Origin of the sequence: Prevotella aurantiaca (assembly GCF_015262605.1) — a bacterium.
GTDB classification, from domain to species: domain Bacteria; phylum Bacteroidota; class Bacteroidia; order Bacteroidales; family Bacteroidaceae; genus Prevotella; species Prevotella aurantiaca.
Genome location: NZ_JABZSJ010000003.1, coordinates 1 through 57,671, shown reverse-complemented (window position 1 = coordinate 57,671; position 57,671 = coordinate 1). Strand labels below are relative to the sequence as shown.

The 57,671-nt window shown below is 36.6% G+C and carries 56 protein-coding genes and 2 pseudogenes (1 of these 58 running past the window's edge); 31 read left to right on the top strand and 27 right to left on the bottom strand.

Annotation, left to right across the window (positions count from 1 at the left end; all coding sequences use genetic code 11):
- Positions 1-640 carry the 5' portion of a glycosyltransferase family 2 protein gene (locus HXN26_RS01580; protein ID WP_025001121.1) on the bottom strand. 254 nt of this gene lie to the left of the window's left edge, so only the first 640 of its 894 coding nucleotides appear in the window; the start codon lies at positions 638-640; its stop codon lies beyond the left edge, outside the window.
- A gap of 53 nt (positions 641-693) precedes the next feature.
- Between HXN26_RS01580 and HXN26_RS01575 the strand changes: the two genes are divergently transcribed.
- The 13 genes from HXN26_RS01575 to HXN26_RS01515 all read left to right on the top strand — a co-directional run bounded on the left by HXN26_RS01575 (position 694) and on the right by HXN26_RS01515 (position 13,215).
- Positions 694-2,190: an oligosaccharide flippase family protein gene (locus tag HXN26_RS01575; protein ID WP_025001122.1), complete on the top strand. Its 1,497-nt coding sequence runs from the start codon at positions 694-696 to the stop codon at positions 2,188-2,190.
- The gene (locus HXN26_RS01570; protein WP_273158308.1) at positions 2,177-3,169 is read left to right on the top strand and encodes a glycosyltransferase family 2 protein; all 993 of its coding nucleotides are present in this window, start codon (positions 2,177-2,179) and stop codon (positions 3,167-3,169) included. The genes HXN26_RS01575 and HXN26_RS01570 overlap by 14 nt, the downstream gene beginning before the upstream one ends.
- 798 nt (positions 3,170-3,967) lie before the next feature.
- Positions 3,968-5,494, top strand: a complete 1,527-nt coding sequence (gene atpD, locus HXN26_RS01565) for a F0F1 ATP synthase subunit beta (RefSeq protein WP_025001124.1) — start codon at positions 3,968-3,970, stop codon at positions 5,492-5,494.
- Positions 5,495-5,521: 27 nt separating this feature from the next.
- A complete protein-coding gene (atpC, locus tag HXN26_RS01560) occupies positions 5,522-5,761 on the top strand; it encodes an ATP synthase F1 subunit epsilon (RefSeq protein WP_025001125.1) in 240 nt (79 codons plus the stop codon).
- A gap of 40 nt (positions 5,762-5,801) precedes the next feature.
- The gene (locus HXN26_RS01555) at positions 5,802-6,221 is read left to right on the top strand and encodes a hypothetical protein (protein WP_025001126.1); all 420 of its coding nucleotides are present in this window, start codon (positions 5,802-5,804) and stop codon (positions 6,219-6,221) included.
- Positions 6,218-7,330: a F0F1 ATP synthase subunit A gene (gene atpB / locus HXN26_RS01550; protein ID WP_273158307.1), complete on the top strand. Its 1,113-nt coding sequence runs from the start codon at positions 6,218-6,220 to the stop codon at positions 7,328-7,330. Before HXN26_RS01555 ends, atpB begins: the two co-directional genes overlap by 4 nt.
- A 60-nt stretch (positions 7,331-7,390) precedes the next feature.
- Positions 7,391-7,633: an ATP synthase F0 subunit C gene (gene atpE / locus HXN26_RS01545; protein ID WP_025001128.1), complete on the top strand. Its 243-nt coding sequence runs from the start codon at positions 7,391-7,393 to the stop codon at positions 7,631-7,633.
- A gap of 68 nt (positions 7,634-7,701) precedes the next feature.
- Complete coding sequence (gene atpF, locus HXN26_RS01540; RefSeq protein ID WP_025001129.1) at positions 7,702-8,211, top strand: F0F1 ATP synthase subunit B; 510 nt, start codon at positions 7,702-7,704, stop codon at positions 8,209-8,211.
- A gap of 11 nt (positions 8,212-8,222) precedes the next feature.
- Positions 8,223-8,759 (top strand): F0F1 ATP synthase subunit delta, encoded by a 537-nt coding sequence (locus HXN26_RS01535; protein ID WP_273158306.1) that lies wholly within the window; start codon positions 8,223-8,225, stop codon positions 8,757-8,759.
- Between the two features lie 13 nt (positions 8,760-8,772).
- Positions 8,773-10,356, top strand: a complete 1,584-nt coding sequence (gene atpA, locus HXN26_RS01530; RefSeq protein WP_273158305.1) for a F0F1 ATP synthase subunit alpha — start codon at positions 8,773-8,775, stop codon at positions 10,354-10,356.
- 11 nt (positions 10,357-10,367) lie between these two features.
- Positions 10,368-11,342, top strand: coding sequence for a F0F1 ATP synthase subunit gamma (locus HXN26_RS01525; protein ID WP_025001132.1), 975 nt, complete (start codon positions 10,368-10,370; stop codon positions 11,340-11,342).
- Positions 11,343-11,956: 614 nt separating this feature from the next.
- A complete protein-coding gene (locus HXN26_RS01520) occupies positions 11,957-12,466 on the top strand; it encodes a DUF6359 domain-containing protein (protein ID WP_273158304.1) in 510 nt (169 codons plus the stop codon).
- A 152-nt stretch (positions 12,467-12,618) separates the two neighbouring features.
- On the top strand, positions 12,619-13,215 hold the full coding sequence (locus tag HXN26_RS01515) for an RNA polymerase sigma factor (RefSeq protein WP_273158303.1): 597 nt from the start codon (positions 12,619-12,621) through the stop codon (positions 13,213-13,215).
- Here HXN26_RS01515 and rpe read toward each other — a convergent pair.
- Both rpe and HXN26_RS01505 read right to left on the bottom strand, forming a co-directional pair.
- Entirely contained in the window at positions 13,207-13,863 is a 657-nt protein-coding gene (rpe, locus tag HXN26_RS01510) for a ribulose-phosphate 3-epimerase (protein WP_273158302.1), read from the bottom strand. The genes HXN26_RS01515 and rpe overlap by 9 nt on opposite strands.
- A 1-nt stretch (position 13,864) precedes the next feature.
- Positions 13,865-13,993: a hypothetical protein gene (locus HXN26_RS01505; RefSeq protein ID WP_262499321.1), complete on the bottom strand. Its 129-nt coding sequence runs from the start codon at positions 13,991-13,993 to the stop codon at positions 13,865-13,867.
- A gap of 94 nt (positions 13,994-14,087) precedes the next feature.
- On the opposite strand from HXN26_RS01505, the gene HXN26_RS01500 reads away from it, so the two are divergent.
- The 4 genes from HXN26_RS01500 to HXN26_RS01485 are packed head-to-tail and all read left to right on the top strand — an operon-like array spanning position 14,088 to position 16,727.
- Positions 14,088-14,891, top strand: a complete 804-nt coding sequence (locus HXN26_RS01500) for an indole-3-glycerol phosphate synthase TrpC (protein WP_273158301.1) — start codon at positions 14,088-14,090, stop codon at positions 14,889-14,891.
- Between the two features lie 10 nt (positions 14,892-14,901).
- Complete coding sequence (gene trpF / locus HXN26_RS01495) at positions 14,902-15,546, top strand: phosphoribosylanthranilate isomerase (protein ID WP_273158300.1); 645 nt, start codon at positions 14,902-14,904, stop codon at positions 15,544-15,546.
- Positions 15,547-15,569: 23 nt separating this feature from the next.
- Positions 15,570-16,142: an anthranilate synthase component II gene (locus HXN26_RS01490; RefSeq protein WP_273158299.1), complete on the top strand. Its 573-nt coding sequence runs from the start codon at positions 15,570-15,572 to the stop codon at positions 16,140-16,142.
- Positions 16,143-16,160: 18 nt separating this feature from the next.
- On the top strand, positions 16,161-16,727 hold the full coding sequence (locus HXN26_RS01485; RefSeq protein WP_273158298.1) for a UpxY family transcription antiterminator: 567 nt from the start codon (positions 16,161-16,163) through the stop codon (positions 16,725-16,727).
- A 261-nt stretch (positions 16,728-16,988) separates the two neighbouring features.
- Here the strand turns inward: HXN26_RS01485 and HXN26_RS01480 are convergent, their stop codons facing one another.
- Genes HXN26_RS01480 through HXN26_RS01465 form a run of 4 tightly spaced genes read right to left on the bottom strand, consistent with a single transcriptional unit; the run spans position 16,989 to position 20,810 of the window.
- Entirely contained in the window at positions 16,989-18,557 is a 1,569-nt protein-coding gene (locus HXN26_RS01480) for a peptide chain release factor 3 (protein WP_273158297.1), read from the bottom strand.
- 42 nt (positions 18,558-18,599) lie between these two features.
- Positions 18,600-19,481, bottom strand: coding sequence for a dTDP-4-dehydrorhamnose reductase (gene rfbD / locus HXN26_RS01475; protein WP_025001141.1), 882 nt, complete (start codon positions 19,479-19,481; stop codon positions 18,600-18,602).
- Between the two features lie 24 nt (positions 19,482-19,505).
- Positions 19,506-20,111, bottom strand: coding sequence for a DUF4924 family protein (locus HXN26_RS01470; protein ID WP_025001142.1), 606 nt, complete (start codon positions 20,109-20,111; stop codon positions 19,506-19,508).
- 18 nt (positions 20,112-20,129) lie between these two features.
- Positions 20,130-20,810: a LysE family translocator gene (locus HXN26_RS01465; RefSeq protein ID WP_025001143.1), complete on the bottom strand. Its 681-nt coding sequence runs from the start codon at positions 20,808-20,810 to the stop codon at positions 20,130-20,132.
- A gap of 119 nt (positions 20,811-20,929) precedes the next feature.
- Between HXN26_RS01465 and HXN26_RS01460 the strand changes: the two genes are divergently transcribed.
- On the top strand, positions 20,930-21,922 hold the full coding sequence (locus tag HXN26_RS01460) for an ROK family protein (protein WP_273158318.1): 993 nt from the start codon (positions 20,930-20,932) through the stop codon (positions 21,920-21,922).
- 309 nt (positions 21,923-22,231) lie between these two features.
- Entirely contained in the window at positions 22,232-22,552 is a 321-nt protein-coding gene (locus tag HXN26_RS01455) for a cupin domain-containing protein (RefSeq protein ID WP_025001145.1), read from the top strand.
- Positions 22,553-22,607: 55 nt separating this feature from the next.
- On the opposite strand, the gene HXN26_RS01450 is transcribed toward HXN26_RS01455, so the two are convergent.
- The 3 genes from HXN26_RS01450 to HXN26_RS01440 all read right to left on the bottom strand — a co-directional run bounded on the left by HXN26_RS01450 (position 22,608) and on the right by HXN26_RS01440 (position 24,823).
- Positions 22,608-22,844 carry a hypothetical protein gene (locus HXN26_RS01450; protein ID WP_273158317.1) on the bottom strand — a complete coding sequence of 79 codons (237 nt, stop codon included), beginning with the start codon at positions 22,842-22,844 and terminating at the stop codon, positions 22,608-22,610.
- Between the two features lie 166 nt (positions 22,845-23,010).
- Positions 23,011-23,379 (bottom strand): DUF488 domain-containing protein, encoded by a 369-nt coding sequence (locus HXN26_RS01445; RefSeq protein WP_273158296.1) that lies wholly within the window; start codon positions 23,377-23,379, stop codon positions 23,011-23,013.
- Complete coding sequence (locus tag HXN26_RS01440; protein ID WP_273158295.1) at positions 23,363-24,823, bottom strand: PepSY domain-containing protein; 1,461 nt, start codon at positions 24,821-24,823, stop codon at positions 23,363-23,365. The genes HXN26_RS01445 and HXN26_RS01440 overlap by 17 nt, the downstream gene beginning before the upstream one ends.
- Positions 24,824-25,058: 235 nt before the next feature.
- Here HXN26_RS01440 and nrfH point away from each other — a divergent pair, with 235 nt between their 5' ends.
- The 4 genes from nrfH to ccsA are packed head-to-tail and all read left to right on the top strand — an operon-like array spanning position 25,059 to position 29,330.
- A complete protein-coding gene (gene nrfH / locus HXN26_RS01435; RefSeq protein ID WP_273158294.1) occupies positions 25,059-25,664 on the top strand; it encodes a cytochrome c nitrite reductase small subunit in 606 nt (201 codons plus the stop codon).
- Positions 25,665-25,676: 12 nt separating this feature from the next.
- Positions 25,677-27,173, top strand: a complete 1,497-nt coding sequence (nrfA, locus tag HXN26_RS01430) for an ammonia-forming cytochrome c nitrite reductase (protein ID WP_273158293.1) — start codon at positions 25,677-25,679, stop codon at positions 27,171-27,173.
- A 52-nt stretch (positions 27,174-27,225) separates the two neighbouring features.
- A complete protein-coding gene (locus tag HXN26_RS01425; protein ID WP_273158292.1) occupies positions 27,226-28,536 on the top strand; it encodes a cytochrome c biogenesis ResB family protein in 1,311 nt (436 codons plus the stop codon).
- Positions 28,533-29,330: a cytochrome c biogenesis protein CcsA gene (ccsA, locus tag HXN26_RS01420; protein WP_273158291.1), complete on the top strand. Its 798-nt coding sequence runs from the start codon at positions 28,533-28,535 to the stop codon at positions 29,328-29,330. Before HXN26_RS01425 ends, ccsA begins: the two co-directional genes overlap by 4 nt.
- Positions 29,331-29,475: 145 nt before the next feature.
- On the opposite strand, the gene HXN26_RS01415 is transcribed toward ccsA, so the two are convergent.
- Together HXN26_RS01415 and hcp are read right to left on the bottom strand one after the other, a co-directional pair.
- Positions 29,476-30,144, bottom strand: a complete 669-nt coding sequence (locus HXN26_RS01415; protein ID WP_025001450.1) for a Crp/Fnr family transcriptional regulator — start codon at positions 30,142-30,144, stop codon at positions 29,476-29,478.
- Between the two features lie 90 nt (positions 30,145-30,234).
- A complete protein-coding gene (hcp, locus tag HXN26_RS01410; RefSeq protein WP_273158290.1) occupies positions 30,235-31,878 on the bottom strand; it encodes a hydroxylamine reductase in 1,644 nt (547 codons plus the stop codon).
- Between the two features lie 1,036 nt (positions 31,879-32,914).
- Here hcp and HXN26_RS01405 point away from each other — a divergent pair.
- The gene (locus HXN26_RS01405; RefSeq protein WP_273158289.1) at positions 32,915-33,523 is read left to right on the top strand and encodes a class I SAM-dependent methyltransferase; all 609 of its coding nucleotides are present in this window, start codon (positions 32,915-32,917) and stop codon (positions 33,521-33,523) included.
- A 232-nt stretch (positions 33,524-33,755) separates the two neighbouring features.
- Here the strand turns inward: HXN26_RS01405 and HXN26_RS01400 are convergent, their stop codons facing one another.
- The 6 genes and pseudogenes from HXN26_RS01400 to HXN26_RS01375 form a co-directional block, all read right to left on the bottom strand.
- Positions 33,756-34,448 carry a hypothetical protein gene (locus HXN26_RS01400; protein WP_273158288.1) on the bottom strand — a complete coding sequence of 231 codons (693 nt, stop codon included), beginning with the start codon at positions 34,446-34,448 and terminating at the stop codon, positions 33,756-33,758.
- 83 nt (positions 34,449-34,531) lie between these two features.
- Entirely contained in the window at positions 34,532-35,938 is a 1,407-nt protein-coding gene (gene mnmE, locus HXN26_RS01395; protein WP_273158287.1) for a tRNA uridine-5-carboxymethylaminomethyl(34) synthesis GTPase MnmE, read from the bottom strand.
- Between the two features lie 135 nt (positions 35,939-36,073).
- Positions 36,074-36,946, bottom strand: a complete 873-nt coding sequence (locus HXN26_RS01390) for a nucleoside phosphorylase (RefSeq protein WP_025001455.1) — start codon at positions 36,944-36,946, stop codon at positions 36,074-36,076.
- A 247-nt stretch (positions 36,947-37,193) separates the two neighbouring features.
- Positions 37,194-39,551: a bifunctional dihydroorotate dehydrogenase B NAD binding subunit/NADPH-dependent glutamate synthase gene (locus tag HXN26_RS01385; protein ID WP_273158286.1), complete on the bottom strand. Its 2,358-nt coding sequence runs from the start codon at positions 39,549-39,551 to the stop codon at positions 37,194-37,196.
- A 176-nt stretch (positions 39,552-39,727) separates the two neighbouring features.
- Positions 39,728-41,017 carry a serine--tRNA ligase gene (gene serS / locus HXN26_RS01380; protein WP_273158285.1) on the bottom strand — a complete coding sequence of 430 codons (1,290 nt, stop codon included), beginning with the start codon at positions 41,015-41,017 and terminating at the stop codon, positions 39,728-39,730.
- Between the two features lie 272 nt (positions 41,018-41,289).
- Positions 41,290-41,598, bottom strand: a pseudogene (locus HXN26_RS01375) (transposase); the annotation flags it as partial.
- Between the two features lie 186 nt (positions 41,599-41,784).
- Between HXN26_RS01375 and HXN26_RS01370 the strand changes: the two are divergent.
- From HXN26_RS01370 to HXN26_RS01355, 4 genes and pseudogenes are all read left to right on the top strand, one after another.
- Positions 41,785-41,988 carry a hypothetical protein gene (locus HXN26_RS01370; protein ID WP_273158284.1) on the top strand — a complete coding sequence of 68 codons (204 nt, stop codon included), beginning with the start codon at positions 41,785-41,787 and terminating at the stop codon, positions 41,986-41,988.
- A gap of 1 nt (position 41,989) precedes the next feature.
- Positions 41,990-42,313, top strand: a complete 324-nt coding sequence (gene imm40, locus HXN26_RS01365; protein ID WP_273158283.1) for an Imm40 family immunity protein — start codon at positions 41,990-41,992, stop codon at positions 42,311-42,313.
- Between the two features lie 188 nt (positions 42,314-42,501).
- Entirely contained in the window at positions 42,502-42,936 is a 435-nt protein-coding gene (locus HXN26_RS01360) for an HU family DNA-binding protein (protein WP_273158282.1), read from the top strand.
- A gap of 339 nt (positions 42,937-43,275) precedes the next feature.
- A pseudogene (locus HXN26_RS01355) lies at positions 43,276-44,175 on the top strand (IS256 family transposase, variant Zn-binding type).
- Positions 44,176-44,421: 246 nt separating this feature from the next.
- Here the strand turns inward: HXN26_RS01355 and HXN26_RS01350 are convergent.
- The 7 genes from HXN26_RS01350 to lon form a co-directional block, all read right to left on the bottom strand.
- On the bottom strand, positions 44,422-44,850 hold the full coding sequence (locus tag HXN26_RS01350; protein WP_273158280.1) for a biotin/lipoyl-containing protein: 429 nt from the start codon (positions 44,848-44,850) through the stop codon (positions 44,422-44,424).
- Positions 44,851-44,857: 7 nt separating this feature from the next.
- A complete protein-coding gene (locus HXN26_RS01345; RefSeq protein WP_273158279.1) occupies positions 44,858-45,007 on the bottom strand; it encodes a hypothetical protein in 150 nt (49 codons plus the stop codon).
- A gap of 32 nt (positions 45,008-45,039) precedes the next feature.
- Positions 45,040-46,605 (bottom strand): acyl-CoA carboxylase subunit beta, encoded by a 1,566-nt coding sequence (locus HXN26_RS01340; RefSeq protein WP_273158278.1) that lies wholly within the window; start codon positions 46,603-46,605, stop codon positions 45,040-45,042.
- A 233-nt stretch (positions 46,606-46,838) separates the two neighbouring features.
- Positions 46,839-48,614, bottom strand: a complete 1,776-nt coding sequence (locus tag HXN26_RS01335; protein WP_273158277.1) for a DEAD/DEAH box helicase — start codon at positions 48,612-48,614, stop codon at positions 46,839-46,841.
- Between the two features lie 50 nt (positions 48,615-48,664).
- Positions 48,665-49,891: an LptF/LptG family permease gene (locus HXN26_RS01330; protein WP_273158276.1), complete on the bottom strand. Its 1,227-nt coding sequence runs from the start codon at positions 49,889-49,891 to the stop codon at positions 48,665-48,667.
- Positions 49,892-49,900: 9 nt separating this feature from the next.
- On the bottom strand, positions 49,901-51,028 hold the full coding sequence (gene tgt / locus HXN26_RS01325; protein WP_025001599.1) for a tRNA guanosine(34) transglycosylase Tgt: 1,128 nt from the start codon (positions 51,026-51,028) through the stop codon (positions 49,901-49,903).
- Positions 51,025-53,493 (bottom strand): endopeptidase La, encoded by a 2,469-nt coding sequence (gene lon, locus HXN26_RS01320; protein ID WP_273158275.1) that lies wholly within the window; start codon positions 53,491-53,493, stop codon positions 51,025-51,027. The genes tgt and lon overlap by 4 nt, the downstream gene beginning before the upstream one ends.
- 108 nt (positions 53,494-53,601) lie before the next feature.
- On the opposite strand from lon, the gene HXN26_RS01315 reads away from it, so the two are divergent.
- A complete protein-coding gene (locus tag HXN26_RS01315; RefSeq protein ID WP_273158274.1) occupies positions 53,602-53,820 on the top strand; it encodes a hypothetical protein in 219 nt (72 codons plus the stop codon).
- A 50-nt stretch (positions 53,821-53,870) separates the two neighbouring features.
- On the opposite strand, the gene HXN26_RS01310 is transcribed toward HXN26_RS01315, so the two are convergent.
- On the bottom strand, positions 53,871-54,563 hold the full coding sequence (locus HXN26_RS01310) for a tRNA1(Val) (adenine(37)-N6)-methyltransferase (protein ID WP_273158273.1): 693 nt from the start codon (positions 54,561-54,563) through the stop codon (positions 53,871-53,873).
- The gene (locus HXN26_RS01305; RefSeq protein ID WP_273158272.1) at positions 54,564-55,592 is read right to left on the bottom strand and encodes a diacylglycerol/lipid kinase family protein; all 1,029 of its coding nucleotides are present in this window, start codon (positions 55,590-55,592) and stop codon (positions 54,564-54,566) included.
- Between the two features lie 187 nt (positions 55,593-55,779).
- On the opposite strand from HXN26_RS01305, the gene spt reads away from it, so the two are divergent.
- Together spt and HXN26_RS01295 are read left to right on the top strand one after the other, a co-directional pair.
- The gene (gene spt / locus HXN26_RS01300; RefSeq protein ID WP_273158271.1) at positions 55,780-56,976 is read left to right on the top strand and encodes a serine palmitoyltransferase; all 1,197 of its coding nucleotides are present in this window, start codon (positions 55,780-55,782) and stop codon (positions 56,974-56,976) included.
- 349 nt (positions 56,977-57,325) lie between these two features.
- A partial coding sequence (locus HXN26_RS01295) for a transposase (protein WP_273158270.1) occupies positions 57,326-57,671 on the top strand: 346 nt, incomplete at its 3' end.

The window sequence follows — 57,671 nt, the reverse complement described above, 5'->3', positions numbered from 1 at the left end:
TGGCATTAGCAGTAATTCCTGCATTATTCCAACAGTAATAATATGTCCCTAAACTTGTTGTTGCAATGGTTTTTGCTGCATTTACTAATTTCGGAAGAGTATGCGCATCTTCAAAATTCTTTCCTTTTGGAAATTCAATATTTTCAAATAGTTCACGTCGATAGATCTTATTCCATGCGTAAGTATGACGATATGCTTGTCCTTTCAACCAATATTCTTGCTTATTATGATAGACACAATCTTTTAAGATTAATGAGTGTTGTGCTGTTGATCCATACTTTTCAATAACCGAAAATTCAAGAATATCGTATTCAGGGTGGGTATTTAACAACTCCATAATACCTTTAAATGTGTCTTGTGCTATAAAATCGTCGGAGTCAATAAATGTGATGTATCTTCCTGTTGCAGCCTTTATACCTGTATTCCTGGCTGCTGAAAGTCCTTGATTGCTTTGATGTATAACACTTATTCTATTATCTGTCAAGGCAATCTCGTCTACCATTATTGCAGAATTATCTTTAGAACCATCATCAACCAAAATCATTTCAAAGTTTTGAAATGATTGTTTGAGGACACTTTCGACACACCGATGAAGTGTTTTCTCAACATTGTAAACAGGTATGATAACACTTAATTCCATAAAATTCCTTGTTGCAAAAATAATAAAAACTTTTAAATTACGTTTAAATATTGATGAAAAAAACAGACAGTTACAGCCATATTCTGCGATATACTGGACTCTTTGGTGGAGTTCAGGGGCTGAATATATTGGTCGGTATTGTACGAAATAAGTTGGTTGCAATGATTTTAGGTCCTGATGGAATGGGACTTATTTCTCTGTTTAACTCAACTTTAAAGTTGATGAGCGACTCAACTAACTTTGGAATATCTATCAGTGCGGTTAAGAGTATATCAGAAAACTTTGAAAAAAACGAAGAAGAAAAGTTGGCGGAAACTGTAAAGTTAGTACGTTCCTGGAGTTTATTGGCTGGATTGTTAGGAATGTTTTTTTGCATTGTCTTAAGTCCGCTATTAAGTAAATTTACTTTTTCTTGGGACGGACACAGATTACACTTTATTCTTTTATCTCCTATTGTGGCTTTAATGGCCTTGTTTGGAGGAGAACTTGCAATATTAAAAGGACTCCGAGAATTACGGAAACTAGCAATGATTTCTATTTTCAATGTATTAGGAGCTTTGATTTCTTCGGTGCCGTTGTACTATTTATTTCGCGAAAAAGCCATTGTTCCATCATTGGTAATCATGGCACTAATTCAGTTTATACTCACAATATCCTATTCGTATCATATTTATCCTTTGCGATTAATGAATCGTTGGAAACCTATGCGTAAAGGAATTGGAATGATACGACTTGGAATAGCGTTTGTTATTGCTGGTGTTTTGGGATCTGGTGCAGACTTTCTGATTCGTAGTTATATAAATAATGTGTCAAGCATTGATACCGTAGGTTTATTTAATGCTGGTTATATGATGACAATGACCTATGTTGGTATGGTATTCGCGGCAATGGAAACAGATTTTTTTCCTCGCCTTTCGAGTGCTAACCAATATCAATTTACTTTTAACCAAACTGTGAATAGACAGATAGAAGTTATGTTATTGTTGGTTTCTCCGTTATTAGTGCTTTTTGCTTTATTTCTTCCGATATTGCTACCTATATTATATACAGGAAAATTCATGCCCGCATTGGGTATGATGCAAGCCATAATGCTTGCAATGTATTTTAGAGCTGTGAAGTTGCCTGTGCAATATATACCTTTGGCAAAAGGTGATTCTATTTCTTATTTGTTTTTAGAGAGCGTTTACGACATAGTTTTAGTGGTTGCGGTAATATTGAACTTCGATCGTCTTGGTTTGCTTGGAGCAGGGTGGGCAATAACTATTGCTGGCTTCTTAGATGCAGTATTGGTTTTTGTTTATTCACGTTGGAAATATGGCTATAAAGTTTCTTCAAGCGTATTTCTCTATTCTGCTATACAGATACCTATAGGATTTTTAACCTATATTGTAACGTTGCAGTCTAGTCAGTTGATTTACTGGGGTGTAGGATTACTATTGGCAATGATAAGTGCTGCTACATCAATTAGTATCTTGAAAACGAAAACTAATCTATGGAATAAACTCACCTCAAAAGTACTAAAATATTTGAATAGACATGGTGAAGATTAGTATCTTAGTAGCTGTATATAATGCAGAGCAGTATTTACGCCAATGTTTGAATTCATTAGTTTCTCAAACTTTTCAAGATATAGAGATAATATGTGTTGATGATGCTTCAACAGATTCCTCTTTAAGCATTCTTAAAGAGTATGCTGTCAAAGATAATAGGGTAAAGGTTGTTCATTTGCACGAAAATGCAGGAATAGCTAAGGCTAGAAATACCGGATTGCGTATTTCTACTGGTGATTTTATTGCATTTGTTGATAGCGATGATTGGTTGTCGGAAGATGCTTGTGAAAAGGTTCACGATGTTTTTACTAACTATTCATCAACTGATACTGTTCTTTTCCAAGTAAAAAGCGTTTATGGTGAGAAAGAAGTAGTTTTCTCTATGCCTACTTTTGAAACTTTAGATGGTTTTACGGCATTCAAAGAAAGTTTAACGTGGAATATTCATGGTATTTATGCTGTTAAAAAAGAACTTCATCTTTGTTTCCCTTACGACGAATCTGCCATTGCATATAGCGATGAAAATGTAACACGTTTACATTATCTAAAATCGCAGGAAATTCGCACTTGTGAAGGTATCTATTATTATAGACAACACTTAGGTTCGGTAACGCACAAAGTAAGCTTGCGTCGTTTCGACTATTTATTGGCAAATAAAAGTATGAAACAGCAATTGGAGGCATTGAATGTTTCGAGCAATATACTTGATATATATGAAGATGTGCGATGGCGGAATGTAGTAGGTCTTTATATGTTCTATTTCTTACATCGTAAAGAACTCGACAAATTATCTCGAAAACAAGGGTTAGAAATTATAAAAAGTAGTTGGCAAAGTATAGAACAAGACCGCTTACCCTGCTTTTTGAAAAGAAAATTTGGATATATACCTTTTCAAAAGTCTTGGATTATTTTTCGTTTACAAGAGGAATCCTATTTCTTTTTACGTGCATTGCTCGGTAGAAATAAAGAGGAATTGTAGATCCTATTACCTTTTGTAAGGCTGTATTTTCAGCATGGACTATTTTGCTTTTGATATACAGCATCAAGATATTATTGTGTTAGTTTTGCTCTAAGAATATAGTTTGAAAATTCATAATTACAAAATAAAAATTTATAATTACAATTTTAAAATTTATAATTATAATTTTGAGGAAATGTAATTACTAATTCCGAATGAATAGCTATTTCTTTTGAAAGGTTATATAAAAGAATAGAATTTGGAAGGTTGATCCCTGTGGATAATTCTATGATATGACTATGAACATTTTCATATAAATAGATTTTAGATAATCAAAATCTAATCCGTAGTTGACAGAATGTTAATTTTGAATTAAATATTTGCAAGTTTTACTAGTAAGATGAACTGCATTGCTATGTAAAACCATATTTTTAGCTTTTAAATAGAATTGTTTTTACGAAATTAACCCTATATTTAATCTTTCTGAAAAATAATTCAAGAAGTCTCTTTGTATTATAGAAAGTTTTATTAACTTTGTGCCAAATTTAAATACTACGATTTATACAAAGCGAATTAAAGTATGATAATGGTTTTGACAATATGCGCTTTAAATCATAAGTAATGTTGATTAAGTGAGGGCGTTGATGTTATAATTGTGATACATACTGGATTTACAATAGTTTTAGAAACTATTTACTTCTATAAGTCATTCGATAAGAAATTATTAAAATCTTGGATATGCTTAATACAAGTGTGAACCATGATGAATAATGTTACTAACAGAAAATTAAAGCATAAAAAATAATAAAAACAAAGCGTATGTCACAGATAAATGGACGTATTTCCCAAATTATTGGACCAGTAATTGACGTCTACTTTGATGTTAAAGGAGAAGATCCCGAAAAGGTGCTCCCAAAGATTTACGATGCTCTTCGTGTAAAGAGACCTAATGGAGAAGATTTAATCATTGAGGTGCAACAGCACATTGGTGAGGATACGGTGAGATGTGTCGCTATGGACAATACCGAAGGTTTGCAACGTGATTTAGAAGTTGAAACAACTGGAAGTCCTATAGTAATGCCAGCAGGTGAGCAAATTAAAGGTCGTATGATGAATGTGATAGGTAAACCTATCGATGGTATGGAAGCTCTTAATATGGAAGGAGCATATCCAATTCACCGCGATGCACCAAAATTTGATGAATTGTCTACACAGAAGGAAATGTTAGCAACTGGTATCAAGGTTATCGACTTGCTTGAACCTTATATGAAAGGTGGTAAGATCGGACTTTTTGGTGGTGCTGGTGTAGGCAAGACCGTGCTAATTATGGAACTTATCAACAATATTGCAAAAGGCCATAATGGCTATTCTGTATTTGCAGGCGTGGGAGAACGTACTCGTGAAGGAAACGATTTGATACGAGATATGCTTGAGTCTGGCGTTATACGTTATGGTGAAAAATTCCGTAAGGCAATGGACGAAGGTAAATGGGATCTTTCGCTTATTGATAAAGAAGAGCTTAAGAAATCACAAGCTACACTTGTTTATGGACAGATGAATGAACCTCCTGGTGCTCGTGCATCAGTAGCACTTTCTGGTCTTACTGTAGCGGAGGAATTCCGCGATCATGGAGGCAAGGATGGCGAAGCTGCTGATATCATGTTCTTTATTGATAATATTTTCCGTTTTACACAGGCTGGTTCTGAAGTGTCAGCACTCTTGGGACGTATGCCATCTGCGGTAGGTTATCAGCCTACACTTGCAAGTGAAATGGGTGCAATGCAAGAACGTATTACTTCTACTAAAAAAGGTTCTATTACATCAGTTCAGGCTGTTTATGTTCCTGCAGATGACTTAACTGACCCTGCTCCAGCTACAACATTTACTCATTTGGATGCAACAACTGAGTTGAGTCGTAAGATTACAGAGCTTGGTATTTATCCTGCTGTAGATCCATTAGGAAGTACTTCACGTATTCTGGATCCATTAGTAGTTGGAAAAGAACATTATGAATGTGCACAACGTGTAAAGCAGTTGTTGCAACATTATAACGAATTGCAAGATATTATTGCCATCTTGGGTATGGACGAGTTGTCTGACGAAGATAAATTGGTGGTAAACCGTGCACGTCGTGTACAACGCTTCTTGTCTCAACCATTTACAGTGGCAGAACAGTTTACTGGCATTCCTGGTGTGATGGTACCAATTGAAGATACTATTAAGGGATTTAACGCTATCTTGAATGGTGAGGTTGATGACCTCCCTGAACAGGCTTTCCTTAACGTTGGTACTATAGAAGACGCAAAGGAAAAGGCTAAGAAACTACTTGCAGCTGCTCAGGGCTAATTATGTAACAAATAAATAAGGTTGCGAATGTTAGTTCTAACAATTGTATCACCAGAGAAAATCCTATTTAAAGGAGAGGTGGAAAATGTACTCGTACCAGGTGAATTGGGAGAATTTGAAATTCTGAAAAACCACGCACCTATTATTTCTACATTAGTAGAAGGACGAGTTGTTTATACCATTGATTCTGAAAAAAAGACGATAATGGTGAGAGGTGGTTTTGTGGAAGTAAAAAGAAATGAAGTAAGTCTCTGTGTTGAAATATAACTCAGAGTAAGACTTATAGCTTAACAACATCTTTGAAACGGTGAACATTGCTAAAGTAGAAAGGGATTATCATAAGATTAACCTATGGATAGTTTCATCACTAACTTTGTTAGGACTACTTATCTCTCAGGTCTTATTGAAATCAAACATGGTAACACCTTTAATTGTTAGCTCAATATTCTTCCTTGTTACTGGTATTTTGTACGGAAAAACATGGAAGTATTTTGCAACTAATTCTCCAAAGGTATTAGGACGATTCTATTTAGCAGGTTCAATGTTGAGAATGTTTCTAGCGGTCATTATAATTCTGATAGGATCATTTAGTTATCGTGGAGACAAAGAGAACATACTTACCTATGTGGTTGTTTTTGTAGTTTACTACATTATAGCTATGTTTTTTGATTGCTTATATTTCTTCCGCATTGAGAAAAATAATAAAATAAATAATAAGACGATATGAAATTTATCAAACAAGTACTTCTCTTGTTACTCCTATTTACAGCACTTCTACCGACAGTTGCACGTGATATGTCGAAGAAAGGTGATGTAGATGTTAAAGAGATATTGTGGGGACATATCAAAGATTCTTATGAATGGCATATTACTGATTTGGGTTCGGAAGAAAATTTCCATCCAATTGTAATACATCTTCCTATTATAGTAAAATCTTCTACAGGTTGGCATGTATTTAATAGTGAAGAATTTTCTGAAGAACATGATGCTAATGGCGATAGACCTGGTCCTTACAATCTTTTTATAAAGAGTGGGGAAGATAAGGCCAATCCAAACTTAATAGTAGAGAAGATTGGCAATAAGGAAGTACGACCTATTGATATTTCTCTAACAAAGGCTGCTTGTACCGTTTTTATAGATGGTATATTGCTTCTGTTGGTAATTTTAATACCAGCACGTTGGTGTCGTAAACATAAAGCAGATGATCCTGCACCAAAGGGCTTTACTGGTTTAATGCACATGTTTATTATGAATATTCATGATGATGTAATTAAACCTTGTTTGGGAGAAGACACTCCAAAATATGCTCCTTGGTTGCTAACATGTTTCTTCTTTATATTCTTTGCAAATCTTATGGGATTAGTTCCATTTCCTCCTGGAGGTGGTAACTTGACTGGTAATATAACTTGTACTTTCTTCTTGGGAATGTGCACATTCTTAATTACCAATTTTACAGGAACAAAAGAATATTGGAAAGAAATATTTTGGCCAGATGTACCTGTTTGGATGAAATTTCCAATACCTCTGATGCCAATTATTGAACTTTTTGGTATCTTCACAAAACCATTAGCTTTGATCATCCGACTTTTTGCAAATATGTTTGCTGGTCATGCTATTGCTTTATGTTTCTGTGCAATCATCTTCATTATGTTTAGTATAGCTGATAACGCCATCGTGAATTGGAGCGCAGGTACTAGTATGTCAATAGTTGGAGTTTTATTAAGTATCTTTATGATGTTGCTTGAGCTTTTGGTGAGCTATATTCAGGCTTTAGTATTTACGATGTTGAGTGCAGTATTTATCGCGCAAGCCCATGTAAAAGAACATGAAGCGTAATTTAAATCGAAATAGTAAGAAAATAAAATAAAATTAATAACAAATTAAACTTTTAAGATTATGTTATCATTATTATTAGCAGATGTTGCTATCGCAAAATTAGGTGCTGCCATTGGTGCTGGTATAGTTGCTATTGGTGCAGGTGTAGGTATTGGTCGTATTGGTGGTCAAGCTATGGATGCTATGGCACGCCAGCCTGAGAAAATTGGTGACCTCCGTTCATCAATGATTATTGCAGCAGCGTTGATTGAAGGTGTTGCCTTCTTGGCTGTGATTGTATCAATCCTCGCAATTGTAATGTAATTATGGGGTGTTGCGCAAAGTGCGCTTAATAACCCCTAAATAGAATTTAGAAAGAACAAAACCAGCGTATGGATTTATTAATTCCCAATAGTGGACTTCTTTTTTGGATGACTCTTGTCTTCCTTATTGTAGCTTTCATCGTAATAAAGTTTGGTTTCCCAACTATTATTAACATGGTGAATGAACGTAAGGAATATATTGACGAGAGCCTTCGTAAAGCACATGCAGCTAATGAAAAGTTGTCTAATATTCAGAAAGAAGGTGAATCCGTCATGCAGCAAGCACGTGAACAGCAGGCGCTTCTATTGAAGGAAGCAACTGCTACGCGTGATGCAATAGTTGGAAAGGCACAAGAAAAAGCACACGAAGAAAGTGCACGTATCATTGCAGAAGCAAAATCAGAAATTGCTGTTGAAAAGCAGAATGCCTTTAATGATATTCGTGGACAAGTTGCTGAACTTAGTGTAAAAGTTGCAGAGAAAATTCTTCGCGACCAACTTTCTAACGATGAAAAGCAGATGGAATTGATAGGGAAATTGCTGGATAATGTTTCTTCTCCTGTAAGCAACGATAAGTAAATAAATAAACTATGGATATAGGTGTAATATCTGTTCGCTATGCGCGAGCGCTTCTTAAAGGGGCAACAGTGCAGCAGCAAGAAGATAAAATCTATTTGGAAATGCAAACGTTACTTGGGAGCTATTCTGAGTTGCCACAATTGCGTTTTACTATAGATAATCCTATGCTATCTAAAGATAAGAAGCAAGAAATTTTGGAGATTGCATCTGGCGATAACGTTAGTACTCTTTTAAAATCTTTTATTGGTCTTGTCTTAAAAGAAGGGCGTGAAGGAATCCTACTTTTTATTGCGAACTCTTACATCACGCTATATAGGAAGCAGAAGAAAATTATTCAGGGAAAGCTTACAACAGCTGTTCCTGTTACACCCGTTATCGAGGAAAAAATGAAAGACTTGGTACGTGCTAATGCTGATGGTACCGTAGAATTCAATACAACCGTAAATCCCGATATCATAGGTGGATTCATTCTTGAATATGATACATACAGAATGGACGCAAGTGTGAAAACTAAACTCAATGCAGTCCTCACTCAGTTAAAGAAATAAAAGAAAATTAAACATGTCAGATAAAATAAAGCCAAGCGAAGTTTCTGAAGTTCTTTTAAAAGCACTTCAAGACGTTAATGCGGAGGAAAAATTTGACGAAGTAGGTACTGTCCTAACTATCAGTGATGGTGTGGCTCGTATTTATGGACTCCGCAATGCTGAAGCAAATGAACTTTTAGAGTTCGAAAATGGCACAATGGCGATTGTCATGAACTTGGAGGAAGACAATGTTGGTTGTATTCTTCTTGGTCCAACCGCAGGCATCAAAGAAGGACAGAGTGTGAAGCGTACACATCGTATTGCTTCTATTCGTGTCAATGATAACTTCTTAGGACGTGTCGTTAATCCTCTTGGTCAAGCAATTGACGGTAAAGGAGAAATAGATTTATCAGATGCTTTTGAAATGCCATTGGACCGCAAAGCTCCTGGTGTAATCTATCGTCAGCCAGTAAAAGAGCCACTACAAACAGGTCTTAAAGGTGTCGATTCAATGATTCCTATCGGACGTGGTCAGCGTGAACTTATCATTGGCGACCGTCAGACGGGTAAGACCGCTATTGCTGTTGATACGATCATTAATCAGAAAGACTTTTACGAGAAAGGGAAACCCGTATATTGTATTTATGTTGCAATTGGTCAGAAGGCATCTACAGTTGCTAACCTTGTACAAACATTGCGTGATCATGGTGCATTGCCTTATACTATTATTGTAAGTGCAACTGCAGCAGATCCTGCAGCCATGCAATATTATGCACCATTTGCTGGAGCAGCTATTGGTGAATACTTCCGTGATCGTGGATATTCTGCTCTTGTTGTTTATGACGATTTGTCAAAGCAGGCAGTTGCGTATCGTGAAGTATCTTTGATTCTTCGCCGTCCTTCTGGTCGTGAAGCATATCCTGGTGATGTGTTCTATCTTCACTCACGTTTGTTAGAGCGTGCCGCTCGTATTAATGATCAGCAGGAGATTGCAGAACAAATGAATGACCTTCCTGAATGTATGAAAGGACATGTTAAGGGTGGTGGCTCTTTAACAGCTCTTCCTATTATTGAAACACAAGCAGGTGACGTATCTGCTTATATTCCAACTAATGTTATCTCAATTACTGATGGCCAGATATATTTGGAGAGCGACTTGTTTAACCAAGGCTTCCGACCAGCCATTAACGTAGGTATCTCAGTATCTCGTGTCGGTGGTTCTGCACAAGTAAAGAGTATGAAGAAGGTTGCAGGTACATTAAAGATTGATATGGCTCAGTATCGTGAGTTAGAGGCATTCTCAAAGTTCTCTTCTGATATGGACAAAGTTACAGCAATGACTTTGGATCGTGGTAGAAAGAATAACCAGTTGCTTATACAACCACAATACTCTCCAATGCCAGTTGGAGAACAAATTGCAATTCTCTATTGTGGTGTTCACGGTTTGATGTCTGCAGTTCCTGTTGAGAATATTTGTGAATGTCAAGATCAGTTCCTTGAGAGTATGCGCAATACACACAAGGATACTATTGATAAGCTTGCCTCAGGTCAACTTCTAGATGATGATATTAATGTTATCAAAGAAGTTATGACTAATGTAACTGCACAATATAAATAAGAAGATAAGAGATGCCATCTTTAAAGGAAATCAAGATTCGAATTGCCAGTGTCAATAGTACTCGTAAGATTACGAGTGCTATGAAGATGGTTGCTTCGAGTAAACTTCACCATGCTCAGGTAGCGATTGAGAATATGCTTCCATATGAGAGTATGCTTGAACATATTCTTAAAGCATTTTTAGTGTCTACACCTGATACCAGTACTCCATACGATGTGGAAAGACCTGTTAAGCGAATAGCTTTACTCGTCTTTGCTTCAAATAGTTCTTTGTGCGGAGGTTTCAATGCAAATATCCTAAAGATGCTCCAAAATACAGTTAACGAATATATGGCTCAAGGAGTATCTAAAGATAACATCATTGTTTATCCAATTGGGCGTAAAGTTGCGGAGAAGGTGGCTAAGATGGGGCTTAAAAGCGCAGGATCTTTCTTAGAGTTGGCTGATAAGCCAAGTTCTGAAGAATGCCGACGCATTGCCATTGAGATAGAAAAGCTGTGGCTTGATGAAAAAGTTGATAAAGTTGAAATGATATACCATCATTTCAAGAGTGCAGGAAGTCAAATCCTTACTCGCAAAACTTATCTTCCAATAGACTTAGAAACAGAGCTAAATTCTGACAATGAGCGTGACTTAACTTCAAATATTGCTACTAAAAAGGCTCAAGAATATTTGAAATTACATGGGAAGGATAGACAATCACAAGAAAATGATGAAGTAAGGCCATTGAATGATGACTTTATTGTAGAACCAAATCTTAAGACTGTATTAACTTCCTTAGTACCAAAGTTACTCCATCTAATGGTTTATACAGCTTTATTAGATAGCAACGCATCAGAACATGCTGCTCGTATGGTGGCAATGCAGACTGCTACTGATAATGCAGATGAATTGCTTCGTGGTTTAAAGCTGCAGTATAACAAGTCTCGTCAAGCAGCCATTACTTCTGAATTGTTAGATATAGTAGGAGGTTCGGTTAATAACTAATCCTATCATCAAATAGAAATTAAAATCCCTTGTCATTCTTTTGACAAGGGGTTTTTGTTTTTTTAATAATGATTTTTTTATTAAGAAGTTAATAAATGTTTTATAATGGGATATTATTTGGAATTCTTATTTTAAAAACGTATATTTGCTACGTGTTTTTATGGATTTAGAGGTTTTCTAAATCTTTTTCTCGAGGTTGGTAGCTTCCTGCACCAACCTCTTTTTTATGCTTTGTGATTTTTCCTTTAATTATTGACATGATGAAGAATTATTCTCAATTCAAATTTACACTAAAAATGTAATTATGAGTTAGAAGAATTATAATTACAAATAAAAAAAATATAATTATAAATTTGGAAAACGTAATTACATTTTCCTTTCTGTTATAATTAAATTGAATCCACCCATAATCTCTTTATTAATTATCATATATTGAGTCAGATATATGCCTATAAAATGATTCTTACAAACTACTCTAAGTGAAATAGTATTAGATAAAATGCATTCTAGGATTTTAATTATTTTTGTGCGTTCTTCTCATCAGTTTTTTTGCGATTTAAATAAACTTTCATATCTTTGTATGAGATTATCCTAAACATAATAAAAAACAGAATATGATGAAATCACCTTATTATTTATCAATATTAGTTTTTGTATGCTTGTTATCCATAAGTTGTACAAAGAATATTTATGAATACTATGGAGTAGATCCTGCAACCGAAGATTCGAATGGAAAAGATAAAACAGATGGTCACAATTCAGAAACTGAACAGATAAATAAGGTCCAAACAGTATCATCTTTCATAGCAAACGACTTTGGAAGTGCAACAGTCTGGGTAGAAGGGTTTATTGTTGGAAGTTGCACAAATAATATAAAGAATGCTGTTTGGGAATATCCTTTTTCGTCTGATAATGCAATTTTAATGGCTGATGAACCAGGAGAGACTGATACAGATAAGGTTATTGCAATTCAGTTAAGGAGGAAAGAACTTAAAGAAAATATTGGTTTGGAAACTAATCCTGATAATTATAATAAGCGTATTAGGTTTTTAGGTTTGAAGCGAAAGTATCTTGGAATTTGGGGAATAAAAAGTCCAATTCAGGACTATGAATGGGTAGAATAACTCATCTTTCATGCCATATGTATAGTTTTCTGGTTAATAATTTGTCTGAAAAAATAAAAATAATTATATTTGCAGGCGAATAAACAATAAACAAAAATAAAAGATACAAGCCTATAGGAACACCATTACTTAAATACAAATCATTTTAGATAATGAAAAAACTTAGTGAAATGACGGACGAGGAACTTGCCTTGTCGTACATTAATGGTGACAATAGAGCTTTTGATTTGCTTTTGTCGCATAATCAGTCTAAGCTCTTTTCCTACATACTGTTTGTTGTTAGGAATCGTGATGTTGCTGATGATATTTTTCAAGAAACTTTTGTGAAGATAATTACAAAGTTGCAAGAAGGACGCTATAAACCTAGTGGTAAGTTTTCGGCGTGGGCAATGCGTATTGCTCATAATGTAATAATGGATTGGTATCGAGCGCAAAAATCTGATAAGATTATTGAGCCAACAAAGGAAAACGACCTTTCGAATATAGGTGGTGTAGATATCCAGATTGGCAACATTGAGAATCAGTTTGTTAATATGCAAACATTAGCAGACATTAAAAAGATGATGAAGCATCTTCCTCCATCTCAGCGCGAAGTTGTGTTTATGCGTTTTTATCAAGAAATGTCTTTCAAAGAAATTGCCAAGACTACAGGTGTTAGCATTAACACGAGCCTTGGCAGAATGCGTTATGCCATTTTAAATCTCAGAAGAATGGTACGCGAAAATCATGTTCTTTTGCAATTAGCGTGATAATTCTTTAAGACTTCTAATGGTTTCAATAGGATTGGAAGATTTAAATACATAACTTCCACTCACTAACATTTTAGCTCCAGCTTTTACAAGGCGTGGAGCTGTTTCGTCTTGAACACCTCCATCTACTTCTATAATAGCATGGCTTCCGGTTTCGTCAATTAGTTTGCGTAAACGTTCTACCTTTTTAATGGCATTTTCTATGAAAACTTGACCGCCAAATCCAGGATTTACACTCATGATTAGCACCAAATCAACCTCTACGATAATATCTTCGAGAACTGAAACAGGCGTTGCCGGATTGATAACAACACCAGCTTTCATTCCTGCTTGCTTTATCTGTTGAATAGTTCTATGTAGATGCGGACATGTTTCATAGTGTACACTCATTATAGCTGCCCCTGCGTCAGCAGTTTGTTGAATGTAGTTTTCTGGGTGGACAATCATATAATGAACATCCATTGGTTTTTTGCAGGCTTTTCCCACAGCTTTTAGTACTGGGAATCCAAAAGAAATGTTAGGGACAAAAACACCATCCATAATATCCATGTGGATATAATCTGCTTCGCTATTATTAATCATTTCGATATCTTTGTCTAATTGCAAGAAATCGGCTGATAGTAGCGATGGTGATACTAAAGTTTTCATTTTAATTAAGACAATACGTTTCTAACTTGCCATTTACTTTTATAACTTTGTAAGTATAAGCTATTTGGCGAATAATGTTCAATGTTTTCTCCGAAGGAGACATCTCTTCTTGTGTAAAAAAATCTATCATAGGCAGTGTTATTTTAATACATACTTTTATCTATCAAACGTAATCTTCATCTTATTATTATGTTTTTCTCTAATCTTTTCATTAACTTTGTATTATGAAAGATATTTTGGAGGCAATTGTAGCTAATAAGCAGAAAGAATTGGAGCAATGGAAACAATATGTTCCATTGAAACAGTTGTATGGTATTATCGAATACGAAGGAGCAATGACTCGTGAAGTTCCTTCATTAAAAGCTGAGCTAAGCAATTCCTCTACACTAGGTGTAATAGCAGAATTCGTTCGCAAAACTCCTGCTTTAGGTTGGATAAATAAAGATGCAAAGATTAGAAATATAGGTGTTGATTATGCACAATATGGAGCTTCTTCTATAAGTATCCCAACTGATTTTACATATTTTGGTGGCTACGATGAGTTCGTCCAAGAAGTACGAGCAGTAGGTGTAACCTTGCCTTTGCTATATAAGAACTATATTATTGATGAGTATCAGCTGTTTCAAGCTAAACATGCTGGTGCATCTGCAGTTATTTTGACGGCTGTATTGCTTGAAATAAAGCATTGCCATTCTTTGGTTTCACTTGCCCATCAGTTAGGAATGGAAGTAGCATTGGAATTGCATACAGCTGAAGAACTAGATTATCTCGCTTGTGCTGCAGATATGGTAATCGTGAATAATCGCAAGGCTTGTAGCTTTGAAATGGATATAAATCGTTCGTTAGAGTTGGTGAAAGAAATACCAGCAGATACGATTAAAATAAGTGAGGGCGGCATTGATACTTCCGAAAAAGCTAAACAGTTGGCTACAGCAGGTTATCGTGGTGTTATTATTGGCGAACTTTTCATGCAGACAGGAAATCCAGGTCTTGCACTTGATGAATTTATAAAGAACTTAAAGGAATAGGTTTGAAGATATGATTATAAAGGTTTGTGGCACTTGTGATGCCGAGAATATTCACGCTTTAGCAGAATTTGGAGTAGATTGGATAGCCTTGGACTTTCGTTCAGATAGTCCTAATTATGTGCGACAAATATCTTCTCGTGCAGGAATTATTCCCGATTATGGCAGTCGTGAAGCTGCTATGGGCAAGGCAAGTACGCATAATGATGTTGCTAATGGACAAGTATCAAAGTATGTTGGCATATTTGCTGATGACATGCCACAGAATATTGTAACACGAGTAGTGAATTTTAATCTTGATATTGTGCAGTTAGAAGGCGAGGAGAGTAGTATAATGATAAACAATCTTCGTTCGACAATCGACCCTGATATTCATGCAGGAATAAAGATTATGAAGACTTTGCACATTCATACAGTAGAAGACTTAATGCAAAGTAGAGAATATGAAGGTACAGTTGATTATTTCTTGTTCAGAATAGATACTGCTAAGGTTGATTTAGATACTATTAAAGCCTATGCTGGTGAAACACCTTTTATAATTGGAGGTATTACTTTGGCGCAATTAGATGTAATTAAGGGCTTCCAACATGCTATGTTTGTAGGTGTTGATTTGGGCGAATGTACAGATGTTAAGTCTGCAGTACAAACATTAACCTAATGATAGCTGTGTAAGGCGATACTATGGAGAAGGAGAAGTGTGTAATCGTTGATAATTACGATTCGTTTACTTACAATCTGGTTCATCTTTTACGTGAATTGGGGGCTGAAGTTACGGTGAAGCGTAATGATAAGTTTGCTTTGGAAGAGTTGGAGGAATACGATAAGATTGTGTTAAGTCCTGGTCCTGGTGTACCTTCTGAAGCTGGTTTATTGCTCGACGTTATTCGTCGCTATGGTAAGAAAAAGCCTATGTTAGGTGTATGTTTGGGACACCAAGCTATTGCTGAAGCTTTCGGTGGTAAGATAGAAAAGTTGTCGAATGTATTCCATGGGGTAGAAACTTTGATAGATGTAGATACGACTACAAAGTTATTTAAGGGCTTACCTGCACATCTTTCGGTAGGCAGATACCATAGTTGGGTTGTTTCAAAGGATAGCTTTCCTTCTGAGTTGGAAGTAATTGCCGAAACTGCCGATGGCTTGATAATGGCTTTGCAGCATAAGGAATACGATTTGTGTGGTATTCAGTTTCACCCAGAAAGTGTGTTGACGCCAATGGGTAAATCCATTGTAGGAAACTGGTTAGCTATCTAAAAAACCATTATAATTGCTATGGAAAATAAGCAAACTAAATATGTTGATACGATAATAGACGATAAGAACGACTGGTATGCTATTCGTTTATACACGACAAGGCAAGAAGAAGTTGCGCTGTTCTTTACCGAAAATGGAATAGAAACTTTTATTCCAAAGCAATATGTAGCCGAAGAGGACAAGCAGGGTAAGGTGCATCAGAAGTTGAAACCCGTTGTGCGCAATCTTATTTTTGTGAAGAAATTAATGGAAGATGCTGATTTTAAGAAGTTGGTAAATACATCAAACCTTAAGATGAGCGTACTAACAAAGGCTGATGATAATAGCAAATATAGTTTGATTCCGCACGATCAGATGTATGAATTCCGTTTAATGTGTAACCCTGACATTCATATTCGCAAATTTATTTCTTCAGAAGAAGCACGTTTGAAGGTTGGCGATGCAGTGCATGTGAAGTTTGGTCCACTAAAAGGAATGACTGGTAGATTGGTTCGTTCCAGCAAGAAGTATTATTTACTAAAAGAAATCCCAGGTATTGGTGTTATGCTGAAAGTATCGCGTTGGTGCTGTGTGCCAACAGAATAGCAGAAATGTCCTAATCATAAAAAACGAGTGTGTGCCAAGATGTTAGTAGTTGGCCACAGTCTTTGTTCTTATATCATATTCACTTATATTTTACACCTTTAGTAATAGGTGTATAACACTTATTTTCTTAAGTGTATAACACCCACATTTACAGGTGTATATACACTGACGTTTATAGGTGTATATACACCTACGAGCATAGGTATATAACATCTGTGATTAGCGATGTATAATACTATTGATTATACCTCTTCTATTCTTTTAAAATTCGCTGGTAAAGTGGAATTTAATTTCCTCAAAGTCTTGTTGTGCCATACTGAGAACATAACCAGAATCGGCAAGGAATACATCTCGCCCTTCAATGTCTTTAGCCATATACTGGTACTTGCGCTTCTTGAAGCTTTCGAGTGCAGCAGGGTCTTCAGCTTCAATCCAACAAGCTTTATGCAGATGTACTGGTTCCCAACGACATTTGGCATTGTATTCATGTTCCAAACGGTATTGAATAACTTCAAACTGAAGCTGACCTACTGTTCCAACTATGCGGCGGTTGTTAAACTGATTGACAAATAACTGTGCAACACCTTCGTTCATAAGCTGTTCCAATCCCTTTTGGAATTGCTTAGCCTTCATCGGATCATCGTTTTCTATATACTTGAATAGTTCAGGCGAGAAACTTGGCAATCCACGGAAGTGCAAATCTTCTCCTTCCGTTAGAGTATCACCAATCTTAAATACACCTCCTGTATCTGGTAAACCAACAATATCGCCAGGGTAGGCTTCATCTACTGTGCTTTTGCGCTGTGCCATAAACTGCGTTGGCGAAGAAAAACGAAGAGTCTTACCATTCCTAATATGGAGATAAGGCTGGTTACGTTCAAATCTTCCCGAACATACCTTACAGAACGCAATACAACTACGATGATTAGGGTCGATATTAGCCGTAATCTTAAAGATGAAACCACTGAATTTCTTCTCAGTTGGTTCTACCATTCTTTCCTCCGCCATTGTAGGTCTCGGACTTGGGGCTATGCGAACAAAACAATTTAAAAGTTCCTGAACACCAAAGTTGTTTAAAGCAGAACCAAAGAAAACAGGAGCAACTTCGGCAGAGCGATATGTTTCAACATCAAACTCTGGATAAACTCCATCAACAAGTTCAAGGTCATTGCGCAAGTGTTCTGCAAAATCTTCACCTATACGAGTAGCCAGCTCTTCGTCGTCCAACTTAACCCCTACAGTTTCTGTAACACGTTGCTTGTTAGGTGTGAAAAGGTTTAAGTTCTGCTCGAAAATATTATACACTCCTTTAAAACGTTGACCTTGACCAATTGGCCACGAAAGTGGACGAACACTAATCTGTAGTTCCTCTTCCAATTCGTCAAGCAATTCGAACGGGTCGCGACCTTCGCGGTCCATCTTATTGATGAAAATGATAACAGGCGTATTACGCATGCGACACACTTCCATTAGCTTTCTTGTCTGAGTTTCAACACCTTTCGCTGAGTCTACAACAATAATAGCTGAATCAACAGCAGTTAAAGTGCGATAAGTATCTTCCGCAAAGTCTTGGTGACCTGGGGTATCTAAGATATTCACCTTATACCCTTCATAATCAAATTCCATCACCGAAGTGGAAACCGAGATACCACGTTGTTTCTCAATATCCATCCAGTCAGACGTTGCAGTCTTCTTTATCTTGTTGCTTTTAACAGCACCTGCCACTTGAATTTGTCCACCAAACAAAAGGAACTTCTCGGTAAGCGTTGTCTTACCAGCATCCGGGTGAGAAATAATGGCAAAGGTTCTTCTACGTTCTATTTCGTTCATAACAATATTGTTCGTTGTTTCTAATCGAGCGAAACCTCGTTTTTATACTTCCTTCATTAAGTTTTCCATACACTTCCTCAAGCTATCTGCCCAGTATGGAACATTTGTACCAAATGTTTCTTTAATCTTAGTTTTATCGAAAACCGAATATGCAGGACGCTTTACAGGAGAAGGGAATTCATCGCTATGGCATGGCTGAATGTTACAAGCAGAGTTGCCAGCGAGTTCTGCTATCTTCTTTGCAAAATCGTACCAACTACAAACTCCTTCGTTAGAAAAATGATAGATGCCTGTACGCCCTTCGTATTTTCTATTTTCAACAATATCAAATATAGCATTAGCTAAATCTACTGCGTATGTTGGCGTACCACATTGGTCGAAAACAACTTTTAATTCAGGCTTTGTAGCAGTAAGATTCATCATAGTTTTCACAAAGTTCTTACCAAATTCACCATAAAGCCAAGCAGTTCTAATAATGATATATTTGCCACCAACTGCCTGTATCTTTTCTTCTCCGTGAAGCTTTGTTAAACCATAAACACCTGTAGGTGTACCTTTTTGGTCTTCTTTGCATGGTGTATTATAAGGATCTCCACCAAAAACATAGTCGGTACTAACGTGAACAAGTAGTCCATCTACTTCTTTCATAGCTTTTGCAAGATTTTCTGGAGCCGTTGCATTTAACGTTTCTACTATGTTTCCTGCAGTTTCAGCACCATCTACATTTGTCCAGGCAGCACAGTTAATAATACATTCTATATTGTATTCTTTTACCGTTTTGCGTATGTCATCAAGATTAGTTATGTCAAGTTTCTGATAACCTTCGCATACATCTGTGAAGATATAGCTATCCTTACTTTGTTTTGCAACTAACTGAATAGTGTTGCCTAACATGCCATTTGCACCTGTTACTAATATATTCATATCTTCTAAAGTACTTTATCTTTCTTAATCTTCAAATTGCAATCCTTCTGTTTTATCCTTTTGATAGTAGTCTGAAAGCATACCTATAAGTGTTGTTATTTCTTTTACCGCTGTTTCAGTTTCTCTACTGATTTCTTTTTTCTGCAACCGAAGCATCATAACACCATAAAGAACATCGAAGCACGTTTCCACTTCGCTGTGTCCAAGATTAGCTGCTATTTCTTTTAAATTAGCTTCGTTCTTGCGTGCCATTCTGTCAGCGACTTGCTTTGTTTTGCCGCGAAGTTCAACGATAAAAGGCAGAACACGATAATATTCAGCTGAATAGAAAGGGAATTTAGAAGAAGCAAGTAGCTGTGTATGAAGTTCTGTTAATGCCTGCATTACAACTTTATTTATTTGCAGGTGTCCACTTTCACGACAATTTTCTTGATTCATCATTCTGACCAAATCGCCAAACCAATCTTCTTCCTCTTCTTTCTGTTCATCAGTATAGTCGAACTTGTCTATATATTCTTTACGAATCTTAGTCAGCGAGCATCCATAGACACGTATAATGTCTTCAATTTGCCACATATATAACAAGTATTCAGCAATACTTTTCTTTCTTAGTTCTTTAGCAACAAACATAATAAAGTTTAATATGTTTTAATAATAAGAAGGCAAGTGATAAAGATTAAACACTGTACCTATAAGCATTATGAGCGAGAAAATGATAACTACTGAACCAATAATCTTGTTGATTATCAAAATACCATTCATATTAAAAATATCGTGTACTTTATTCACAAGCCAAGTTAAGCCGTACCACCAAAGCAATGCTCCAACAGGTATAGAAGCTAATCCAATCCCCATCTCAATAGGGCGCGATGGCTGAATAAAGGCAAATTGTGCAAAGGTAGCAACAAAGAGAAAAATAATAAGCGGATTAGAAAAAGTAACAAGAAATGCTGTCAGTCCATTATGAAACAACGTTCCTTTTGTTTTTCCACCTTGGTGCATCTTTTTTGTAGGGTCCGATATAAAACAATAAATACCAAAAAGCATCAAAATAACACTTCCTAAAATCTGTAGTATAAATTGATTTGTAGGGTCTTGTAATGGCTCCATAATAAAGCTCATTCCAAGGCCAACAATTAAAGCGTAAATTATATCGCTAATGGCAGCACCAACACCGGTTATAAAACCATACCACCGTCCTTTGTTTAATGTTCTTTGAATACACAAAATACCCACAGGTCCCATTGGTGCTGAGGCAATGAGACCGATTAATATACCTTTAAAGATGAAATCAAGTATATCTAATTGGATGAGGAGAGGCATATTCATAATTTGAGTGCAAAATTGCAAAAATTATATGGAATAAGCAAATTTACTCATTAAAAGTTTGTCGTATTCCGCTTTTTTCATAACTTTGTCTTTCAATAAACTAAATAAAATATAGAATGATGACAGACGTACAAGAAGTAAAACCATTGTTGAAGCCATTCGTTATAGGATTGGATTTGGGTGGAACAAACTCTGTTTTTGGAGTAGTAGACCAACGTGGTCAAGTCCTTGCAACCACATCTATAAAAACACAAAGCTATAAAACAGTTGAAGACTTTGTAGATGCAAGTATAGAAGTTCTGAAACCAATCATTGCTAAAGTCGGTGGAATTGGCCAATTTAAAGCAATGGGTATAGGTGCTCCTAATGGTAATTTCTATCGTGGTACCATTGAACATGCTGCAAACTTGGTTTGGGCACATGATAGTGTTGTGCCTTTGGCAGAAATGTTTTCAGAACGTTTAGGAATTCCTGTCGGACTTACCAATGATGCAAATGCTGCAGCTATTGGTGAAATGCAATATGGTGTAGCAAGAGGTATGAAAAACTTCATTATGATTACTCTTGGTACTGGTGTTGGTTCTGGTATTGTTGTTAATGGACAAATGGTTTATGGTTCTGATGGCTTCGCTGGAGAACTTGGACATATTACTATGGAACGTGGTGAAGAAGGGCGTTCTTGTGGTTGCGGTAGAAAAGGTTGTTTAGAGGCATATTGTTCTGCAACAGGAGTAGCACGTACTGCATGTGAATTCTTGCAAAAAACAAATGAACCATCATTACTCCGTGAATTAGACCATGACGTAATTACATCGCTTGATGTTTCAATTGCGGCAGGAAAAGGCGATAAGATGGCATTAGATATCTTTGCTTTTACGGGTGATATGCTTGGAACTGCATGTGCTGATTTTGCGGCTTTTACCTCGCCAGAAGCTTTTGTTTTCTTTGGCGGTTTGACAAAGGCTGGTGATTTACTGATGGATCCTATAAAGGAAGCTTACGCAAAATATGTATTGCCTATTTACAAAGACAACGTAAAGTTCCTTGTAAGTTCGCTTGACGATGCCGCAGCAGCAGTTCTTGGTGCATCGGCAATTGGTTGGGAAATGTAAATCAAGCATAAATAAAGGTTAGGTTAACAAAAATCATTTTGGAATTTACCATTGATACTTTATTAAAGCTTTGTAAAGAAACAGCCCTTATTCGATAAATATTTTATCGTTAGTAAGTGGTACTTACATTTTTAAATAATGTTAAGAACGTATGTTTTGAATGTCAAAACATACGTTCTTTTATTATTATCTCATTTGCATGTCATGTAGTCGGGCACATATGTTACCAGAAGGCAGATAGAAACACTTTGGCACAAGGATTGCATACTATTATTAGCATTTAGTAAATCAATTAAAAATAAATAAAATATGAAGTTCGAAAAAGGAAAAATATTTGTAGCAAGTGAATTGGTAGACTATACAGAAGGCGGTGTAGTGAGTAAGGAATTGGTTCACAGCAGTGCAGGCAGCGTAACGCTCTTCAGTTTTGATGCAGGTCAGGGACTTTCGCAGCACACTGCGCCTTTCGATGCGTTTATTCAGGTGGTAGATGGAGAGATGGTTCTCAATGTAGAGGGTATAGACCATCGTATCAAGGCAGGCGAAAGTTTCATTATCCCAAGCGGCGCACTCCACTCTGTGAAGGCAGAACAACGTTTTAAGATGATAATAACGATGATAAGGGGATAAAATATTATTGCTGCCTGGCAAAACTTTTATACCATATACAATTGCGGGGTTGCTTTTAAATGGGCAATCCCGTTTCTTTTTGAGCCAACCTTTTCGGTGTAGTAGTAGGAACTTTTTGTGTTGGTTTTGTAAAAATAATTCTCTTAAAAAGTGATAACTGCGTTTTGACATTGCGAAAGCGGCTGTTTTGCGCTGCAAAACCTACGCTTGTACCGTGCAAAAGAGCCGCTTTTGGAATGCAAAACAATAGGTTTTGCAAAACGTTGATAACGAGAGGGTTAAGTAACGGTATTGTTTGTGAAAAATATTTGCAGATTTAAAGGCTGCTTTCCGTTTATGAAATGATAAATAGGAGCGAAGTTGTATTGCTGTCCATAATAAGTATTGATAGTCCTTTTGTTAAATAGGAAAATACAAAAAATGGGTTCAAGATACAGCATCTTGAACCCATTTCTATTTTATTTGTTTATCAGCCAATCTCTAAGAATGATAGCATGGTTGCAGTTTTCGCTTTTTGCACCATATAATAAGGTTATATTGCTCGATTCGAGAAGTGCTTTAATATGGTTGGCAAAGGGCATAGCCTCAGGATTGTTGTCAAGTTCTGAACGGTATTTTTCGGCAAACGTAGCATAGTTTTCCTCCTTGTGTCCAAACCATTTGCGTAGTTCGGACGAAGGAGTAATTGCTTTGTTCCATTCGTCGATGCACGCTTTTTCCTTTGCAATTCCTCTTGGCCATAGTCGGTCTATGAGGATTCGATACCCGTCGCCTTCTTCAGGCGTTAGGTAAACACGCTTTATCTTCAATTCATTCGCTTTCTTCATTCTCTAATCTTAGCTTTTGGCGACGTTTCTTAGGCTCCTTTTCCTTGCCGTATTTCTTGCGGTTTTTACGTGGACGATAATAGCCCGTCCAAAGGCACCACGCAATAGCCAACCCTATAATGGCTATATAGACCACGTTGCTGGTGTCGTGCAGGAAGGTGAAAATGCGCCCAGTGTGGGTTTCGAGTGCTGCTATGTGCAACGACATCGGTAGTTGCTGGAATTGGGCGGGCATCTTTGGCGACGAAGTTCCCTCGTAATAGTCGATGAGGAATGGCTCCTTGAAATCGTTGCTGAAGCCCACCATCATAATATTCTCGTCGATTGGCACTACCTTTGGCATTCTGCCTTGTGCATTGCGGCTCCAGAGATAAAGACCGTTGAACGAACCTACGAGCCATTGACCTGTGTTTACTTGGTAGAAAGCTGAAAGTCCCATATAGCTTACCTTTGGCGTTCCCTTGATAGGACGTGGGGTAGAGCGGAGGTCTTGCAGTGCATAGAATCCTTTTGAGGTGTAGATGAGCCAGTCTTTCTCGGCAGAATCGTAACGTACGGCACGCAGTTGGTCGTTCCAAGGATTCTTGCTGTCCTGTACCGTGAAAGGTAATGCAGGCACACGTCCTTTAACTATGGCTACCATTGCAGGTGGGCGGAGAAACCAACCAGTGATGGTAACGAACAGTGTAAGGGCGATTGTGATTCTGCCAATGTGGCGATGCACCCAATAAAGTGTCTTGAGTTGTGATTTGCCAGCACGTGTTTTACGTGCAATGAAGAACCATACACCCGAGATGCAGAGGATAATCAGGACGATAGCTACTGCGTCGCCGACGAGTTTACCGATTGTTCCAAAAAGTGCTCCGCTATGTATCAGCCATACGGTGCGTAGGAGTGATACCTTACCATCGTGGTCGGTGCTTGCCCGAAGTTGTATTTGTCGAAAGGGTTTACCAACATTGGGCGATAGCCAAAGATGGTTGCGAGATGCTACAACCACCGAGTCGCCACGCGAAGTAACATCTACCAATCGAGTGTCAAGGCCATCAAGGTCTATTGTCTGCCAACTGTTGTTCTCAAGATGGAATAGCTGGAAATTGCCTACTGCCCATATTTCGCCCGAGCGGGTGCGGGTGATGGCTTTGATGTTGCGCAACTCAACGCCAGACGGCATACCTTTGTTGAAGTCTTTAATCTTAACACCAAGTTTATCGGTGAGGAAAAATCCATTTTCACCATATATAATAATACTGTCGCCTTTTGCAAGTGTGCCTCGCATCAGCCCCTGATTCCAGTTCTTATACGCATAGCTACTCGGCATAAGCGAGCGGGAAACGTTGATGTTGGAGAATATTTCGTGGTGATTCAAGATAATACCAGATACACTAAAACCGATAAGGAACAGACAGAGAATCAGTCCGAACCAACGATGCATTTTCTTCATTTTACTTAATAGTTTCTTATGTTTTAACTTACAAAAATATTTAGTTAGTTTGGTGTTAAAGGTAACATTTGTGCCCACAGATGCATCTTTTGTAATATATTAACCTTTTAAACATTTATTATAGATTTAAATCCTAATAAATGAGGACAAACTATTGACAGCTTGCATAAATTTAACTATCTTTAACCCCATAAGGTTAATAATTGAATTTATTATAATAAAAAAATATATCACAATGAATCTGCGAAAGCTTACATCATGGTTTCCCGAACTGACTTATCGCCAAAAGGTGGTATCGCTTGTTATATCGGGTGTCATTGTGGGATTAGGAGGATTGTTTTTCTATCTTCTACGTATGCACACGTATATTGTGGGCGACGACCCTGCTGCTTGTGTAAACTGTCACATTATGACTCCTTATTATGCTACATGGGCGCATTCCAGCCACGGAAGAGATGCTACATGTAACGATTGCCATGTGCCACACTCAAGCATAGCTGCTAAATACCTATTTAAAGGTATGGACGGCATGAAGCATGTGGCTTACTTTGTAACTCGTTCGGAACGTCAAGCTATTATGGCGGAAGAGGCATCGTCAGAAGTAATAATGGACAACTGTATTCGTTGTCATACAGAACTTAATACAAGAGACGTGCGTACAGGAAAAATTGGATATATGCAAGCAAAATGTGGCGAGGGTATGGCTTGTTGGGATTGTCATCGTGATGTTGCTCATGGTGGTATGAATACACTAAGTAGAACTCCAAATGCAGAAACGCAAGTGCCCATACCTCCATCTCCAGTACCACAATGGTTGCAAAATTTACTTGATAAAAAATAAAAATCTAACAATATGGCTAGACAATTAAAAAAATGGCAAGGATGGTTGCTCTTCGGTGGAGCAATGGTTATTATCTTCGTTCTCGGAATGCTTTGTTCATCTATGTTGGAACGTCGCGCAGAAGTTGCCTCAGTGTTCAATAATCGCCGAACAGTGATGACCGACTCTATTGTGAGTCAAAATGAGAAGTTTGCTGAAGATTTTCCGAAAGAGTATCAGACTTGGGCAATGACTGAGGATACTTCTTTTGTGAGCAAGTACAACTCTTCGCAAGAGGTTGATGTATTGGCACAACGCCCAGAAATGGTTATTCTGTGGGCTGGTTATGCTTTCTCTCGCGAGTACAACACTCCTCGTGGGCATCGTCATGCTATAGAGGATTTGCGCAAGATTTTGCGTACAGGTTCACCAGGCGTAGATGGTCAGGAGGATATGCAGCTTGGTACTTGCTGGACTTGTAAAGGTCCTGATGTTCCTCGTTTGATGCGTGAGAAAGGCAAGAATGCTTTCTATGCTGCTAAGTGGAGCCAGTGGGGTGACGAAGTTATGAACACGGTAGGTTGCTCAGACTGCCATGATGCTCGCAATATGGATTTGAGACCTGCTCGACCTGCTCTTTATGAGGCTTGGCAACGTGCTGGTAAGGACGTGAAGAAGGCAAGCCACCAGGAAATGCGTTCATTGGTTTGTGCACAGTGCCACACTGAGTATTATTTCGAAAAGGACAACGGTAACTACCTCAAGTTCCCACAGGATAAGGGACTTACTTGTGAAGCTGCTGAGGAATATTACGACTCTATTGGTTTCTACGATTATATACATCCACTCTCTAAGGCTAAGATTCTGAAAGCTCAGCACCCAGGTTATGAGATTTTCAAGCAGGGTATTCACGCTCAACGCGGATTGAGTTGTGCTGATTGCCATATGCCTTACATTCAAGAAGGTGGTATAAAGTACACCAGTCACCACATCACATCACCATTGGCAAATATCAACCGCACTTGTCAGACTTGCCACCGTCAAAGCGAAGAGACATTGCGTCAGAACGTATATGAGCGTCAAGAGAAAGTCTTTGATATCCGTAACCGTGTAGAGAAAGAGTTGGCTCGTGCACATATCGAGGCTAAGTTTGCTTGGGAGAAGGGAGCAACAGAAAAGGAAATGGAACCAATATTGACCGCACTGCGCAAGAGCCAATGGCGTTGGGACTATGCAGTGGCAAGCCATGGTGCCAGCTTCCACGCACCTCAGGAAGTTACTCGCCTGCTTGGTGTAGCTCTCAATTATGCGCAAACTGCACGTATTGATCTTGCCCGAATATTGGCTCGTCATGGCTATACAAAGGAAGTTCCAATGCCTGATATTTCAACCAAAGATAAGGCTCAGAGTTATATAGGTCTTGATATGAAGAAGCTTAAGGCTCAGAAAAAAGACTTTTTAAACACTATTGTGCCTCAGTGGGTGAAGAAGGCCAAGAAGAATGGCCGATTCATTACTAAAGAAATGTAATCATGTACATTGAAGATAGATATCTGAAAAAAGAATTTTATGATATAAAAATATGTGGAATAAACCTTGGAAATATCGCGAGGGAATTGCTATAAGTATAGGGCTTCTGGTTACAGGAGCCCTATTACAAATTTCTGTTGGACCGGTAGAATGGCTTATCTTTATGTGGCCTGCTAATATCATTGCATTAATAGCACTTGTGGTGATTTTAGGATTATTTTATACTTTTCGGTCTAAATTATACCTTTTCCGATTTATGACTCAAGTTGAGGCTGCAGTGCCTGCACTTGCTACAGCGTCTATACTTACAATTATAATGGGTTTGAGTCGACAAGTTCCTGAAGGACGTCCAGCTATGGACCCAATAGGACTTAGTCGTATGCTCAGTTTTTGGCCATTTGTTCTTATTTATTTGTGGAATGTTATTATTGTAGCAGAAGTTGGTATCCATCAGCTAATGCATTTTCAAAAGCGTTTTATTCCTTCGCTAATTAGTCACTTAGGACTCTTTATCTTTGTAACTTGTGGAACTTTAGGATCTGCAGATATGCAGCGCCTCAAGATATACTGCGAAGAAGGTAAACCTGAATGGCGTGGAATCGATGACCATCAAAAAGTACATGAGTTACCACTTGCTATTGAATTGCAGAAGTTCACTATTGATGAGTATCCTCCGAAATTGGCAATATTTGATAGTAAAACTGGGAAAATATTACCGAATGATAAACCGCAGAATATTATCATTGAGCCTGGTTTTACTTCAGATGAATTGATGGGATGGAATATTACTGTTGAAAAATATATTGAAGATGCAATGCCTGTAGGTATGCTTAAGATGATAAATGGTATGCCAGCCCAAATGATGCAAATGATGAAAATGGATGATTTAGGAATGCGCATTAATACTGGCGGATTTGTTGAGTATAAAGGTAAAGGTGCTGCTACAGCCATTCTAATCAAGGCACAGAAGGGTAGTGTTGTAAAGAAAGGCTGGGTAAGTTCGGGAAGTTATATGTTCCCAATGTCGAGTTTAAAACTTGACGATAAGACTGAAATAGCAATGTCGGCTCGCGAACCATTGCGCTATGCATCAGATGTAAACGTCTACACAAAAGATGGTGATGCTATGCGAGCACACATAGAGGTAAATAAACCTTTTACAGTAGGTTCATGGAAAATATATCAACTTGATTTCAATAAGGCACAAGGAAAGTGGAGTACTCTTAGTGTATATGAACTTGTATCCGATCCTTGGTTGCCCGCTACCTATGTGGGCATCTATTTGTTGATAATAGGTGCGGTTCTCATGTTCATTACAGCAGGCCGTAATAAATATAAGGAAAAAGAGGAGGACAATAAATGATTGCTTTTTGGAATTACTTTATATATTTTGCAATAGTGGCAGTGTTGTTATGGGCAACAGGTGCCTATGCCGCATGGAAGGATAAGAAATGGATTGCTTATAGTGCAACGATAGTTGGACTAGCTGTTTTCTTTAGTTATATACTTATTATGTGGATTTCTCTCGATCGTCCTCCTATGAGAACTATGGGTGAAACACGTTTATGGTATTCGTTTTTCTTACCATTAGCAGGCATCATTGTTTATAGTCGCTGGGATTATAAATGGCTATTGTCGTTTTCTACTGTGCTTTCGTTGGTTTTTATTTGTATTAATCTATTAAAGCCTGAAATTCATAGTAAGACACTTATGCCTGCATTACAGAGTCCTTGGTTTGCACCACATGTAATTATCTATATGTTTGCTTATGCGCTTTTAGGTGGTGCCTTTGTGATGGCTGTCTATTTGTTGTTTTTTAAAAAGAGTAAGATAGTCACTCATAAAGAACTTGATATAACAGACAATCTTGTATATATTGGTTGGGCATTTCTCTCGTTAGGTATGCTTACAGGTGCTCTTTGGGCAAAAGAAGCATGGGGACATTATTGGGCTTGGGATCCTAAGGAAACTTGGGCAGCTGCTACTTGGTTGGCATATCTTACATATATTCATTATCGTTTGCGTAAGAATTGTAATTTAGAGGTAGCTATGTGGATTCTCATTATTAATTTTGCTCTCTTACAAATGTGTTGGTGGGGTATAAACTATTTGCCTTCAGCACAGGGAACTAGTGTACATACATATAATATGCAATGATAATGTAAACAAGAATTATTGTCTGTAATAAGTTGAATATAGATATCAATAAAAATACTGCCAATGGGATATAATGACCATTGGCAGTATTTTTATATAATATAGTTGTTTTTGTTTGTGAAACTTTGGAACTAATAGATCTTCTTTATTTCATCTTATCTGAATTAAGAATAGTTATTTGTTTTCCATCTATTTTTATAGCTCCATTATCTTCGAATTCTGATAAACAACGTAATAGCGAGAATTTTTGAATACCGAATGTATCAGCTATTTCCTGACGACTATTGCTGAGTTTAATAGTACGGCTTTGTTGTTCTTTAGCTGCTTTCATTAAGAAATAAGCCACTTTTTCACGAACTGTGAACAGGGAAAGCATACGCAGTTTTTGAGTAAGGAAAACATCTATAGATGAAAGAAGCTGAATGAAATTCATACGTATGCGTTCATTGTTATCTATTAAATGTTTTAGTTCTGAAGGCATCATACGCAATATCGTAGTATGTTGTGCTGTTTCGACACTAACAGGCATAGCATTATTTTTAGCGAAAATAAAAGCAGGTGCTATTAAAATACAAGCTTTCAAGCGGTCTATTTGTACTTGCTTACCTGATAATCCTGTCATGCGTGATATCAGTTCCCCTTTTAGAATAAAATCCGCATACTTACAAGGCATACCTGCTAGGGTGTAAATTTCCTTGGCAGGATATTCCACAATTTTAAAATTTACCGTTTGCAGTAATTCTTTAATTTCCTTAGCAGTTAATCCGTTAAATAAAGGACTATGTGAGAGTGTTTCGTTTATCGATACTTCCATTTTGTTTCGCTTTTAGGAATAACGGATTATATACTTTGTTATTGTCTATAAAAGAAAAATCCCTCGATATTTCTATCGAGGGGTATGTGGTTAGAGAATGTATTTTTGAATATCTTCTTCAACTGTAGAGTTGCCTGCAAGACCAAAGTTTTCAACAAGAACCTTTAGTACACCTTCAGAAACAAAAGCTGGAAGGGTAGGACCGATGTGTATATTCTTTACTCCAAGATGCAGAAGTGCAAGAAGAACGATAACTGCTTTCTGTTCATACCATGCAATATTAAAGAAGATTGGCAAATCGTTAATATCATTTGCACCAAATATTTCTTTTAATTTTAGTGCTACTACTGCCCAAGAGTATGAATCATTACATTGCCCAGCATCAAGAACACGTGGAATGCCATTTATATCTCCAAGGTTTAGTTTATTGTATTTATATTTCGCACAACCGCTGGTAAGAATTACTACATCTTTCGGTAAAGCTTTGGCAAACTCTTCGTAATAGTTACGACTTTTCATACGTCCATCACAACCACTCATTACTACAAATTTACGGATAGCACCACTTTTTACTGCTTCAACGACCTGGTCAGCCAATGCAAATACTTGTGCGTGGGCAAAACCTCCTATAATCTCTCCTGTTTCTATTTCCTGTGGAGCTTTGCAGGTTTTAGCTAATTCAATAACTTTAGAGAAATCTTTCTTTCCGTCTTTTCCAGTTGTGATATGTTTCCAACCTGGGAATCCTGTAGAATTGGTAGTAAATACTCTGTTAGAATAGTTTGCATTTTTTGCTGGGGGTACGATACAGTTTGTAGTAAATACGATAGGGCCATTGAAGCTTGCAAATTCTTCTTTCTGCTGCCACCAAGCATTTCCATAGTTGCCTACAAGATGTTTGTATTTCTTAAGCTGTGGATAATAGTGTGCTGGCAACATTTCGCCATGAGTATATATATCAATGCCTGTACCCTCAGTTTGGATAAGTAAATCTTCAATATCTTTAAGGTCGTGTCCAGAAATAAGAATTCCAGGTCTTTTACCTACACCGATATTAACTTTTGTAAGTTCTGGATTGCCGTATGCCTCTGTATTAGCTTTGTCGAGTAGTGCCATTACGTCTACTCCATATTTTCCAGTTTCGAGCACGATTCCAAGAAGTGTCTCCATATCAGCATTTGGATTACTAATTATCGCAAGTGCCTTGCAAATGAATGTGATAATTTCTTCACTAGTATTACCCAAACGGCCAGCATGGTCATAGTAAGCTGCAATACCTTTAAGACCAAGAATTGTAAGTTCTTTTAATGAACGAAGGTCCGCATTTTCATTACGAAGAACTCCTTCTCGCTCACCTTCTGCTGAATAATCAGATTTTTCACCTCCCCAGCAAACTTCTTGGTAATCAGGAAGAATAATGTTTTTTGTTGAAGCTTTTTCTAGCAGTTGTTTTTTCAATGCAATACCTGTATCTACCTTATTTAATATGCTTTGGTCATCAAAGTTTGCGTTGGTAATGGTTGAGAACATTGCATCTATAAGAAAATCGGCTACTTCGTTTGATGCCGTTTCCCCCAATTCATGTTGAATAGTTCCTACACCACGTACAACGCTAAGCAATAAATCTTGCCATTTTGAGGTTTCTGCCTCTTTACCACAAACACCTTTGATGGTGCATCCTGTTCCTTTTGCTGTTTCCTGACACTGGAAACAGAACATTTTATTTTCAATCATAATGCTTTTAATTAAATTTCTAGTGCAAAGGTATTGTAATCAATAATAGGACTGGGTAACATTTGTGCCTGGAGAGAGTTAAATTTTTGTTAAAATATTGCTTGAAAATTTTAATGCAATTACCTCTTTCTTTTTTTATTATTGCTGTCCGGTAAAACTTTTTTGGAGCTATCTGTGTTAGTGAAAATAGACTTAAACTTATTATTTCTTAGAATTATCGGTTATTATAGGTCTTTTCTTGTTAAAACAAGTGCATTTTATAATGCTTACAGTTTGAAACTGAAAACCAATCCCCTGGATGAGTAAAACGGCCGCAATACCGATGGACAAAGAGATACAGAGCTTTCAGTTTATTTTTACCGGACAGCAATATTTTTTTTATATATGGGTCTAAAAATATGTTGGAGAGTCATTTCTTTTTGTTATATCAAATAATTTTTAAAATGATGAGTAGCTAAATTAGATAATATCTTATTTCAAACAAACATTGTTTATTAGTTATTAGTAGATTTAAACAGAAGTTGAGAGGGCTTTAATATTAGAGTTATAATTTTGGTCAATATAGCAAGTAATCTTTGTAAACTTAAGTTTCTTAATATTACATGATAAGTAGGTATTTGACAATATTTCATAGTACTTAATTATACATCAAGGTAATTCTTTCTTTTTATTCAAAATAGTTTATTGAGAAGCAAAGATAGTTCGACTTTTTATAATTACTAAATAAAAAATATTAATTATAATTTTTAATTTTATAATTATATTTTCGTCATTTTGTAATTACATTTTTTCTTTTAATACTTTGCCTGTTTTATAGGTGGGTTTTTCAAGTTGAAGACTTGTAAAATTCTCTTCATAAATAATTAAAATGATGTTGGTTTATTATAAGTTACATTCTATTTGTGTATCACATTCTCTAATATGTATTTTCGATAACCAAATAAAAGTATCCAGCCATTTTTATTCTCAAAGATAACTTTGCAACCAGGTTGCAAAGTTATTTGTCGAACTTTGTAAAAACAAAATATTAAAAGTTATGTTCTGGGATATAGTGTCTAAATATTATGAGTTCTTTGAGAAGTTCTACAATGGCAAGGTTAATAAGGAAATATGCAAGAAAGTTGCAAAAAGAATATCTCCTAATGATTTAGTATTAGAGTGTGCTTGTGGTACGGGTATGATAAGTATACATATTGCTGCTATCTGTAAAAAACTTATAGCTACCGATTTTTCTGATGGAATGTTATCTCAGTCGTGTAAACGTTGTAAAAACTTTGGTAATGTCACGATAGAAAAAGGGAATATCCTACAACTTAATTATCCTAATGATGAGTTCGATAAGGTGGTTGCAGCTAATGTTATTCATCTAATAGAGCACCCTGAAATAGCATTAAATGAGTTATTGCGAGTATGTAAAAAAGGCGGAGAAGTCATTATACCTACTTATTTGATAAGTCATACATGGGGGGTATCTAAAGTTTTTGTGTGGTTCATCAATCGATTTACAAAAACGTTTATAGGAAAGTTTAATGAGAAAACGTATAGGCAATTCTTTGAGAATCTTGGTTATATTGATATTTCTTATGAGTTAATAGAAGGTAGAATGCCTTGTGGGATTGCCATAATTAAGAAGCAATACAGTTAGAGAATACAAATAAGAATAGGTAAGTTTGGGAGTGGGACAGAAGTATGGAGTAGAAAGTGTTTTCATCAATCGATATTTTCTGTGATTTGAATAAGCTAGACAGCTTTCTTGGAGAAAGTCTATTAGGATTAAAAAGAATAGTTTGTGAAACTTAAAAAATGAATAACCAAGTGCTTCAAAGATACTATCTAAACCTTGTTTGAAGGTTCAGATAGTTCTAATATGACTACTATTATGGGAGTTTTGTTGATTCAAGAAACTCTTTAATGGTTTTACCGATGTTAAAAAGTAAATCATTTTTTATAGGTCCGCTTAATTGTCTAGTATGAATTACAAGTTTTGGACTATCAGGATTTATACTATAGTGGATCCAGTAGTTTTGTTTTAATTCGCTTCCTCCATCTTGAAAATATTTAACGCCAAATGTATCATCAATTTGTCTATCTTCACAATAGTTATTAATGTATCTACCACAAGCTAAAATCACTACAGGGAAAGATTGGATAAAGTTGGAAGTCCTAAATAAATCAAGTTTAGAGCTAATGGTACTTTTATCAGCATCAGCAGAATGACGAGCACAAACATTATTGAGTTCTGTACAGAATGCCATTTCTTCAAAGTCGATAATACCATTTATATGCTTTCTGTCAGGATATACAACATTGATTATTTTTTGATACTTACTCCATGTCCACCCCTCATTTCTTTTCTTGTGAAATTTCCAAAGGTCTTTGAATGACTTTCCATTTATATTATTAAGGCATTCATTCGTATGAGTTTTATTGTTTATTTTTAGCTCATCAGTATCATTTGGCTCGCATCCGATAATAAGAATATTGGATAGAGGATTACCTTGTCCGATAATGAATTGGTTTTGATTACAAGCGTTAACAAATTCTCGAAATTCATATTCTTTTTTATTCATATCTAATAATGTTGTACTTTTAAGATGATTTCTATTGATGTTATTTATAGAAAGTGAAGATAGGGCAATAAATCTTAGACTTTCTATTTACCGATGCAAAAATGTTTAAATATGTTATGCAGCGTTTCCTGAGGGGTAATTTGGTCGCCTGTAATTTCGGCGAGTATAGAGATAGTGTCTTTTAAATCTTCGGAAATAAGGTCGCCGCCGAGATTCATTGCCATTGCTTCTTGTACTCTTATAAGTGACGCGTGGGCACGAGTTAACACATCGTAGTGTCGAGCATTAGTTACGATAGTTGTATTTTCTGAAATTTCTGGTAAATCGGCTACCTCATATATTAAAGTTTCAAGTTCGTTGATGCCTAAATTATATTTACCAGAAATTGAAATTTCATGATAAGTGTATTTATTGAGCTGATTAGAAATAGAAATATTATTTTGCTGATTAGTAGAGTTGTTAAGATCGTCTACTTTGTTGTGTACTAAAATAAGATGTTTATCTGCGCATTGATTAAGAATCTCATTTTTTTCGTTTTCAGTGGGTTCTTTATCTATTACCCATAGAATGATATGAGCCTTTTTAAGTGTAGCTAAAGTACGTTCAATACCGAGTTGCTCAACATAATCAGTAGTTTTTCTTATACCAGCTGTATCAATAAAATGGAAATCTACACCATTGATTCCGATAGTATCTTCTATGACGTCACGAGTAGTTCCATGAATATCACTTACAATTGCACGGTTATCATGGAGAAGACAATTCAATAAAGTGGATTTTCCTACGTTTGTTTTGCCAATAATAGCTACAGGAATACCATTTTTAAGGGCTTGTCCTGTCTTGAACGAAAGAGCAAGAGATGTTACTTTATTATCAATTTCCTCAGCAAGATTTATTAATTCTGTACGATCAGCAAACTCTAATTCTTCATGATCAGAAAAATCAAGTTCAAGTTCAAGAAGAGAATTTATTTTAAGTAACTGTCTGCGTAGCAAAGAAAGTTCAGAAGAGAAATGCCCTTTGAGTTGTGAGAGTGCAAGTTTATATGATGCTTTATTTGTAGAGGAAATGAGATCTGCAACAGCTTCAGTTTGCGATAAATCCATCTTTCCGTTTAGATAAGCACGTTGAGTGTATTCACCAGGCTTGGCTTGGCGGCAATTATTCTCTATGAGACGGTGGAGTATTTGTTCTAAGATGTATGAAGAACCATGGCACGAAATTTCTACAGAGTCTTCGCCAGTATATGAGTGAGGGGCACGCCAAATAGAAACAACAACTTCATCGATAGTTTGATGTTCTCTATCAAGTATCTCTCCGTAATGCAAAGTATTAGCAGGAACATTTAGTATAGAACGTGAGAAAATTGAATCAACAATTTCAATAGCTTTACTGCCCGATACTCTTATTACACCTATTGCACCACCTGGTTGTGTTGCTAATGCACAGATTGTTTCTGAAGAGTTGAGAACGTTAGTATTTACTTGCATTATGGAATGTTGTATATAACAGAATTAAGGATTAAAGCTGTCTTTATATGTACACTATTAAAGAAAAGATATTTCTATTGATTCTAACAGCTAGACTCCTTAATCCTTTAGTTTTCGTCTGTAAAATAATGATATTTAGATTCTTTCAAGAACTTTCTTTATTAATCCGTCAATAGTATTCTTATAGCCTGAATTAGCTTCCTTTTGGCGTCGATTAGCTATTACCATACAGCAAGTTAGGGCTTTATGGCCCATATGGAATGCTAAACCAGCTAAAGCGCTGCTCTCCATCTCGAAGTTAGTTACTTTATGACCTTTATATTCGAACTCGGTAATTTTTTCATTAAGCTGAGGGTCAGCTAATGGGATGCGCAGACGACGACCTTGAGGTCCAAAAAAACCACCACAAGCGATAGTAACTCCACGTACCATATCGTCTTGCGCGATTTGTTCTAACAATTCCTTGTCTGCATTTGCCACGTATGGATTGCCCAATTGTGGTAGCCATTTTACTTGCTTCTTGAATTCTTCTTCAAATTCGATGTCTAACTTTTCCCGATTTGCATAGTAGTTGAGCAAGCCATCGAAACCTATGCTTTTTTCTGATGCTATGAATGTTCCGATAGGAGTGTTAGGTTGAAGTCCTCCACAAGTGCCTATACGTACCAAAGTTAATTGACGGACATTAGCTTTCTCTTTTCTTGTTTCAAAATCAATATTGGCTAAAGCGTCTAATTCATTAAGTACAATGTCAATATTATCACAGCCAATACCTGTACTTACTACTGTTATACGTTTATTTTTGAACTTACCTGTAATGGTTCTAAATTCTCTATTGTTAACTTCACATTCTACGCCATCAAAATGTGATGCAACTAAGGCAACACGCCCAGGATCACCAACCAAGATGACCTTATCTGCTAATTGTTGTGGTTTTAAATGAAGGTGGAAAATTCCTCCATCTTCGTTAATAATTAACTCTGATGGGGCAAAATAATTCTCTTCCATAAATTTAATTTATAAGATTTAGTAAATCGCTTTATTATATTGTATTTTACAAAGATACGCCTTTTTAAGAAGAAAAAGAAAAAAATCTAAACTTTTTATTATGATACCTATATGTTGTTTCCTCGATCTTTTGCAGAAGTTTATTTTTGTTTTTTCATTAAAACTGTATATTGATATTATATGAAAAGAGCTAAAGAAAAACTTTAACAGTTCTTCCTTAGCTCTTTTAATTATGCATATATAATGTTTATTTCTCTAATAAACTGTTTGCCATATTTAGAGCAGCTTTTCTTCCATCTCCCATTGCGAGAATTACAGTAGCACCTCCACGTACGATGTCGCCACCTGCATAGATTTCTGGAATAGAACTTTGCATTCCATCATTAACAGCAATCGTGTTCTTGCGTCCTAATTCCAAACCTTCAATAGAATTAGGTACAAGTGGATTAGGAGATACACCTACTGCGACAACAACTTGGTCACATTCGATAGTTATAGTTTTACCAGTTGTACGTGGACTACGACGTCCACTTTCATCAGGTTCACCAAGTTCCATAACATCAAGTATGGCTCCACAAACGCGTCCGTTTTCGTCTGCAATGTATTCTTTAGGATTATGAAGTGTAAGGAAATTGATTTTTTCTTCCTGTGCATGTTTTACTTCTTCTACACGAGCAGGCATTTCTTCTAACGAGCGGCGATATACGAGTGTAACTTCTGCACCAAGACGTTTTGCTGTACGGCATGAATCCATAGCAGTATTACCACCACCGACAACAAGTACTTTCTTTCCAATAATAATTGGCGTATCAGTGTCTGGGTTGGCTGCATCCATTAAGTTAACACGTGTAAGGTATTCGTTACTTGAAAGAATATTGATACTATTTTCACCAGGAATACCCATAAAGTTTGGTAAACCAGCACCTGAACCAACAAAGATACCTTTAAATCCGTTTTCTTTTAATTCTTCTACACTAATTGTTTTACCAACAATTGTATCTGTTTGGAAATGAACACCTTGTTTTCTTAAGTTTTCAACTTCAACTTCAACAATCTTATTAGGCAAACGGAATTCAGGAATACCATATTTAAGTACACCTCCGATTTCATGTAAAGCTTCGAATACATAAACCTCGAATCCACGTTTAACCATATCTCCTGCAAAGCTAAGTCCTGCAGGACCAGAACCAATAACTGCAACCTTAATCCCATTTGACGGTGCAATTTCTGGTAATGTTATATTGCCGCTTTCGCGTTCATAGTCAGCTGCAAACCTTTCAAGATAACCAATTGCAACTGCTGGCTCATTCATCTTTAAGTGAATACAGCGACTTTCACATTGTTTCTCTTGAGGACAAACACGACCGCAGACTGCTGGTAAAGCTGAAGTGTCTTTCAAAACACGTGCAGCGTTGAGGAATTGCCCACGCTCAATATTCTTAATGAAGCTTGGAATATTAATATTTACAGGGCAACCTTCTACACAACTTGGTTTTGCGCAATCAAGACAGCGTTGTGCTTCGCGCATTGCCATTTCTTTTGTAAGGCCTTTATTTACCTCTTCCAAACGTGTTGTTGCTCGATATGCAGGATCCAGTTCAGGCATCTGTACTCTTTCGATTGCTGTACGCTCTTTAGGCTTCATATCTTTACGCAATACTGCACGCCACTCGGCATTACGATCTGTAAGTTCTGCTAAATCCTGTTTTGTTTCTTCTGCTGGAGTTAGTTCTGTCGTTATTGTGCTTTTTTCAGTAGCTTCAACTTCTATATGGTGATGGCCAATCTGGTTTTGTTTCTTTTCCATTTCTTCACGCTCTACACCTTTAAAGGTGCCCATTCGCTTGAACATTTCGTCCCAATCAACGAGGTCACCATTAAATTCTGGACCATCAATGCAGACAAACTTAGTTTTTCCGCCAATAGTAAGACGACAAGCACCACACATACCAGTTCCGTCTACCATAATAGTATTCAAAGAAACATCGTTTGGAATGCCATATTTCTTTGCCATCAATGATGTAAATTTCATCATGATAGGAGGTCCGATAGCAAGTAATTTGTCTACTTTTTCTCGTTGAAGTACTTCTTCAACTCCTACTGTTATTACTCCTTGTTTACCCATACTGCCGTCATCAGTCATAATGATAACTTCGTCGGAGTATTCGGCTACATCATCAACCATAATTACTAATTCTTTCGTACGACCTGCTAATACGGAGATAACACGGTTGCCAGCTTTCTTAAATGCTGTTAGAATTGGTAGGATTGCTGCGATACCTATACCGCCACCAGCGCATACTACTGTGCCATAGTTTTCAATGTGAGACGCTTGTCCTAATGGACCAACAATGTCAAGAACTTCGTCGCCTGGTTCAAGTTGGCAGAACTTAGTAGATGAAAGTCCAACCTCTTGTATTACCATAGTGAGTGTACCTTTTTTAGGGTCAGCCTTAGCAATAGTATAAGGCACGCGCTCGCTATTTTGATCTACGCGCACTATTACAAAGTTACCTGCCCTACAGCTGCGTGCTATGAGCGGTGCTTCTACAACGATGCAAAAGACTTTCTCGGAAAATTGCTCTTTGCTGATAATCTTGTTCATGTTTTAAAGGTTAAGTTGTCTATAGAATTTATTTTATATACTCTCTTTTGTGTTTATGCGTTATTGATATTACGAAAAGTAGAGTAGACGCTGTTTTTATAGAATTGTTGCAGAATGAACATTAACAGCAACTCAACTTCTGGTAAAGAATATTATTTGGGCTATAAGTTTAATATTTAAAAGTTTTTGTCATCAAGCATTTCAAATCCGCAGTAAGGTACAAGTGCTTTAGGAACTCTTATTCCTTCAGGAGTTTGGTTATTTTCTAATATAGCTGCAACAATACGAGGTAAAGCCAATGCCGAGCCATTTAGTGTATGACATAATTCTATCTTCTTGTCGTCAGCATGACGATAGCGACAATGTAAGCGATTAGCTTGATAACTTTCGAAGTTAGAAACAGAACTTACTTCTAACCAGCGCTCTTGTGCAGCGCTCCATACTTCAAAGTCGTAGCAGATTGCAGAGGTGAAGCTCATATCACCACCACAGAGTTTAAGAATATGATATGGTAGTTCTAACTTTACTAACAGATTTTCAACATGTTCCAGCATTTCATTCAATGATTGGTAAGAATGTTGTGGGGTATCAATTCGTACAATTTCTACTTTGTCGAATTGGTGTAAGCGATTGAGTCCACGTACATCTTTTCCATAACTACCAGCTTCACGACGGAAGCACGAAGAATATGCACAACGTTTGATAGGTAGTTCTTTTTCGTCTAAAATTTCATCACGGAAGATATTTGTTACTGGAACTTCTGCAGTTGGGATTAAATAAAGGTCATCAGCCTGTGCATGATACATTTGTCCTTCTTTGTCAGGTAACTGTCCAGTACCTAAACCTGATGCTTGGTTAACAAGTAGGGGTGGTTGAACTTCTAAGTAACCGCTTTTACGTGCTTCTTCAAGAAAGAATGCTTCTAAAGCGCGTTGAAAACGAGCCATTTTTCCTATATAAATAGGAAAACCTGCTCCTGTTATCTTTACGCCAAGGTCAAAATCTACGAGATTATATTTCTTGCACAAATCCCAATGACAGAGAACCTCATTATTGAAAGTTGGTTTTTCTCCACCTTCTTTTACTATAATGTTATCGTTGGCGTCTTTACCTTCAGGTACATCTGCATGAGGGATGTTTGGAATTGTAAGCAATAAGTCGATCATATCGGCTTGTGCTTTATCCATATTATTTTGTAAATTCTTATCCAGAGCCTTTAGTTCAGCTACCTTGTCTTTTGTTTCATTAGCTTCTTCTTTCTTACCTTCTTTCATTAAACCACCAATTTGTTTTGAAAGAAGATTTTGCTGTTGCTTATTGTTATCGAGTTTTTGTTGGTAATCACGACGTGATTTATCGAGTTCCAAAACTCTCTCAATAGTCTCTTTAGCATTGTTGAAATGCTTCTTTTCAAGACCTTCTATTACACGTTCAGTTTCCTCACTGATGAGCTTTAATGTAAGCATACGTTTTTGTATATTTTATGTTCTGTTTTGACAACAAAGTTACAAAAAAATATCTTATCACCAAGCATTTTATACAAAGTTTCCTAATGTGTTTATAATAATACTGAAAAGCTTGTCGAAATTGTGTAAGAAATACAGAATCAATAGTGTATTTTTGACAAAAGTTCTCTCTTTTATTATTATAAGATTGAATATAATAAGAAGTCTGATAAATTATAATTATAAAATTTAAAAACGTAATTACATTTTTAAAAATTCTAATTAGTTGTCCCTTAAAAACAATATTTCAGCATAAATCTTGTATTGACAAGCTCTATGCTGATTCTTTTTATAAGGTCCAAAAGAACTCTCATAGCTCTTTTGAAGTTATATGCTGCTGCAGCTAATAATACATTGATAGCATCTCCTTTGACACCTTTATAAAAGTTGCGAGATAATCGGTGGTCTGCTTTAAGATGTCCTATCGTTGGCTCTATACCAGCTCGTTTACAAAATAGTTTGTGTTTCTTTCTCATTTGGTAGTAGCTGTCTTTAGCTTTAGGAGTGTCTGGGATGAGTATCTTTGTCTGCCCAATCTGCTTTATAAAGCAAAATTCAATCAAAAAAAGAATTTTTGATAATAAAACAAGGAAATATCAGAGTAAATAACTACATTTGCAGTTGTGCACTTTTGTTTGACAACGTACAGTGCCACTTCTGCTCAACAGGCTAATAAGAGTCCATCTTTTTTCAAGAATACCCGTTATACAAATAAAGTATTAAAACAGATGAAACAAAAGGATTATCACTCTTTCCCTGAAAGCGTTAAAGCTTTTGAGTCTGCTGGTACTGTATCAAGAATAAAAGGTGGAGACGGAATTATCCGCACTAAACTTAGTATACCTGGTTCGTATAAGGGTAAAGAAGGGGTATTTGAATTCATCAAAGAACCCAATGGTGATATAAACCACAGACTATTCAAGGCAAACTGATATGAAAAAATATTATTCCTTAATGGAATTAGGGATAGATGCTTATGCGTTTCCCAAACAACAGGCACTTATTATCATTTCTAAATTAAAAGAAAAATATGTACCCATTCTAGGAGGAGATGTGTACTGCTTGAATAATAGACTTATAACGGATAGTTATGATAGCTGGTATTGCAACTTGGAAGCAGGAGAAACTCAGCAACACTTTGTGGAAAGGAGTTGCCTTGTAGCTAAAAAGTACATTGAAAATTATCCTGAGAATGATATTGTTAAAAAGCTATTTTCCATAGTAACAGAAACAGACATCTTTAAATACATAGAATAACAGTAAAAATGTTTTTTCTCTACAGCAATTACGTTCCATACAAGGGTGTACCCCAACACCCATATAAGGGTAACAGGCAATACCCTTATAAGGGTATTCATCATTACCCTTATATGGGTATAAAAGCCGTAAGCAATAAACAGGAAAGAACAACGTTACATAAGTGATAACTATAAACAATTAAAAGTATGATAGAATTTGAAGTAAAATCAAAGACGCAGCCTATCGGCAAGCGTAAGGGGCAGACGGTGTACTTTGCACAGCCAGTATCGCAACAGCATCTGACAAACAAGATGGTAGTAGACCGTATCGTCCGCGAGACCTCGCTTTCGGCAGGTGATGTGAGTAATGCCCTCATCAGCCTTGGTGCAATCGTGCGCGATGCCCTCGAATTAGGACAGAGCGTGGATTTGGCAGACCTCGGCTCATTCCGCATCATAGTGCCTGCCAAGATGATGGACACTGAGGCAGAAGTTACAGCAGAAAGCCTAAAAAGCCCGAAAATAGTCTTTACACCAAAGGCTGCCATGCGTACCGCTGCAAAATCTGTAGAACTCCGAGTGGTCAAAAAAAAGAAAGACGATAACGAAAAGCCCAAAGAGAAAGAAAACCTGCATCCTTAACAGCACACCGCTTGCCTAATTGATGTACGCTCAAAACCATAATCCACTTAATTTCCCCTCCATGCACAAGCCCATGTGTGTGGAGAGAATAGGTGTGACTTATGACCCATTATTCCAGCTCTGTACGTTGTCAAACAAAAGTGCACAACTGCAAATGTAGTTATTTAGTCCTCCCTTATAAACCTAATATTTCTCAGATTCATAGTATATTATCCTATAAATTATTTGCTTATATTTGCAAGATTTAGGCGTAATGGACATTTGGTAGGCTGAAAACCTCTCAAATGTCCTTTATTCATTACCTTTGCAGCACTTGAAAGTTTATGAATAAAAAACTGTATATTCTGTAACAGTTCAAATGTTAAAAAGAATGGTCATCAGCGTATTGTCCAAATGTACTTTTGTAGGGATTGTGGCAGGCAATTTCAACGTGGTCAGCGTATAGACAATGTTTGTTTATGAAATGACTATCTGACCGAGAAACGAACTATTTCTGAGCTTTCCACTCTTCACAAATGTTCATAAAGAACCATACGCCGTAGGCAAAGTTCAGTGTTAGACAGCTTCACTCCCATCTATCCTGAATCTGCGACAATGATACTGGACACGACCTACTTCTCCAAGACCTTTGGTGTGATGCTCTTTCAAGATGTCGCATCAGGCAGGCTACTTCATCGTAGGTTTGTCAGGAACGAGACCAACAAGGAATACCTTGATGGACTCAGATGCATTGAGGAAGGTGGAACTCGGATAAAGGCAGTGGTGTGTGATGGACATGTCGGGCTTTTACAAGCTGTAACATCCTGCCCTGTACAGATGTGTCAATTCCACCAGTTGCAGATAGTCAGAAGGCTTTTTACCAACAATCCGCATTTGTCCGCAGGTATCGAGCTGCTGGCATTAATGAGAAGCATGTTCTCTATCGGGAAAGAAGAATTCACATCAGGCTTTGATAAATGGTGTGACGAATGGAAAGAGTTCCTCGATGAACGAACTCTACTAATCTCAGGCAAGACAACCTATACACATAGAAGGCTGAGAAGTGCAAGGCGTTCGGTGAAAACACACCTTAAATGGCTCTATACCTATGAAGAAAATCCTGAATTAGAGATACCCAATACAACAAATCTATTGGAAGGATTCAACTCACAACTTAAAAGGGCATTGCATAATCATAATGGAATGAAGGAGGTTAATAAAAAGAAGTTCATAGATGGATTCCTGAATATAAAAAAATAGGCTGGAATTACCAGCCTACCAAATGTCCATTACGCCATAAAAGATGAAATATAACTATACCTTCATATATAACGATGTGTATGGGGATAGAGTAGGGTTTATGTGGTTTCTTCTATTATTGATACAATGTCGCTTTCTATGATTTTATATATGAAAAAATCCATTTATAACACTCTTAAAGCATTATAAATGGATTGTGCGTGAAAACCTTTTTTATATAGAAAGTCTGTGTATACGCTTTATCGCTTATTCTATTACAACCAATGGCTCGTCTTCGAGTACAGCTTGACCCATTTTTACAACGATAGCTGTTACTTTACCATCCTTTTCAGCTTCAATGCTATTCTGCATTTTCATAGCTTCAAGTACTACTACAGTGTCGCCAGCTTTTACATCTTGACCTACTGTAACTTCTATTGAAGTGATAGTACCAGGAAGAGGAGCTTTTATTGCATTTGAAGCATTGAAATTTGCTGGTGTAGCTTCATCTTCGGTTTGATTCTCTGCAACAGGTTTACCTAATTCTACCTTCTTCTTTTCAGGTTCAGCAGATGCTTCCATCTGAACTTTATATTCCTCACCATTAACTGTAATGTCAGCTATGTTGTCGTTGTTAACACTATTTATAACGACTTTATATTCTTTGCCGTCAATTGTATATTTAAATTCTTTCATCTTTGTCTTATGGTTTCTTTGTCATAATTTCGAATTTGGCATTCCACATTGTCTGCTTTGGCTTTATTGTGATGATACCAGATTCTACATCGTGAACGTTATTGCCTGCGAACTCATAGAGTGCCATACCTATCGCAGCATATAAATTATTGTTCATATATAGATGTTTTTATTGAAGATATCTTGTTATTACATAGGCATACAACCATGTTTCTTAGCAGGTAGGTCTTGCTTCTTATTTTCTAATTGTGCAAGACCACGACAGATGCGGAAACGTGTGTTGCGTGGTTCAATTACATCATCAATGTAACCATATTGAGCTGCTTGATATGGATTTGCAAATTTCTCTGTATATTCTTCTTCTTTTTCAGCAAGGAATTGTTTTACATCGCCGCCAGCTTCCTTAACTTCCTTGAGTTCCTTACCACAAAGAACAGCAACAGCTCCAGATGCACCCATAACGGCAATCTCAGAACTTGGCCATGCAAAATTAAGATCTGAACGCAACTGCTTACATCCCATAACAATATGCGATCCACCATAGCTCTTGCGAAGAGTGATAGTAATTTTAGGAACAGTTGCTTCACCATAAGCATAAAGCAACTGAGCACCATGCAAAATAACAGCATTATATTCCTGACCTGTACCAGGAAGGAAACCTGGAACATCTACCAGTGAAACAATTGGAATATTGAATGCATCGCAGAAACGTACAAAGCGCGCACCCTTACGGCTGGCATTAGTATCAAGAACACCTGCGTAAGCTGATGGTTGATTTGCTACGATACCCACACTTTGACCATTGAAATGTGCAAAACCAGTAATGATGTTCTTTGCAAACTTAGGTTGGACTTCAAAGAAGTCTCCATTATCAGTTATAGCCTTAATAACTTTATACATATCGTAAGCCTGATTTGGGTCATCAGGAATAATCTCATTTAATAAGTCTTCTTTACGATCAATAGGGTCAGTACATTCTACACGTGGTGCTTCCTCACGATTATTAGAAGGAATGTAAGAAAGTAAGGTCTTGATAATATCCATTGCCTCTTCCTCCGTTTTTGCAGTAAAGCCTGTAACACCACTCTTTGTAGCATGTACACTTGCACCACCAAGTCCTTCAGCATCGATATCTTCGCCAGTTACAGTTTTTACAACCTTTGGTCCTGTAAGGAACATATAACTTGTTTGTTCCTTCATGATGATGAAGTCTGTTAATGCAGGAGAGTAAACAGCACCACCAGCACAAGGACCAAGAATGCTTGAAATTTGTGGAATAACACCAGATGCAAGAATATTACGTTCAAATATTTCACCATAACCAGCCAAAGATGTGATACCTTCTTGAATACGTGCACCACCTGAGTCATTCATGCAGATAACTGGAGCACCATTTGTCATAGCCATGTCCATAATCTTGCAAATCTTCTGTGCCATTGTTTCTGACAAAGAGCCGCCATTAACGGTAAAGTCTTGTGCGTAAACGTAAACAAGGCGACCGTCGATAGTTGCTGAACCAGCTACTACACCATCGCCAAAATATTGCTTTTTTTCCATGCCAAAGTTATGGCAACGATGAAGTTTGAACATATCGTATTCTTCAAAGCTACCTTTATCTACCAACATCTCAATGCGCTCGCGTGCAGTATATTTACCACGAGCGTGTTGCTTCTCGATAGCTTTTTCGCCACCACCTAAGCGAGCTTGCTCTCTTTTGGCTACGAGTTCCTTGATTTTTTCTGTTTGTTTACTCATAATGTATTTATTTCTTGTAAATTTCTAATTAGTATGACGGACTTGTAATTCCGCCATTTCGATGCAAAAATACGAAAAAAAGCCCACTTACAATAAATTAGGCTCTTTAAAGTTTGTTAAGGTTTTGCGTTGAAATGAAAGGATGCAAAAAATGCCCCTATTTACTTTGCGATTTGCTTGCAAAGTAAATAGGGGCTATTCGGTAAATATTGAGGTTTTGAGTAAGTGCGTTTTTACTTGTTTTCAACAATGTTATGCAAGCATATTGTTTTCTTTTTACCGAACTTGCTCAACCATTTTAAAGGTTTCTTTATTAACGATTTAAGTCCGCTTTCTGAATTTCTTGCTGCCGACATATCGTCTTTAATATCGTATTTTGTGCTCTTTCGAGGTTTGTTTTCTTCTATTGGGCGTTGCTTTTTCTTATTTCTTTTTTTATTGGACCTAGTGGATTTAGCTTCGGCAGTTTGATTTGCGTTCTTGCGCTGCTGCTCATTTCCCTCCTTTTTGCTACTTGCAGACTTGGCATTCCTGTTGTTTCTTTGCTTTTGGTCAGCCTTGTTGGTTTCTTCCGCCTTCTTATTCTGACCTCTGTTTTGTTTGTCTTCTATTTCAGTTGCAGTAGGCTTTCTGTTGCGATGGTTGTTTTTGCTTGACTTTTCCCTATCCTGCTTTTTCTCTACGCTGCCCTGTGCAGTGGCGTTGTTAGGCTCTTTGTCTGCAAAATCTTTGTTAGCAGGCTGTTGGCGGTTGCTCTTTTTATTGTTGCGAGTCTTCTTATCCTTATGGCTTTGCTGGTCACGGTCTTTTCTGCGACGTGCTTTTGCACTTGTGTTTCTTCTTGGTTTTCCCGTACTTTTATACTCGGGAGCTTCGCCCATTCCATCTGGCAATGGAACTTTTTCTACTTCTTTATCCAAGAATTTCTCTATCTGTTGGAAGTAGTAAATATCGTCTTCGTTTACGAAGGTTATGGCAACTCCGTCGCGGTCAGCACGTGCAGTACGCCCAATTCGGTGAACATAATCCTCTGCATCATGTGGTACATCGTAGTTGATGACCATTGTAATGTCATCAATATCAATTCCTCTTGCTAATATATCTGTAGCTACAAGTACATCTATCTGTCCACTTTTAAATTTAAACATCATCTCATCACGTTGAGATTGGTCTAAATCAGAGTGCATTTGACCACAATTGATCTTCTTCTGATTAAGTGATAAGGCTATTTGTTTAACTTTTTGCTTTGAACCTGAGAAGATAATAACACGATGAAGATTACTAGATTTGAAGATGCTCTTAACGATCTCCATCTTTTGAATCTCGTGACAAACGTAAGCTACTTGATGTATTTTCTCAGCAGGTTTGCTAACAGCCAGTTTGATTACAGAAGGTGTTTTGAGCAAAGTCTGAGCAAGTTCCTCAATCTTCTCTGGCATTGTTGCTGAGAACATAATTGTCTGACATGTTTTAGGGAGTTTCTTTTGAATGGTTAGAATATCCTCTGCAAATCCCATGTCTAACATTCTATCTGCTTCATCTAGTATGAAGAAGCTAAGTTTAGAAAGATCTACATTTCCTAAAGAAATATGTGAGATAAAACGTCCTGGTGTAGCAATAACTACATCAGCACCTAATGAAAGGCTTTTTATCTCTTGGTCGTAACGATTTCCATCATTTCCTCCATAAACAGCAACACAAGAAATACCTTTTAAATAGTATGAAAAGCCTTGAAAAGCTTGGTCTATTTGTTGGGCTAATTCTCGCGTTGGAGACATAACTAAACAGTTTATAGCATCTTCTGAATATCCTCCGTCAGCAAGTTTTGAGAGAACAGGGAGTAAATAAGCAGCAGTTTTGCCAGTTCCCGTTTGTGCTACTCCTAAAATATCTTTACCTTTTAGTATTTCTGGAATACATTTTTCCTGAACAGGTGTACATTGCTCGAAATGCATATCATATAGTGCATCGAGTATATCGTCATTTAAATCTAAACTTTCAAAAATCATATATTTTTATTTTTCCCTTCTCGCAAAGGGTATTTTTATTTTTTTATCTATTAATTAGGTGCCTGACGATAGCAGAAATATGCTATCGCTGCAAAAATTATATTTGGAATCCATGCTGCTAATATAGGTGGAGTATTGGCGTTGATTGCAAAAGTAGACGAAACCGTCTGTAAAAGAATGTAACTCACACTTAATAAAAGACCAACACCAAGATACATACCCATTCCACCTTTTCGCTTCCGTGATGATAATGATAAACCAATGACAGTCAAAATGAATGAAGATAATGACATTGCTATACGCTTATGGAATTCAACCTCGTACTGTACAACATTTGTAGAACCTCTACTTGTTTGTTTTGAAATGTAGTCAAGTAATTCGGGTGATGTAAATGTTTCTTGTTGTCCTTTAGAATAAACTAAATCAGTAGGTTCCATCATAATAACAGTGTCCATTTCAGCACCTGTTGTAATGTGTTCTTTCAAACCTTTCAGTTTTCTAATTTTCCAATTCGATAATTTCCAATGATATTTTGCATCGGCAATTGTATCGTATTGTATTTCACTAGCTGTTAAATGGTCTACAAGTTTGTTTCCATCGAATTTATCTAAAGAAAAGCCGAATCCTCGCTTGTATTTGTCATCATAGTTCTGTATATACGCAACTGTGTTATCAGCAACTTTCATTTGTACGTTTTTAGCTGCAGTATTCTTTTTCGAATTAAGATACAAAGACCTAAAATTTAAACGTATAACAGTTCCATGTGGTATAACAAAACTATTTAAATAATAAGTTAAACCAGCTATCAGTACACAAGAAATTATATATGGACGCATCAGACGATTAAATGAGACGCCTGCTGCAAGCATGGAAATAATTTCCGAGTTGCCTGCTAATTTCGATGTAAAGAAAATTACAGCTATAAAAACAAATAGAGGAGAGAAAAGATTGGAATAGTACGGAACAAAGTTTGCGTAATAATCGAATATGATAGCTCGCCATGGAGCATTAGAATCAGTCAGTTTCGACAAGTTTTCGTTAAAGTCGAATATAATTGCGATAGAAATAATGAGAAGTATAGAGAAAATATAAGTCCCAATAAATTTCTTAATGATGTACCAATCTAATAAACCAACAAGATGTTTTGGGTGAAGAAAATGCAAATGACTCCTTAACCATTTCAAAGCTATAACTGCAGTTGTTATAAGTTGGAGATGTTTTAAGTTCTCCAACTTGTTGTTAGCAATGTTGATTATCTTGTTGAATTTACTTTTCATCTAATGTTATTATAAACGTCGTCCTAGTTTTTCTATAATAGAAGACTTCCATTGTGTGAAGTCTCCTTTTTCTATATGTTCACGTGCATCGGTAACTAAACGAAGATAAAAGGCGATATTGTGAATACTTGCAATTTGCATGGCGAGCAGTTCACCAGCTTTAAATAAATGGTGCAAATAGGCTTTCGATGTTATTATATCAATATCGCAGCCATCTGCATCTACTGGTGAAAAGTCTTTTTCCCATTTCTTATTGCGCATATTTATTGTACCTTCATAAGTAAAAAGCATTGCATTGCGTCCATTTCTTGTTGGCATAACACAATCGAACATATCTACTCCACGTTCAATCCCTTCGAGAATATTTTGAGGAGTACCTACGCCCATTAAATAGCGAGGTTTATCTTTAGGTAGAATTTCGTTCACGACTTCTATCATTTCATACATCACCTCGGTAGGTTCTCCTACTGCTAGTCCACCGATAGCATTACCATCTGCACCTTTATCGGCAACAAATTTTGCAGCCTCTGTTCGTAAGTCTTTATAAGTACAACCTTGAACAATAGGGAAGAGACTTTGTTTGTAGTCATATAATGGTTCGGTTTCGTTAAAACGTTTAATACAACGATCTAACCAACGTTGTGTTAATCCTAAACTTTGTTTTGAATAAGCGTAATCACTATTACCTGGAGGACATTCATCAAAGGCCATTATAATATCTGCACCTATGATACGCTGTGTATCCATAACGTTTTCAGGTGTAAATATATGTTTTGAGCCATCGATATGACTTCTAAATTGGCAACCTTCTTCAGAGAGTTTACGTATACCTGTTAAAGAAAATACTTGAAATCCACCAGAATCTGTTAATATCGGACGGTTCCAACCATTGAATTTGTGTAATCCTCCAGCTGCTTTTAAGACTTCTAATCCTGGACGTAAATAAAGATGGTAAGTGTTACCAAGTATAATTTGCGCCTTTACTTGTTCCACAAGCTCTGAAAAATGAACTCCTTTAACAGTACCTGCAGTGCCCACTGGCATAAAGATTGGTGTCTTTATTTGTCCGTGGTCTGTAGTAATTAAGCCAGTTCTTGCATTACTTGCGTTATCGGTACATTGAAGTTCAAATGTCATTCTGCATCTTTTTTATAATTATCATCCTTGATACTAAAATCTATAGGACTAGATACCATTTCATCTGTTAACGCGAAATCCCATACTTGTTGTACGTTTTCAACATAATGGAATTCTACTCCTGTGCGATATTTTTCTGGAATTTCCTCAATATCCTTGCGATTTTCTTTGCACATAATAATATCGGTAATTCCAGCGCGTTTAGCTGCTAGTATTTTTTCTTTGATACCACCAACAGGAAGTACTTTTCCGCGAAGCGTTATTTCGCCAGTCATAGCAGTATTCTTTCTTACCTTATGCTGTGTAATTGCTGATGCTATACTTGTTGCAATAGTAATACCAGCAGAAGGACCATCCTTAGGAGTTGCTCCTTCAGGCACATGAATATGTATATTCCATTGGTCAAATATACGATAATCTACCTTTAATGATTCAATATGCGCTTTTACATATTCAAGTGCAATAATTGCAGATTCTTTCATTACGTCGCCAAGATTACCAGTAAGTGTTAGCTTACCAGCCTTTCCTTTCGACAATGATGTTTCAATGAATAGAATTTCGCCACCGACACTTGTCCAAGCCAATCCTGTAACAACTCCCGCATAATCGTTGCCTTGATATATATCTCGATAAAAAGGTGGCTTTCCAAGTAAGCCCTCCAATTCAACAGGTGATATTTTTTCGTACGGCAAAGCGTTATCTACTGCTTGTTTGTATGCCAATTTACGCAGAGATTTGTTAATTTGTTTTTCTAATTGTCGCACTCCACTTTCCCGTGTGTAGCTTTCTATTATCTTTTCTAAAGCAGGCTTGGTGAACTTTAGTTTTGGATTAGTTTTGTCTAAACCTGTATTTGAAAGTTCTTTAGGGAAGAGATGGCGTTTTGCAATTTCAATTTTTTCTTCTGTAATATAGCCTGAAACCTCGATTATTTCCATACGATCGAGTAAAGGCTTTGGTATAGAGTTTATATCGTTAGCTGTTGCCAAGAATAAAACCTTTGAAAGATCGTAATCCATGTCAAGATAGTTGTCGTGGAATGCGTTGTTTTGTTCTGGGTCAAGAACTTCCAATAAGGCTGAAGCAGGGTCACCATTGATAGTATTTTGTGTTACTTTATCTATTTCATCAAGTATAAATACAGGATTAGATGAACCCGCTTTTTGAATGTTTTTAATAATACGTCCAGGCATAGCACCGATATATGTACGGCGATGACCACGAATTTCAGACTCATCGTGCAGGCCACCTAATGACATGCGGACATATTTGCGTTTCATCGATTCAGCAATACTCTTTCCAAGACTTGTTTTACCTACTCCAGGAGGCCCATATAAGCAAAGGATAGGCGATTTTAAGCTGCCTCTTAATTTAAGTACAGCCATATATTCGAGAATACGCTCCTTCACTTTTTCCATTCCATAATGGTCGCGGTCAAGTACTCTCTGGGCACGTCTCAAGTCTAAATCGTCTTTGGTATATTCATTCCAAGGAAGATTTACCATTGTTTGCAAATAATTTATTTGCACACTATAGTCAGGACTTTGCGGATTTAACGTGTTTAACTTATCTAATTCCTTTTGGAAAACCTTTGCAGTTTCTTCCGACCATTTTTTTGTTGCAGCTTTTTTGATGAGTTCCTTCTTTTCAGGTGTACCATCGCCATCGCCCAATTCTTCTTGAATGTTCTTTATTTGTTGGTGCAAGAAATATTCTCTTTGTTGCTCGTCAAGATCTTCTCGTGTTTTAGAACGTATATTCTGACGAAGATGTTGGAATTGGATTTCTCTATTCAATATCTTCATCAGTCTGAATAAACGATCTTTTATAGAATCTTCTTCCAACAAGTGCATCTTATCTGAAACACTGAATGGCATATTTGCACAGACATAATTTACTGATACGACAGAATTTGTTATATTATCAAGTGCAAATTGTGAGTCGTCTGGAATATCATCGCTACCTTGAATGTATTCTTTTGCGGTTATTTTCATATCGTTTACCGCTGTAACGAACTCTTTATCGTTGTTATCTACTTGCTCTTCAGGTATGGCATGAGTCTTACCTACCATGTATGGAACTTCAGAAGTAACTTCGTCAAGCTTACAACGTCCTAAACCTTGAAGAATAGCTGTTCTGTTCTCACCATTCATCGAACCTGGCATATCAAATACTCTTACGAGTCTAGCATATATACCAGTACGATACAAGTCTTTTTCTTCAGGTTCGTCTATATTGCCATCTTTTTGGCTGATTACCGCAAAAACAGTTCCTGGATGTTTTTCTAAATACTTTACCAGTGTTAAAGTTGTCTTGCGACCTACTAATACTGGCATTAAAACACCTGGGAACATAACAAGGTTGCGGGTTATGAAAACAGGAACCTCACCATCAACTTTTATATCAAAATCTGGTAAGTCTCCTTCGTAATCAGCAAACATTTGTATCGAATTATTTTGTTTCATTGAGATTGCATTAATCATTTAAAGTGCAAAATTACTAAATAAAAATAAGATAGGCAATTTTTCTTTTATCTTTAATCTTAATAATGCATAACTTATTAAATTTGAAGGATGATAGGAGAAGTATCTTTTGCTGTTGATAATTCTTATTTTGATGTTGAGAAAGTTAATTTTTGGCTTGGTTTTAAATATGCTGCTCTATTTTTTATAGTTACTTTTAAAAGTTTTATATTCAATAAGTTGCAAAATCATTATTGTTCTATGGTAAATCTATGGAACTTTTCGGTTAAAAAGATAGAACTTTTTGAGAAAAACGATGGAACTTTTTGAGAAAAATGATAGAACCTTTTGGTAGAAGATTTATATTTTGTTTAAAATATCTATTTAAGATAGAAGTCTTTTGTTATTTCTTTGTACCAATTTGATTTTTTCCCCGCACATTCTTGCAAGTATTCTGTAGATGACAAATAGGTTCTTGGTGTTTTGCTTAATTCTACTAAAATACGTTTTGGTTGTTTAGAAGGTGTGGTTTTTATAAATACTTTCTTGTTGATAGAGAAGCCATTTATTATTGCTTCTGGTTCTAAAATACAATAAGATTCAATCGGAAGTACTAAAGAAAAATGACCATTGGACGTTAGTAATTGATATGCGCCTTTTAATAAATCATTAAAAGGCAATGTGTCAGAATGTCGTGCAATGGTTCTATTATTATCATTACTCTTTAATGAGTTTACAAAATAGGGTGGGTTGCAAACAATGGAGTCGAAGCTCTTTTTATTTTCTGAAAATGTTTGTAGAGAACAATGGTTTACTTCTATTTGATTGGCAAAAGGCGAACTCTGTACATTCTCTTTTGCTTGTAAATACGCGCTGCTATCTATTTCAATTGCATCAATATTTGCATTAGGAAATCGCTGTGCCATCATTAATGCTATCAGACCAGTTCCTGTGCCTATATCAAGAATATGCTTACCACCTTCTGCCCAGCTTCCTAATAAAACTCCATCAGTGCCAACTTTCATTGCACACTTATCCTGTTCAATATGAAACTGCTTAAAAGTAAAGCTCATTTAAATATTAAGTTTTCGCAGAATAGTTTTGTTTAAAGCCTGAACTTTTCTGCTTTGTTTGTTAATGTTGCAACGTATTAAATCAATGTTTGAAAATAACTCTGAGAATGATGTTTGTAAAATATTCGGCTTACGCTGGTCTTTATGATCACTTGGATTTACAACAACTTTTATTCCTTTACTTACAAGTTTTATCTCAACATCTTTTCCTGCCATAATAGGGTCTCCATCGTAATGGATTACTCCTTCTTCTTTTCTATGAATGTGAATACGTTTCGCTTTGAATGTTTTTATCTTTGAATTTTTATCAAGTGTCTTGTTGAACATTTCTATAGCCACCTGCGGTGCATCAATAATATCGAAAGGTTCCATGATAATAATATCTAACAAACCGTCACTCATAGAAGCCTGAGGTGCTATGTAAGCATTGTTGCCATATTGTGAAGCATTTGCCACCGATATTAAGAATGCTTTATAATGATGCACACCTTCGTTATCTTCTATATCGTATGTTTGAGGCTCATACTTAAGTCCTTCCTCCAAAACTTTCTGTACGTATGTAACAACTCCACGTTTGCCTGCTTCTGCAAACTTCATTGATATAAAAGCATCGAATCCCATACCACAAGTACAGAAGAATGGAATACCGTTAATTATTCCATAATCTAATTTATGAATACAGGCTTGATTTAATATCTGAAGGCTCTTCTTTACATTCATAGGAATAGCCAAATGTCGTGCTAATCCATTTCCAGACCCAGTAGGTATGATACCAATCGCAGTGTCAGTATTTATAAGTGCTTTTCCCACTTCATTTACTGTTCCATCACCGCCTACAGCAACTACAATTCCAACTTTATCCTCAACTGCTTGCTTTGCCAATTCTGTTGCATGACCCGCATATTCTGTATTTGCTATTTGGTAGTCAAATAGTTCTTTGTCTATGTTTTTGTCGATTAACTCGGGAATAGACTCCTTACTACCAACTCCCGATTTAGGGTTCATTATGAATAGAATTTTCGTCTTCATATATCACTCTTTATTTCCTTTAAGGGAATTAAAGAACAAAATTATACATTTATCATAGTATCATCATTTTTTTATAGTGAAAAAACTTTAATTTGTTAATCAGTTAATATTTAATGCTATATTTCAACAAAAAATTGTATCTTTGCAGCCTAAAGAAAACGTAGCTTATGCTACACCTAATATATATATGGGACAGTTACAAGAAAAATATAAGAGTTACCGTGATCCGCAAAAGTTTATGAGAATGGGATTATATCCATATTTTCGCGAAATCACAAGTAAGCAAGGTACAGAGGTAACCGATATCAATGGACATGATATATTGATGTTTGGTTCTAATGCTTACACAGGCTTGCCTAACGACCCAAGAGTTATTGAGGCGGGTAAAAAAGCTTTAGATAAATATGGTTCTGGTTGTGCTGGTAGCCGATTTCTGAATGGAACACTCGACTTACATGTACAGTTGGAAAAAGAACTCGCAGAGTATATGAACAAAGAAGATGTTCTTTGTTTCTCAACAGGTTTTTCTGTTAATTCTGGTGTCTTAGCTTCAGTTGTTGGACGTGGCGACTATATTATTTGCGATGATCGTGATCACGCAAGTATAGTAGATGGAAGACGTTTGAGTTTTGCAACACAGCTTCATTATAAACATAATGATATGGAAGACCTTGAGCGTGTACTCCAGAAATTGCCTCAAGAATCTATTAAACTCATCGTAGTTGATGGCGTCTTTTCAATGGAAGGTGACCTTGCAAACCTTCCTGAAATTATAAAGTTGAAGCATAAGTATAATTGCTCTGTTATGGTAGATGAAGCTCATGGATTGGGTGTATTTGGTAAACAGGGTAGAGGAGTTTGTGATCATTTTGGTTTAACTGATGATGTTGACCTTATCATGGGAACATTCTCAAAGAGTCTTGCTTCAATTGGTGGTTTCATTGCAGGCGATAAGGATACAATCAATTTTTTACGTCATACATGTAGAACTTATATTTTCTCTGCAAGTAATACGCCTTCTGCTACAGCTGCTGCATTGGAAGCGTTACACATAATGCAAGAAGAACCTGAACGACAAGAACGTTTATGGGAAGTTACAAACTATGCTTTGCAGCGTTTCCGTGAAGAAGGTTTCGAGATTGGCGATACCGCAAGTCCAATAATCCCACTTTATGTGCGAGATATTCATAAAACATTTATCGTTACCAAAATGGCTTACGATGCAGGCGTATTCATCAACCCTGTTATTCCACCAGCCTGCGCACCGCAAGATACCCTCGTAAGATTTGCACTTATGGCAACCCATACAAAAGAACAGGTTGAACGTGGTGTAGAAATTCTAAAGAAGATATTCCAAGAACAAGGCGTTATCAAATTGTTTTAATTGATATTTCTGAAATCTTTTGGAGAAATATAAAAAGACTTGTAATCGCTGATAAAATGTGATTGCAAGTCTTCTTTTTTTATAAAGCCTCTCAAAATATTTTTCCATATCTATTGTTTCAATTTGTTTTATAGGTGAAAAACTTTCATCTTAGTAGCTTTGATGCTTACTAAAAGGCATAGAATCGTCTTCGTTTTGTAAAGATAAAGCCCTTGAAAACTGGTAACAATGTAGTTAATCCTCCCTTAAAAACCTAATATTCCTCTGATTCATAGTATATTATCCTGTAAATTATTTGTTTATATCTGCAAGTTTTTGTACCTTTACACTATAATTCTTGCAGATATTTATGCTTAAACGTACATCTAAACAGCTCTCTATGTTCTCTTCTTTAGAGGACATGCTTAGCCATGAACATCCTCTTTTCCAACTTAGTAATAAGATTAATTGGGAATGTTTTGAAAATGCTTTCTCTCCTTTGTATTGCAGCAATAATGGTCGCCCTGCTCATCCTATTCGCTTGATGTGTGGTCTTTTAATTTTAAAACATTTGCGTAATGTGTCAGATGAAATGGTGGTTTCTCAATGGAGCGAGAATGCTTACTACCAATATTTCTGTGGTGGACTTGAATTTATGCCAAAACAACCCTGTGACGCTTCCGAGTTAGTTCACTTCAGAAATCGTATAGGCGAGG

What these genes read in the sequence shown, in the direction of transcription:
- HXN26_RS01575 (WP_025001122.1), top strand. Translation starts at nt 694, where the DNA reads ATGAAAAAAACAGACAGTTACAGCCATATTCTGCGATATACTGGACTC.
- HXN26_RS01570 (WP_273158308.1), top strand. Translation starts at nt 2,177, where the DNA reads ATGGTGAAGATTAGTATCTTAGTAGCTGTATATAATGCAGAGCAGTAT.
- atpD (WP_025001124.1), top strand. Translation starts at nt 3,968, where the DNA reads ATGTCACAGATAAATGGACGTATTTCCCAAATTATTGGACCAGTAATT.
- atpC (WP_025001125.1), top strand. Translation starts at nt 5,522, where the DNA reads ATGTTAGTTCTAACAATTGTATCACCAGAGAAAATCCTATTTAAAGGA.
- atpB (WP_273158307.1), top strand. Translation starts at nt 6,218, where the DNA reads ATGAAATTTATCAAACAAGTACTTCTCTTGTTACTCCTATTTACAGCA.
- atpE (WP_025001128.1), top strand. Translation starts at nt 7,391, where the DNA reads ATGTTATCATTATTATTAGCAGATGTTGCTATCGCAAAATTAGGTGCT.
- atpF (WP_025001129.1), top strand. Translation starts at nt 7,702, where the DNA reads ATGGATTTATTAATTCCCAATAGTGGACTTCTTTTTTGGATGACTCTT.
- HXN26_RS01535 (WP_273158306.1), top strand. Translation starts at nt 8,223, where the DNA reads ATGGATATAGGTGTAATATCTGTTCGCTATGCGCGAGCGCTTCTTAAA.
- atpA (WP_273158305.1), top strand. Translation starts at nt 8,773, where the DNA reads ATGTCAGATAAAATAAAGCCAAGCGAAGTTTCTGAAGTTCTTTTAAAA.
- HXN26_RS01525 (WP_025001132.1), top strand. Translation starts at nt 10,368, where the DNA reads ATGCCATCTTTAAAGGAAATCAAGATTCGAATTGCCAGTGTCAATAGT.
- HXN26_RS01520 (WP_273158304.1), top strand. Translation starts at nt 11,957, where the DNA reads ATGATGAAATCACCTTATTATTTATCAATATTAGTTTTTGTATGCTTG.
- HXN26_RS01515 (WP_273158303.1), top strand. Translation starts at nt 12,619, where the DNA reads ATGAAAAAACTTAGTGAAATGACGGACGAGGAACTTGCCTTGTCGTAC.
- rpe (WP_273158302.1), bottom strand. Translation starts at nt 13,863, where the DNA reads ATGAAAACTTTAGTATCACCATCGCTACTATCAGCCGATTTCTTGCAA.
- HXN26_RS01505 (WP_262499321.1), bottom strand. Translation starts at nt 13,993, where the DNA reads ATGATAGATTTTTTTACACAAGAAGAGATGTCTCCTTCGGAGAAAACA.
- HXN26_RS01500 (WP_273158301.1), top strand. Translation starts at nt 14,088, where the DNA reads ATGAAAGATATTTTGGAGGCAATTGTAGCTAATAAGCAGAAAGAATTG.
- trpF (WP_273158300.1), top strand. Translation starts at nt 14,902, where the DNA reads ATGATTATAAAGGTTTGTGGCACTTGTGATGCCGAGAATATTCACGCT.
- HXN26_RS01490 (WP_273158299.1), top strand. Translation starts at nt 15,570, where the DNA reads ATGGAGAAGGAGAAGTGTGTAATCGTTGATAATTACGATTCGTTTACT.
- HXN26_RS01485 (WP_273158298.1), top strand. Translation starts at nt 16,161, where the DNA reads ATGGAAAATAAGCAAACTAAATATGTTGATACGATAATAGACGATAAG.
- HXN26_RS01480 (WP_273158297.1), bottom strand. Translation starts at nt 18,557, where the DNA reads ATGAACGAAATAGAACGTAGAAGAACCTTTGCCATTATTTCTCACCCG.
- rfbD (WP_025001141.1), bottom strand. Translation starts at nt 19,481, where the DNA reads ATGAATATATTAGTAACAGGTGCAAATGGCATGTTAGGCAACACTATT.
- HXN26_RS01470 (WP_025001142.1), bottom strand. Translation starts at nt 20,111, where the DNA reads ATGTTTGTTGCTAAAGAACTAAGAAAGAAAAGTATTGCTGAATACTTG.
- HXN26_RS01465 (WP_025001143.1), bottom strand. Translation starts at nt 20,810, where the DNA reads ATGAATATGCCTCTCCTCATCCAATTAGATATACTTGATTTCATCTTT.
- HXN26_RS01460 (WP_273158318.1), top strand. Translation starts at nt 20,930, where the DNA reads ATGACAGACGTACAAGAAGTAAAACCATTGTTGAAGCCATTCGTTATA.
- HXN26_RS01455 (WP_025001145.1), top strand. Translation starts at nt 22,232, where the DNA reads ATGAAGTTCGAAAAAGGAAAAATATTTGTAGCAAGTGAATTGGTAGAC.
- HXN26_RS01445 (WP_273158296.1), bottom strand. Translation starts at nt 23,379, where the DNA reads ATGAAGAAAGCGAATGAATTGAAGATAAAGCGTGTTTACCTAACGCCT.
- HXN26_RS01440 (WP_273158295.1), bottom strand. Translation starts at nt 24,823, where the DNA reads ATGAAGAAAATGCATCGTTGGTTCGGACTGATTCTCTGTCTGTTCCTT.
- nrfH (WP_273158294.1), top strand. Translation starts at nt 25,059, where the DNA reads ATGAATCTGCGAAAGCTTACATCATGGTTTCCCGAACTGACTTATCGC.
- nrfA (WP_273158293.1), top strand. Translation starts at nt 25,677, where the DNA reads ATGGCTAGACAATTAAAAAAATGGCAAGGATGGTTGCTCTTCGGTGGA.
- HXN26_RS01425 (WP_273158292.1), top strand. Translation starts at nt 27,226, where the DNA reads ATGTGGAATAAACCTTGGAAATATCGCGAGGGAATTGCTATAAGTATA.
- ccsA (WP_273158291.1), top strand. Translation starts at nt 28,533, where the DNA reads ATGATTGCTTTTTGGAATTACTTTATATATTTTGCAATAGTGGCAGTG.
- HXN26_RS01415 (WP_025001450.1), bottom strand. Translation starts at nt 30,144, where the DNA reads ATGGAAGTATCGATAAACGAAACACTCTCACATAGTCCTTTATTTAAC.
- hcp (WP_273158290.1), bottom strand. Translation starts at nt 31,878, where the DNA reads ATGATTGAAAATAAAATGTTCTGTTTCCAGTGTCAGGAAACAGCAAAA.
- HXN26_RS01405 (WP_273158289.1), top strand. Translation starts at nt 32,915, where the DNA reads ATGTTCTGGGATATAGTGTCTAAATATTATGAGTTCTTTGAGAAGTTC.
- HXN26_RS01400 (WP_273158288.1), bottom strand. Translation starts at nt 34,448, where the DNA reads ATGAATAAAAAAGAATATGAATTTCGAGAATTTGTTAACGCTTGTAAT.
- mnmE (WP_273158287.1), bottom strand. Translation starts at nt 35,938, where the DNA reads ATGCAAGTAAATACTAACGTTCTCAACTCTTCAGAAACAATCTGTGCA.
- HXN26_RS01390 (WP_025001455.1), bottom strand. Translation starts at nt 36,946, where the DNA reads ATGGAAGAGAATTATTTTGCCCCATCAGAGTTAATTATTAACGAAGAT.
- HXN26_RS01385 (WP_273158286.1), bottom strand. Translation starts at nt 39,551, where the DNA reads ATGAACAAGATTATCAGCAAAGAGCAATTTTCCGAGAAAGTCTTTTGC.
- serS (WP_273158285.1), bottom strand. Translation starts at nt 41,017, where the DNA reads ATGCTTACATTAAAGCTCATCAGTGAGGAAACTGAACGTGTAATAGAA.
- HXN26_RS01370 (WP_273158284.1), top strand. Translation starts at nt 41,785, where the DNA reads ATGAAACAAAAGGATTATCACTCTTTCCCTGAAAGCGTTAAAGCTTTT.
- imm40 (WP_273158283.1), top strand. Translation starts at nt 41,990, where the DNA reads ATGAAAAAATATTATTCCTTAATGGAATTAGGGATAGATGCTTATGCG.
- HXN26_RS01360 (WP_273158282.1), top strand. Translation starts at nt 42,502, where the DNA reads ATGATAGAATTTGAAGTAAAATCAAAGACGCAGCCTATCGGCAAGCGT.
- HXN26_RS01350 (WP_273158280.1), bottom strand. Translation starts at nt 44,850, where the DNA reads ATGAAAGAATTTAAATATACAATTGACGGCAAAGAATATAAAGTCGTT.
- HXN26_RS01345 (WP_273158279.1), bottom strand. Translation starts at nt 45,007, where the DNA reads ATGAACAATAATTTATATGCTGCGATAGGTATGGCACTCTATGAGTTC.
- HXN26_RS01340 (WP_273158278.1), bottom strand. Translation starts at nt 46,605, where the DNA reads ATGAGTAAACAAACAGAAAAAATCAAGGAACTCGTAGCCAAAAGAGAG.
- HXN26_RS01335 (WP_273158277.1), bottom strand. Translation starts at nt 48,614, where the DNA reads ATGATTTTTGAAAGTTTAGATTTAAATGACGATATACTCGATGCACTA.
- HXN26_RS01330 (WP_273158276.1), bottom strand. Translation starts at nt 49,891, where the DNA reads ATGAAAAGTAAATTCAACAAGATAATCAACATTGCTAACAACAAGTTG.
- tgt (WP_025001599.1), bottom strand. Translation starts at nt 51,028, where the DNA reads ATGACATTTGAACTTCAATGTACCGATAACGCAAGTAATGCAAGAACT.
- lon (WP_273158275.1), bottom strand. Translation starts at nt 53,493, where the DNA reads ATGAAACAAAATAATTCGATACAAATGTTTGCTGATTACGAAGGAGAC.
- HXN26_RS01315 (WP_273158274.1), top strand. Translation starts at nt 53,602, where the DNA reads ATGATAGGAGAAGTATCTTTTGCTGTTGATAATTCTTATTTTGATGTT.
- HXN26_RS01310 (WP_273158273.1), bottom strand. Translation starts at nt 54,563, where the DNA reads ATGAGCTTTACTTTTAAGCAGTTTCATATTGAACAGGATAAGTGTGCA.
- HXN26_RS01305 (WP_273158272.1), bottom strand. Translation starts at nt 55,592, where the DNA reads ATGAAGACGAAAATTCTATTCATAATGAACCCTAAATCGGGAGTTGGT.
- spt (WP_273158271.1), top strand. Translation starts at nt 55,780, where the DNA reads ATGGGACAGTTACAAGAAAAATATAAGAGTTACCGTGATCCGCAAAAG.